Source organism: Telluria sp. B2, from assembly GCF_051789535.1.
Lineage (GTDB): Bacteria > Pseudomonadota > Gammaproteobacteria > Burkholderiales > Burkholderiaceae_D > Telluria.
In genome coordinates, this window is sequence record NZ_CP196525.1 from 2,152,073 (window position 1) to 2,207,654 (window position 55,582).

At 65.4% G+C, this 55,582-nt stretch carries 53 protein-coding genes and 6 tRNA genes (2 of these 59 cut by a window edge); 48 read left to right on the forward strand and 11 right to left on the reverse strand.

What is annotated here, in order from left to right:
• From ACSUZJ_RS09645 to yiaA, 7 genes are all read left to right on the forward strand, one after another.
• Positions 1–148, forward strand: partial view of a winged helix-turn-helix domain-containing protein gene (locus ACSUZJ_RS09645; protein WP_499415541.1) — the 3' portion only. 1,109 nt of this gene lie to the left of the window's left edge; the window shows 148 of its 1,257 coding nt (coding positions 1,110–1,257); its start codon lies beyond the left edge, outside the window; it ends in the stop codon at positions 146–148.
• Positions 145–1,131: a DUF2804 domain-containing protein gene (locus ACSUZJ_RS09650; protein ID WP_499415543.1), complete on the forward strand. Its 987-nt coding sequence runs from the start codon at positions 145–147 to the stop codon at positions 1,129–1,131. Before ACSUZJ_RS09645 ends, ACSUZJ_RS09650 begins: the two co-directional genes overlap by 4 nt.
• Before the next feature lie 255 nt (positions 1,132–1,386).
• Positions 1,387–1,980 (forward strand): hypothetical protein, encoded by a 594-nt coding sequence (locus tag ACSUZJ_RS09655; protein ID WP_499415545.1) that lies wholly within the window; start codon positions 1,387–1,389, stop codon positions 1,978–1,980.
• Between the two features lie 170 nt (positions 1,981–2,150).
• A complete protein-coding gene (locus ACSUZJ_RS09660) occupies positions 2,151–4,796 on the forward strand; it encodes a DUF349 domain-containing protein (RefSeq protein WP_499415547.1) in 2,646 nt (881 codons plus the stop codon).
• Entirely contained in the window at positions 4,793–5,251 is a 459-nt protein-coding gene (gene moaE, locus ACSUZJ_RS09665; RefSeq protein WP_499415549.1) for a molybdopterin synthase catalytic subunit MoaE, read from the forward strand. The genes ACSUZJ_RS09660 and moaE overlap by 4 nt, the downstream gene beginning before the upstream one ends.
• A gap of 10 nt (positions 5,252–5,261) precedes the next feature.
• Positions 5,262–5,636: a fluoride efflux transporter CrcB gene (gene crcB / locus ACSUZJ_RS09670; protein ID WP_499415551.1), complete on the forward strand. Its 375-nt coding sequence runs from the start codon at positions 5,262–5,264 to the stop codon at positions 5,634–5,636.
• A 106-nt stretch (positions 5,637–5,742) separates the two neighbouring features.
• The gene (yiaA, locus tag ACSUZJ_RS09675) at positions 5,743–6,177 is read left to right on the forward strand and encodes an inner membrane protein YiaA (RefSeq protein ID WP_499415553.1); all 435 of its coding nucleotides are present in this window, start codon (positions 5,743–5,745) and stop codon (positions 6,175–6,177) included.
• 57 nt (positions 6,178–6,234) lie between these two features.
• Here the strand turns inward: yiaA and ACSUZJ_RS09680 are convergent, their stop codons facing one another.
• Together ACSUZJ_RS09680 and ACSUZJ_RS09685 are read right to left on the reverse strand one after the other, a co-directional pair.
• Positions 6,235–7,215, reverse strand: coding sequence for a TerC family protein (locus ACSUZJ_RS09680; protein WP_499415555.1), 981 nt, complete (start codon positions 7,213–7,215; stop codon positions 6,235–6,237).
• A gap of 4 nt (positions 7,216–7,219) precedes the next feature.
• Positions 7,220–7,633 carry a tellurite resistance TerB family protein gene (locus ACSUZJ_RS09685; protein WP_499415557.1) on the reverse strand — a complete coding sequence of 138 codons (414 nt, stop codon included), beginning with the start codon at positions 7,631–7,633 and terminating at the stop codon, positions 7,220–7,222.
• Between the two features lie 201 nt (positions 7,634–7,834).
• Here ACSUZJ_RS09685 and clpB point away from each other — a divergent pair, with 201 nt between their 5' ends.
• The 7 genes from clpB to ACSUZJ_RS09720 all read left to right on the forward strand — a co-directional run bounded on the left by clpB (position 7,835) and on the right by ACSUZJ_RS09720 (position 18,480).
• Complete coding sequence (gene clpB / locus ACSUZJ_RS09690; RefSeq protein WP_499415559.1) at positions 7,835–10,450, forward strand: ATP-dependent chaperone ClpB; 2,616 nt, start codon at positions 7,835–7,837, stop codon at positions 10,448–10,450.
• A gap of 108 nt (positions 10,451–10,558) precedes the next feature.
• Complete coding sequence (locus ACSUZJ_RS09695; protein ID WP_499415561.1) at positions 10,559–10,780, forward strand: hypothetical protein; 222 nt, start codon at positions 10,559–10,561, stop codon at positions 10,778–10,780.
• 281 nt (positions 10,781–11,061) lie between these two features.
• Positions 11,062–12,453, forward strand: coding sequence for an alpha/beta hydrolase (locus tag ACSUZJ_RS09700; RefSeq protein ID WP_499415563.1), 1,392 nt, complete (start codon positions 11,062–11,064; stop codon positions 12,451–12,453).
• Between the two features lie 136 nt (positions 12,454–12,589).
• Positions 12,590–13,789: an MFS transporter gene (locus ACSUZJ_RS09705; RefSeq protein ID WP_499415565.1), complete on the forward strand. Its 1,200-nt coding sequence runs from the start codon at positions 12,590–12,592 to the stop codon at positions 13,787–13,789.
• A gap of 467 nt (positions 13,790–14,256) precedes the next feature.
• Positions 14,257–15,555 (forward strand): isocitrate lyase, encoded by a 1,299-nt coding sequence (aceA, locus tag ACSUZJ_RS09710; protein ID WP_499415567.1) that lies wholly within the window; start codon positions 14,257–14,259, stop codon positions 15,553–15,555.
• A gap of 174 nt (positions 15,556–15,729) precedes the next feature.
• The gene (locus tag ACSUZJ_RS09715; protein ID WP_499415569.1) at positions 15,730–17,082 is read left to right on the forward strand and encodes a 23S rRNA (adenine(2030)-N(6))-methyltransferase RlmJ; all 1,353 of its coding nucleotides are present in this window, start codon (positions 15,730–15,732) and stop codon (positions 17,080–17,082) included.
• Positions 17,083–17,208: 126 nt separating this feature from the next.
• Positions 17,209–18,480, forward strand: coding sequence for an EAL and HDOD domain-containing protein (locus ACSUZJ_RS09720; RefSeq protein ID WP_499415571.1), 1,272 nt, complete (start codon positions 17,209–17,211; stop codon positions 18,478–18,480).
• Between the two features lie 249 nt (positions 18,481–18,729).
• On the opposite strand, the gene ACSUZJ_RS09725 is transcribed toward ACSUZJ_RS09720, so the two are convergent.
• Together ACSUZJ_RS09725 and ACSUZJ_RS09730 are read right to left on the reverse strand one after the other, a co-directional pair.
• The gene (locus ACSUZJ_RS09725) at positions 18,730–19,479 is read right to left on the reverse strand and encodes an SAM-dependent methyltransferase (protein WP_499415573.1); all 750 of its coding nucleotides are present in this window, start codon (positions 19,477–19,479) and stop codon (positions 18,730–18,732) included.
• A gap of 18 nt (positions 19,480–19,497) precedes the next feature.
• Positions 19,498–20,112, reverse strand: a complete 615-nt coding sequence (locus ACSUZJ_RS09730; RefSeq protein WP_499415575.1) for a Maf-like protein — start codon at positions 20,110–20,112, stop codon at positions 19,498–19,500.
• A 204-nt stretch (positions 20,113–20,316) separates the two neighbouring features.
• On the opposite strand from ACSUZJ_RS09730, the gene ACSUZJ_RS09735 reads away from it, so the two are divergent.
• From ACSUZJ_RS09735 to ACSUZJ_RS09890, 32 genes are all read left to right on the forward strand, one after another.
• The gene (locus ACSUZJ_RS09735) at positions 20,317–20,814 is read left to right on the forward strand and encodes a YceD family protein (protein WP_499415577.1); all 498 of its coding nucleotides are present in this window, start codon (positions 20,317–20,319) and stop codon (positions 20,812–20,814) included.
• Positions 20,815–20,988: 174 nt separating this feature from the next.
• Positions 20,989–21,171 carry a 50S ribosomal protein L32 gene (gene rpmF, locus ACSUZJ_RS09740; RefSeq protein ID WP_028104096.1) on the forward strand — a complete coding sequence of 61 codons (183 nt, stop codon included), beginning with the start codon at positions 20,989–20,991 and terminating at the stop codon, positions 21,169–21,171.
• Positions 21,172–21,362: 191 nt separating this feature from the next.
• On the forward strand, positions 21,363–22,388 hold the full coding sequence (plsX, locus tag ACSUZJ_RS09745; protein WP_499415579.1) for a phosphate acyltransferase PlsX: 1,026 nt from the start codon (positions 21,363–21,365) through the stop codon (positions 22,386–22,388).
• A gap of 26 nt (positions 22,389–22,414) precedes the next feature.
• On the forward strand, positions 22,415–23,404 hold the full coding sequence (locus tag ACSUZJ_RS09750; protein ID WP_499415581.1) for a beta-ketoacyl-ACP synthase III: 990 nt from the start codon (positions 22,415–22,417) through the stop codon (positions 23,402–23,404).
• A gap of 33 nt (positions 23,405–23,437) precedes the next feature.
• Positions 23,438–24,376: an ACP S-malonyltransferase gene (gene fabD / locus ACSUZJ_RS09755; protein WP_499415583.1), complete on the forward strand. Its 939-nt coding sequence runs from the start codon at positions 23,438–23,440 to the stop codon at positions 24,374–24,376.
• 32 nt (positions 24,377–24,408) lie between these two features.
• Positions 24,409–25,146 (forward strand): 3-oxoacyl-ACP reductase FabG, encoded by a 738-nt coding sequence (gene fabG / locus ACSUZJ_RS09760; protein ID WP_499415585.1) that lies wholly within the window; start codon positions 24,409–24,411, stop codon positions 25,144–25,146.
• 181 nt (positions 25,147–25,327) lie between these two features.
• Positions 25,328–25,567, forward strand: a complete 240-nt coding sequence (acpP, locus tag ACSUZJ_RS09765; RefSeq protein WP_020653257.1) for an acyl carrier protein — start codon at positions 25,328–25,330, stop codon at positions 25,565–25,567.
• A gap of 27 nt (positions 25,568–25,594) precedes the next feature.
• A complete protein-coding gene (gene fabF / locus ACSUZJ_RS09770; protein WP_499415588.1) occupies positions 25,595–26,842 on the forward strand; it encodes a beta-ketoacyl-ACP synthase II in 1,248 nt (415 codons plus the stop codon).
• 92 nt (positions 26,843–26,934) lie between these two features.
• Positions 26,935–27,426, forward strand: coding sequence for a protein YgfX (locus ACSUZJ_RS09775; RefSeq protein ID WP_499415590.1), 492 nt, complete (start codon positions 26,935–26,937; stop codon positions 27,424–27,426).
• 182 nt (positions 27,427–27,608) lie between these two features.
• A complete protein-coding gene (gene rpoE, locus ACSUZJ_RS09780) occupies positions 27,609–28,211 on the forward strand; it encodes an RNA polymerase sigma factor RpoE (RefSeq protein ID WP_312551608.1) in 603 nt (200 codons plus the stop codon).
• Positions 28,212–28,278: 67 nt separating this feature from the next.
• Positions 28,279–28,581, forward strand: coding sequence for an RseA family anti-sigma factor (locus ACSUZJ_RS09785; protein ID WP_499415592.1), 303 nt, complete (start codon positions 28,279–28,281; stop codon positions 28,579–28,581).
• Positions 28,582–28,755: 174 nt separating this feature from the next.
• Positions 28,756–30,207: a DegQ family serine endoprotease gene (locus tag ACSUZJ_RS09790; protein WP_499415594.1), complete on the forward strand. Its 1,452-nt coding sequence runs from the start codon at positions 28,756–28,758 to the stop codon at positions 30,205–30,207.
• A gap of 10 nt (positions 30,208–30,217) precedes the next feature.
• Positions 30,218–30,484, forward strand: coding sequence for a glutaredoxin family protein (locus ACSUZJ_RS09795; RefSeq protein ID WP_499416493.1), 267 nt, complete (start codon positions 30,218–30,220; stop codon positions 30,482–30,484).
• Positions 30,485–30,824: 340 nt separating this feature from the next.
• On the forward strand, positions 30,825–31,868 hold the full coding sequence (locus ACSUZJ_RS09800; protein WP_499408564.1) for an IS110 family RNA-guided transposase: 1,044 nt from the start codon (positions 30,825–30,827) through the stop codon (positions 31,866–31,868).
• 550 nt (positions 31,869–32,418) lie between these two features.
• Positions 32,419–34,212 carry a translation elongation factor 4 gene (gene lepA, locus ACSUZJ_RS09805; RefSeq protein ID WP_499415596.1) on the forward strand — a complete coding sequence of 598 codons (1,794 nt, stop codon included), beginning with the start codon at positions 32,419–32,421 and terminating at the stop codon, positions 34,210–34,212.
• On the forward strand, positions 34,209–35,126 hold the full coding sequence (gene lepB / locus ACSUZJ_RS09810) for a signal peptidase I (protein WP_499415598.1): 918 nt from the start codon (positions 34,209–34,211) through the stop codon (positions 35,124–35,126). Before lepA ends, lepB begins: the two co-directional genes overlap by 4 nt.
• 31 nt (positions 35,127–35,157) lie before the next feature.
• Positions 35,158–35,553: a DUF4845 domain-containing protein gene (locus ACSUZJ_RS09815; RefSeq protein ID WP_499415600.1), complete on the forward strand. Its 396-nt coding sequence runs from the start codon at positions 35,158–35,160 to the stop codon at positions 35,551–35,553.
• 133 nt (positions 35,554–35,686) lie between these two features.
• Entirely contained in the window at positions 35,687–36,478 is a 792-nt protein-coding gene (gene rnc, locus ACSUZJ_RS09820; RefSeq protein WP_499415602.1) for a ribonuclease III, read from the forward strand.
• A gap of 11 nt (positions 36,479–36,489) precedes the next feature.
• Positions 36,490–37,422, forward strand: coding sequence for a GTPase Era (gene era / locus ACSUZJ_RS09825; RefSeq protein ID WP_499416495.1), 933 nt, complete (start codon positions 36,490–36,492; stop codon positions 37,420–37,422).
• Positions 37,423–37,539: 117 nt separating this feature from the next.
• A complete protein-coding gene (recO, locus tag ACSUZJ_RS09830) occupies positions 37,540–38,328 on the forward strand; it encodes a DNA repair protein RecO (RefSeq protein ID WP_499416497.1) in 789 nt (262 codons plus the stop codon).
• A 13-nt stretch (positions 38,329–38,341) separates the two neighbouring features.
• A complete protein-coding gene (locus ACSUZJ_RS09835) occupies positions 38,342–39,112 on the forward strand; it encodes a pyridoxine 5'-phosphate synthase (RefSeq protein WP_499415604.1) in 771 nt (256 codons plus the stop codon).
• Positions 39,109–39,510, forward strand: coding sequence for a holo-ACP synthase (gene acpS, locus ACSUZJ_RS09840; protein WP_499415606.1), 402 nt, complete (start codon positions 39,109–39,111; stop codon positions 39,508–39,510). Before ACSUZJ_RS09835 ends, acpS begins: the two co-directional genes overlap by 4 nt.
• 260 nt (positions 39,511–39,770) lie before the next feature.
• Entirely contained in the window at positions 39,771–41,663 is a 1,893-nt protein-coding gene (gene uvrC, locus ACSUZJ_RS09845; protein ID WP_499416499.1) for an excinuclease ABC subunit UvrC, read from the forward strand.
• Positions 41,664–41,905: 242 nt separating this feature from the next.
• Positions 41,906–42,484, forward strand: coding sequence for a CDP-diacylglycerol--glycerol-3-phosphate 3-phosphatidyltransferase (gene pgsA, locus ACSUZJ_RS09850; RefSeq protein ID WP_312549944.1), 579 nt, complete (start codon positions 41,906–41,908; stop codon positions 42,482–42,484).
• 89 nt (positions 42,485–42,573) lie between these two features.
• Positions 42,574–42,649: transfer RNA gene (locus ACSUZJ_RS09855), tRNA-Gly, on the forward strand.
• Between the two features lie 90 nt (positions 42,650–42,739).
• Positions 42,740–42,815, forward strand: a tRNA-Gly gene (locus ACSUZJ_RS09860).
• 38 nt (positions 42,816–42,853) lie between these two features.
• A tRNA-Gly gene (locus tag ACSUZJ_RS09865) sits at positions 42,854–42,929 on the forward strand.
• Between the two features lie 30 nt (positions 42,930–42,959).
• Positions 42,960–43,035, forward strand: a tRNA-Gly gene (locus ACSUZJ_RS09870).
• 77 nt (positions 43,036–43,112) lie between these two features.
• Positions 43,113–43,186 (forward strand) — tRNA-Cys (locus ACSUZJ_RS09875).
• 65 nt (positions 43,187–43,251) lie between these two features.
• Positions 43,252–43,509 (forward strand): hypothetical protein, encoded by a 258-nt coding sequence (locus tag ACSUZJ_RS09880; RefSeq protein WP_499415609.1) that lies wholly within the window; start codon positions 43,252–43,254, stop codon positions 43,507–43,509.
• Positions 43,510–43,673: 164 nt separating this feature from the next.
• Positions 43,674–43,748 (forward strand) — tRNA-Cys (locus ACSUZJ_RS09885).
• Positions 43,749–43,928: 180 nt separating this feature from the next.
• Positions 43,929–44,582, forward strand: a complete 654-nt coding sequence (locus tag ACSUZJ_RS09890) for a TetR/AcrR family transcriptional regulator (RefSeq protein WP_499415611.1) — start codon at positions 43,929–43,931, stop codon at positions 44,580–44,582.
• 173 nt (positions 44,583–44,755) lie between these two features.
• Here ACSUZJ_RS09890 and ACSUZJ_RS09895 read toward each other — a convergent pair whose 3' ends face one another.
• On the reverse strand, positions 44,756–46,009 hold the full coding sequence (locus ACSUZJ_RS09895) for a carbohydrate porin (protein WP_499415613.1): 1,254 nt from the start codon (positions 46,007–46,009) through the stop codon (positions 44,756–44,758).
• 134 nt (positions 46,010–46,143) lie between these two features.
• Positions 46,144–48,585, reverse strand: a complete 2,442-nt coding sequence (locus ACSUZJ_RS09900; RefSeq protein WP_499415615.1) for a membrane-bound PQQ-dependent dehydrogenase, glucose/quinate/shikimate family — start codon at positions 48,583–48,585, stop codon at positions 46,144–46,146.
• A 29-nt stretch (positions 48,586–48,614) separates the two neighbouring features.
• On the opposite strand from ACSUZJ_RS09900, the gene ACSUZJ_RS09905 reads away from it, so the two are divergent.
• Together ACSUZJ_RS09905 and ACSUZJ_RS09910 are read left to right on the forward strand one after the other, a co-directional pair.
• Positions 48,615–48,776 carry a hypothetical protein gene (locus ACSUZJ_RS09905; RefSeq protein WP_499415617.1) on the forward strand — a complete coding sequence of 54 codons (162 nt, stop codon included), beginning with the start codon at positions 48,615–48,617 and terminating at the stop codon, positions 48,774–48,776.
• Positions 48,777–48,955: 179 nt separating this feature from the next.
• A complete protein-coding gene (locus tag ACSUZJ_RS09910) occupies positions 48,956–49,915 on the forward strand; it encodes a LysR family transcriptional regulator (RefSeq protein ID WP_499415619.1) in 960 nt (319 codons plus the stop codon).
• A 45-nt stretch (positions 49,916–49,960) separates the two neighbouring features.
• On the opposite strand, the gene ACSUZJ_RS09915 is transcribed toward ACSUZJ_RS09910, so the two are convergent.
• The 5 genes in view from ACSUZJ_RS09915 to ACSUZJ_RS09935 are tightly spaced (at most 38 nt apart) and all read right to left on the reverse strand, a layout consistent with a single transcriptional unit that may run on beyond the window.
• Positions 49,961–51,412: an aldehyde dehydrogenase family protein gene (locus ACSUZJ_RS09915; protein ID WP_499415621.1), complete on the reverse strand. Its 1,452-nt coding sequence runs from the start codon at positions 51,410–51,412 to the stop codon at positions 49,961–49,963.
• 11 nt (positions 51,413–51,423) lie between these two features.
• The gene (locus tag ACSUZJ_RS09920; RefSeq protein WP_499415623.1) at positions 51,424–52,230 is read right to left on the reverse strand and encodes an enoyl-CoA hydratase/isomerase family protein; all 807 of its coding nucleotides are present in this window, start codon (positions 52,228–52,230) and stop codon (positions 51,424–51,426) included.
• A gap of 38 nt (positions 52,231–52,268) precedes the next feature.
• On the reverse strand, positions 52,269–52,877 hold the full coding sequence (locus ACSUZJ_RS09925) for a UbiX family flavin prenyltransferase (protein ID WP_499415624.1): 609 nt from the start codon (positions 52,875–52,877) through the stop codon (positions 52,269–52,271).
• Positions 52,874–54,322, reverse strand: coding sequence for a UbiD family decarboxylase (locus tag ACSUZJ_RS09930; protein WP_499415626.1), 1,449 nt, complete (start codon positions 54,320–54,322; stop codon positions 52,874–52,876). Before ACSUZJ_RS09930 ends, ACSUZJ_RS09925 begins: the two co-directional genes overlap by 4 nt.
• On the reverse strand, positions 54,319–55,582 hold the 3' portion of the coding sequence (locus tag ACSUZJ_RS09935; RefSeq protein ID WP_499415628.1) for an AMP-binding protein. Its footprint extends 341 nt past the window's final position; 1,264 of the gene's 1,605 nt are visible here — the last part of the coding sequence; its start codon lies off the right edge, out of view; its stop codon occupies positions 54,319–54,321. The genes ACSUZJ_RS09930 and ACSUZJ_RS09935 overlap by 4 nt, the downstream gene beginning before the upstream one ends.

Sequence of the window (55,582 nt, forward strand, 5' to 3'; positions counted from 1 at the left end):
GCGCGACGTCGCCGCCGCCCTGCTGCGCTGCGCGCGCTGGCACGCCTGCCCGCAGGTGAACCTGGTGCGCGCCGAGCCGGAGGCGCTCGGCGCGCGGCTGGCGCAGGCGCTGGCGGCGTCGGCGCTGTCCACACTGGCTGCCGCATGAGCCTGCCCAGCGCCCCGCGCCAGGTCGTCGATGCCGGCGGCCGGCCCCTGTTCGGGCGCTACCGCGGCCTCACCGGCGCGCCGGCCTGGGCCGACCTGGCGCCGCCCCATGCGCGCGGCGCGCTCTGGCGGCGCCTGCACCACAAGCGCTGGCATTTCGTCTCGCTGGTGACCGACGAATTGTTCGTGGGGCTGACGGTCATCGACATCGGCTGGAGCAACAGTTGCTTCGCCTACGCCTTCGACCGTGCGCGCGGCGAGATCGTCGAAGCGTTTTCGCCCGTCGGCCTGCCTGGCATGACGGCCTTCGTCGGCGCGACCGTCGGGGAGGGCGCCTGGTTCGCGATGCCTGGACGGCGCATCGCCATCGAGCCCGACGGCGACGGCGGCCACCGGCTGCGCCTGCGCGCTGGCCGCTTCCGGATCGAGGCCGACTATGGCGGCGCCGGCGCCGGGCCCTGCCTGCTGGCGGTCGGTCCCGTCAAGGATGGCGGCGCCGTGCACACGACCCAGAAGTCGCCCGGCCTGGCGCTTGCCGGCTGGGCCGAGGCCGGCGGGCGGCGTTACCGGCTCGACGGCGGCATGGCCAGCTTCGACTATTCGAACGGGCTGCTCGGACGCCGCACGGGCTGGCGCTGGATCTCGGCCCAGACGCGTGCATTGGGGATCAACCTGCAAAGCGGCTATTTCGGGGATGCCGAGAATGCGCTCTGGATCGACGGCGAACTGGTCCCGCTCGGGCCGGTCCGCATCGCGCTCGACGCCGCCGGTGCCTGGGACATGGACACAGGCGACGGCCTGCTCGCGCTGCGCTTCCGGCCCGAGGGCACGCGCCGCGACGACAAGAATTTGTTGCTCGCGGGCAGCCGCCTGACCCAGCATGTGGGCCGCTTCGACGGCTGGGTGAAGGCGGCCCCCGGCGCGCCGGCGCGCGCGATTTCCGGGCTGACAGGACTGGCCGAGGACTACAGCGCGCGTTGGTAAATACCAACATTCGGGCCGCGGGGCGGCTCCGCCGTGCCTGCCTCGGACTGCCGAACCGACCAAGCCAAGTTTGCGGCAGATCAAACGCCGGACAGGGTCGGCTCCTTACACTACTAGTTCCTTCAGGCTGAAGAGCGAAAAAAAAACAGTCCCCCAGCCTGTCCATAACCAGTAAGTCCAGCCAGAGCGCCTGTTCCCCGCCGGTTCTTCCTACGCGGAGCATGGGCCTGCGCCTGGACGCCGAGAGGAGACCGAATGCTTACCGCGACCTACACGCTCGTTGCGCTATCCGTCGAACAAACGAACATGCGCGTCAGCCTGCACGCCGTGCAGCAGCTCGTCCAGAAAAGCTATGCGCGCCAGACCGCGTTGACGAACGGTCAGACCGGGTACGTGTGCGACACGCTGCGCTGCCTCTACGAGCAATGTCATCGCCGCAAGCTCGACAAATTCCTGTTGCCGGCACTGCGCCGCGCCAGCAGTAGCGCCGCCGCGCTCATGGCCGAGCTCGACCAGCTCAGCCGCAGCGCGGTCGAGGCCCTCGGTACGGCCGAGCGCCTGTCGCAGGGCGGTATCGACAACGAGGAGCGTGTCGAAGCCTTCTGCACCGCCGTGGAGCGTTTCTGCGCCGCGCTGACCCAGCGTTTCGAGCGCGAGGAGCTCGAGCTGTTCCCGGTGGCGCGCGCGGCGATCGCGGGCGAAACCTGGTTCGCGATGGCGCACCAGATGCTGGCCTACGACGCCTGGCGCCAGGAGCACCGCGGCAAGCTGGACGTGCCGCCGGCAAGCCGGCCGGCGCGCGCGGAATCTGGCCATCGGCAAGGTCCGCCGGTGTCTTACATGCATTAGCGCGGCCGGCCGCGGCGGGCTCCGCGTTGCAGCCGGCGCGGGGCCGCATGCGGCCCGCGGGCAGGTCCGGCATGCGCGGCGCGCCGCCCGGCAGCGCACCTGTCGGGTGCGCCCGAAAAAGCCGCCATCGTTCTTTGTTATGATGGGGGTTTTGGAAGTGCGATTTCATCATGTTCGAATTCCTATTCAAGCGTCAGGGCGAGAAACCCGGCAATTCGCCGTCCGCGGCGGCAGCCAAGCCTGCCGACAAGGGCACGAAGGGCGCGGCCGTCGCGCCGGCCGGGCAGGGAGCCGCCCAGCAACATCCGGCCCAGCCGAAGCCGGCCCAGCAGGGGCGTGAGCAGCAGGCCGAACAATTGCGCCAGCTCGACGGCGATGAAACCCGCGCCGTGGAATTCATCCTCCACTCCGACTTTTCCGAATTGCGCCTGGCCGCCGCCGAGCATGTCCACAGCCGCGCCGCCCTCGAGCGCGTGCACACGGCGATGCGCAATACCGACCGCCGCGTCGCCAAGCTGATGCAATCGCGGCTGGACGCGATCCGCCACCACGATGCCGAACTGGCGCGCGGCCAGGCCACCCTGGCCCAGGCGCGCAGCCTGCTGCAGGATGCCTTGCTGACGCCCAATCACGTGGCTGAGCTCGACCGTAAATGGTCGGTCATCGCAGCTCCCGAGCTGGCCGACGAGTTCGCCGGTCTGCGCGCCCAGCTGGGCGCGCGCCTCGAAGCCCAGGTGGGGCTGCAGCGCGCCATGATCGACCGCCTGGCCGCGCTGCGCGCCCTGGAGACGGCCAACCTGGACGCCGCCGGGCTGGCGGCGCAACTGGACAGGATGGCCCAGGAACAGGATGCCGCCCTGGTCTCGCCCGAGCAGGCTTCGCTGCCGCGCAGCCTGGTGTCCGAGTTCGCCGCCGAGCTTGCCCGCCTGCGTGCCGGCCTGGCGACGCTGGAACAGACCCAGGCCGCCTTTGCCGCGCGCGAAGCGGCGCTCGCCGAATGGCAGGCCCAGCCGGTAGCCGAATTGCAAGTCGACAAGCTGCGCCAGGCCTGGCAGAAACTGCCGGCGCTGCCCCAGGGCGCGGCCACGACCGCGCTGCAGGAGCGTTTCGAGGCCTGGCTGGCGAGCCTGCCGCAGCCGGAGCGTCAAGCTAAACCCGCACCGCGCGAGACGCCGGTATCCCCGGCCGTGCACACCGCGACCCGGGCCGCGAAACCGGCGCCGAAAGGGGCCGACCAGGGCTTCATCGATACCATGGACGCGCTGGAAGCGGCCTTGCAGCAGGGCTCGCTCGGCACCGCCGCCGAACTCGACAAGACGCTGAAGGACACCAAGGGCAGGGGCATGCGCCTGACCGCAGCCCAGGCCGATCGCCTGAACCACCTGCGCGCCGAGCTGAAACGCCTGTCCGACTGGGCGCGCTGGGGCGGGAATGTCTCGCGCGAGGAACTGATCAAGACCGTCGAGGCCCTGAGCACGCAGAACCTGCCGATGGCGGAGCTGGCCAAGAAGGTAGGCAGCATGCGCGAGCGCTGGAAGGCGCTCGACAGCCTGTCCGGCGCCGCGCCGAAGAGCCTGTGGGAGCGCTTCGACCACGCCTGCACCACGGCCTATGCGCCGGCCGCGGCCCACTTCAAGCACCTGGCCGACGAGCGCCACGCGAATGCGGCGCGCGGCGAAGCGCTGGTGCTTGAAGCCAACGCCGAGATCGCGCGCCTGGAATCGGGCGAAGCCGACTGGAAGCACGTGGCAGGCACCGTGCAGCGGCTGCGCCTGGCCTGGAGCCACCTGGGCGCGATCGACCGCAAGGACAAGAAACGCCTCGACCAGCAGTTCGCCGCCGCGCTCACCACGCTGCAGGGGCCGCTCGAAGAGCAGCGCAAGGCCGAGATGACGGGCCGCGAGGAACTCATCGACGAAGTCGCCGCCATCGATCCGCACGACCGCCACGCGGTCGACCGCCTGCGCGACATCCAGGCGCGCTGGCAGGAGCATGCGCGTGCGCTGCCGCTCGAACGCAAGGCCGAGCAGGCGCTGTGGCAGCGCTTCCGCGCCGCCTGCGACGACCTGTTCGCGCGCCGCAAGGAAAGCGCCCACGCCGCCGACGTCGAGCGCCGCGCCCACGAGGCGGCCAAGGAAGCGATCAGCGCGCGCCTGGAAGCGGCCGCGCCCGAGGCCACCCCGGCCACCGCCGGCAAGCTGCTGCGCGAAGCCGCGGCCGAATGGCACGCCATCGGTCCGGTGCCGCGTGCGCACGAGGCGCGCGTCGAGAAGCGCTACCACGACGCCGTGGCGAAGGTCCAGCACCATGCCGACCTGGCGCGCCGCGCCGCCGGGCTGGCGCTGGCCAGCGCCCTGCGCGACAAGCTGCGCGCCTGCCAGGAGCTCGAGGATTCGCTGGCCCAGGCCGGCCAGCATGTGTCAAGCGCCGACTGGCGCAGCCGCTGGGCGGCGCTGCTGCCGGCCGGCAGCGAATACGACCCGGTGCTCGACGCGCGCTTCGAGGCCGCGCTGAACGCGCTGGAAGGCGACCGCGAAGGCTATGCACGCCTGCTCGAAACGAATCGCGCCACGCTGCTGCAGGAATTGCTGCGCCAGGAAGTGGCCAACGGCATCGACAGCGGCGCCGAGTTCGCGCGCGAGCGCCTCAAGCTCCAGGTCGAGGCCCTGCAGTCGACCCTGAAGGCGGGCGAGAAGCCCGGCCACAAGGGCGCCGGCGGCCTGCGCCAGCTGTGCGCCTTGCCGGCACTGGTCGACGAACGCACCGCGCTGCGCATCGAGCAGCTCATCATGCGCACCGCACGGGAGGGCAAATGAGCCAGGTGAGGGTACAGGCCGGGGACTTCGACCTCGGCCAGGAACTGGCGCGCCTGCGCGAGGGCGACGCCCGCGTCGGCGCGGTGGTGAGTTTCGTGGGCACCGTGCGCGACATGAACGACGGCTCCTCCGTCTCCGAAATGGAACTGGAACACTATCCGGGCATGACGGAAAAGGCGCTCGAGGACATCGTCGAGCAGGCGAAAGCCCGCTGGCCGCTCTACAACGCGCTGGTGATCCACCGCGTCGGCCCGCTCGCGCCCCTGGAGCAGATCGTACTGGTCGCCGTCAGCGCGGCCCACCGCGGCGAAGCCTTCGCCGCCTGCGAATTCATCATCGACTACCTGAAGACCGACGCGCCGTTCTGGAAGAAGGAGCAGACGCCCGAGGGCGCGCGCTGGGTCGATGCACGCCTCTCGGACGACAGCGCCAAGGCCAAGTGGCAGACCGCATGAGGACCCGGGCTTGAGCTGGCTCGCGGTAGGGGCGGGCGCGGCCATCGGTGCCTGGCTGCGCTGGGGGCTGGGCCTGTGGCTGACCAACGTGCACGCCTCCATCCAGGCCGGCACGCTGGCGGCCAACCTCGTCGGCGGCTATGCTGTCGGCATTGCGCTCGGCTTCTTTTCTCACCATCCGCATTTGACTCCCGAGTGGCGCCTGTTCGTGGTCACCGGCTTCCTCGGCGGCCTGACTACCTTCTCCAGCTTCTCGGGCGAATCGGTGGCGCTGCTGCAGCGCGGCGCGTACGGCTGGGCGCTGGCGCACACGCTGCTGCACCTGGTCGGGTCGATCCTGTTGTGCATCGCCGGGTTTGCGACCTGGCGTGCGCTCAGAGGCTGACCGCAGGTCTTACCTCAGGGCTGACTGCGCGGCTGGCTGTTCTTGCGCAAGGACGGCGGGCCATCCTGCGGGCAAAGTTTCGGCTGGACAACAACCGGAGCCAGCCATGACCAACGCTTACCGCCCGACCGCCGCCTTCGTTGACGCTTCCTGGGGCGCACTGCTGATCGGCGCGATCGCGTACCTGATCGGTTTGTGGAACGCCCAGATGCAGCTCAACGAAAAAGGGTATTACCTGACCCTGCTGATGTACGGTTTGTTCGCCGCCGTCTCGCTGCAAAAGACGGTGCGCGACCGCAGCGAGGGCATTCCCGTGACCAACCTGTACGCCAGCCTGTGCTGGGTATCGTTGCTGGCGGCCGTGCTGCTGTTGACTGTGGGCCTGTGGAACGCCACGCTCGAGCGCAGCGAAAAGGGCTTTTATGCGATGTCTTTCCTGCTGAGCCTGTTTGCCGTGGTCGCCGTGCAGAAGAACGTGCGTGACGTCGGCGCCATACCTGCCGCGCCCGCCGGCCGCTCCGGTGAAGTTTCGGCCGGATAAGAAGGCGGCAGGCGGCCGATGCCGCCTGCCCCAGCCGGTCGGGTCTGCTGACCGGCCTTATCCGTGCGCCGCATCCGTCCTGCTGCGCCAGAGCGAATACGCGATACCGGCCGCAATCAGCACCGCCGTCACCGCCAGCGACAGGGATGCCGGCACCTTGCCGCCGAAGACGAAGTCGCCCAGGAAGATCTTCGAACCGATGAACACCAGCACCGCCGCCAGCGAGTACTTCAGGTAGCGGAAGCGCTGCACCACGTCGGCCAGGGCGAAGTACAGGGCGCGCAGGCCCAGCACCGCGAAGATGTTCGAGGTGTAGACGATGAAGGGGTCGCTGGTGATCGCGAAGATGGCCGGCACGCTGTCGACGGCGAAGACGACGTCGGTGAACTCCACCATGATCAGGGCCAGCAGCAGCGGCGTCGCATACCAGAGCCTGCGCCCGGGCTGGGAAGGATGCGGCAGGCGCACCACGAAGTCGTGGCCGTGCGTGGTCTCGGTCACGCGCAGGTGGCGCCGCAGCCAGGCCAGCAGGGCGCTGTCGCGCACCTGGTTCGGGTTCTCGGCCACGAACAGCATCTTGATGCCGGTGATGACCAGGATGGCGCCGAAGATGTACAGCACCCAGTAGTAGCTCGCCACCAGGGCCGAGCCGGCGCCAATCATGATGCCGCGCGTGACGATCACGCCCAGGATGCCCCAGAACAGCACGCGGTGCTGGTAGAGCGGCGGGATCGCGAGCGTCGCGAAGATCAGCGAGATCACGAAGATGTTGTCGAGCGAGAGACTCTTCTCGATCAGGAAGCCGGTGTAGAACTGCAGCGCCTTCTCGCTGCCGAAGCCATGCCAGACCCAGAGGCCGAAGGCCAGGCCGGCAGTCAGGTAGAGCGCCGAGAGTTTGAGGCTCTCGGCGACGCCGATGACGTGGTCATCGCGGTTCAGGACCCCCAGGTCGAAGGCCAGCAGCAGGACGACGATAGCCAGGAACACCAGCCACATCCACACCGGTGCGCCCAGCCAGACGACACTCAGGAAGTCCATGGCGTCAGCCCTCCGTCACGGCTTCTTTGGGCGACGGCGCCGACCACTTGCGCTGGGCGCGCTGCAGGAGCAGGTGCTCGCGGCTGTCGATCAGGCGGTCGGCGTGGACGATGTCGAGCATCGCCTTCAGCACGTGCATGCGCAGCAGGGGATCGGCGACCTCGTCGAGCAGGCGGTCGAGCATGGCGTTGTCGATCTCGATGTCCGCACGGTCGTGGCGCCGTGCCGTCTCGAGCAAATCCTCGCACAGCGCCATGACCGCGTCGTCGAAGGCGTCGGCGTCCACGCCCAGCCGCTCCAGGATGGCGCTGTGCTCCAGCGCCTTGATTTCCGACGGCGCCATATGGCCGTCCACGATCATGGACAGCGCCAGCAGGCGGCAGACGGCGTCGGGACTATCGGTTGCACAGAGTCGCATGGTTTCCTCGCTTGGTTAATGATGATGGCTTCCAGCTTAGGCGACCGGGATCAAATGAAAAACCAATGATTTCTTGAGGAATGTTCAGGTTTTTTCGAAGTATTGCGGTTTGTCTTGCGTGCTTGCGTTGACGATCTTGAAAACCACACCCGCATCCCTATTTTCTTCCCAGTTAAAGAACACTCACTAGGGAGCAACACCATGCGGCAAGATAAATTGACGACCAAGCTCCAGGAAGCGCTGGCGGATGCCCAGAGCCTGGCGGTCGGCAACGACAACCAGTACATCGAAGCGGTCCACCTGCTCACCGCCCTGCTGAACCAGGACGACGGCGGGGCGCGTTCGCTCCTGCAGCGCGCCGGCGTGAATGTCGGTGGACTCACCAATGCCTTGAAGAGCGCCCTGGAGCGCTCGCCCAAGGTTTCCGGCACCGGCGGCGAAGTGCTGCCGGGCCGCGAACTGATGGCCCTGCTGAACCTGGCGGACCGCGAATCGCAGAAGCGCGGCGACCAGTTCCTGTCCAGCGAGATGGTGCTGCTGGCGCTGGCCGAGGACAAGTCCGACGCCGGCCGGCTCGCGCGCGAACACGGCCTGACCCGCAAGGCGCTGGAATCGGCGATTTCCGCCGTGCGCGGCGGCGAATCGGTGAACTCGCAGGACGCCGAAGGCCAGCGCGAGGCGCTGAAAAAATACACGCTGGACCTGACCGAGCGCGCCCGCCTGGGCAAGCTCGACCCCGTGATCGGCCGCGACGACGAGATCCGCCGCGCGATCCAGGTCCTGCAGCGCCGCACCAAGAACAACCCGGTGCTGATCGGCGAGCCGGGCGTGGGCAAGACGGCCATCGTCGAGGGCCTGGCCCAGCGCATCGTGAACGGCGAAGTGCCCGATTCCCTGAAGGGCAAGCGCGTGCTCTCGCTCGACATGGCGGCGCTGCTCGCCGGGGCGAAATACCGCGGCGAATTCGAGGAACGCCTGAAATCCGTGCTCAAGGAGCTGGCCCAGGATGAAGGCCAGACCATCGTCTTCATCGACGAGATCCACACCATGGTCGGCGCCGGCAAGGCCGAAGGCGCCATGGACGCCGGCAACATGCTCAAGCCTGCGCTGGCGCGCGGCGAGCTGCACTGCGTGGGCGCGACCACGCTCGACGAGTACCGCAAGTACGTCGAGAAGGACGCCGCGCTCGAGCGCCGCTTCCAGAAGATCATGGTCGACGAGCCGAGCGTGGAGGCGACGATCGCCATCCTGCGCGGCCTGCAGGAAAAGTACGAGCTGCACCACAAGGTCGAGATCACCGATCCCGCCATCATCGCGGCGGCCGAGCTCTCGCACCGCTACATCAGCGACCGCTTCCTGCCCGACAAGGCGATCGACCTGATCGACGAGGCGGCATCTAAAATCAAGATCGAGATCGACTCCAAGCCGGAAGTCATGGACCGCCTCGAGCGCCGCCTGATCCAGCTGAAGATCGAGCGCGAAGCCGTGAAGAAGGAAACCGACGAGGCCTCGCTGCGCCGCCTGGAACTGCTCGACGAGGAAATCGCCCGCCTCGAGCGCGAGTACAACGACTACGAGGAAATCCTCAAGTCGGAGAAAGCGGCGGTGCAGGGCACCACCCACATCAAGGAAGAGATCGAGCGCATCCGCCACCAGATGGAGGAAGCCAAGCGCCAGTCGAACTGGCAGAAGGTCTCGGAACTGCAGTATGGCCGCCTGCCGGAACTCGAAGCGCAACTGAAGCAGGCCGAGGAAGCCGCCAGCCGTGCCGACGGCGAGGGCAACGCCCAGCCGAAGCTCTTGCGCACCCAGGTGGGCGCCGAGGAGATCGCGGAAGTGGTCTCGCGCGCCACCGGCATTCCGGTCTCGCGCATGATGCAGGGCGAGCGCGACAAGTTGCTGCACATCGAGGAGAAGCTGCATGAGCGCGTGGTCGGCCAGGACGAGGCGATCACCGCGGTGTCGGATGCGATCCGCCGCTCGCGCGCCGGCCTGTCCGACCCGAACCGCCCGTACGGCTCCTTCATGTTCCTGGGCCCGACCGGCGTCGGCAAGACGGAATTGTGCAAGGCGCTGGCCGCCTTCCTGTTCGATACCGAGGAAGCCCTGATCCGCATCGACATGAGCGAATTCATGGAGAAGCATTCGGTCGCCCGCCTGATCGGCGCGCCGCCGGGCTATGTCGGCTACGAGGAGGGCGGTTACCTGACCGAAGCGGTGCGCAGGAAGCCCTACAGCGTGATCCTGCTCGACGAGATCGAGAAGGCCCACCCGGACGTCTTCAACGTGCTGCTGCAGGCGCTCGACGACGGCCGCATGACCGATGGCCAGGGCCGCACCGTGGACTTCAAGAACACGGTGATCGTGATGACCTCGAACCTGGGTTCGAACAAGATCCAGTCGATGGACACCGACGAGCCGGCGGTGGTGAAGCTGGCCGTGATGGCCGAGGTGCGCGGACACTTCCGCCCCGAGTTCATCAACCGTATCGACGAGATCGTGGTCTTCCACGCCCTGGACGAGCGCAACATCGGCGAGATCGCCCGGATCCAGCTGCGCAACCTCGAAGCGCGTCTGGCGAAGATGGAAATGGCGCTCGACATCGACGACGCGGCCCTGCAAAAGATTGCCGAGGCCGGCTTCGATCCGGTGTATGGCGCGCGCCCGCTCAAGCGCGCGATCCAGCAGCAGATCGAGAATCCGCTGTCAAAGGCCATCCTGTCGGGCAAGTTCGGGCCGAAGGACACCATTCCCGTGCGCGTGCGCGGCGGTCAGCTGGTGTTCGGCGAGGAGCCGCAGGTCGAGCTGGCGAAGTAAGCCGGTTTTGCCGGGTAGAGGGGCGCAGCGATGCGCCCTTTTTTTCTTGTCCAGTGCAGCGCATTCGGTTAGGCTCGACATATCCCTTGCACGAATGAAAGGAAGGCAATGTCCAGGCTCGAAAGAAACGGGTGGTTTGTTGCAGCGGTAAGTGGTGTCACCGCCGTCCTGACCCTCCTGTTATTGCACGGTGCGGCGCTGTGGCCGGCGCGCGGTATGGCCCAGTGGGTCGTCTACTTCTTCTGCTTCGCAGGAATCTGGCGCTGCGTCTCCTTCCTGGGCTGGTTGATCGTTCTGTTTGCCTCGCCATCGAGCAAAGCGCTGAACTGAGCCAGGCGTACAAGCACGGGTAGCGGGAAACGGACTCCCCGCAGGACAGTGATGGTTGGCAGCGCGGCCATCGCACCCGTGCCGGCATCGTGGTCAACGAGGGCGCAGCAATGCGCCCTTTGCTATTGCGTCAAGCAACGTTCTGTCGTCATTATGTGCATTTCGGCACCATTTTTCGGCCACTCGTCTCATCCTGCCCAGCTTGCCTCGTCGCCAACTTTATAGTGCTGCTCATCCAGGACCACGACACTTCCTATTTCCACTTTGACGAGGCACTACCGATGAAGACTCCGCTCCGCAAGCTGCTCCCCCTGGCCTTCCTGTTCGCTTTGCATGGCGGGGCGCAGGCCGGCGTCGTGGCGGACCATCCCGGGCACTGGATGGGCGACCTGAGCCTGCCAGACGGCCGGGTGCTCAAGAGCGGAGTCGAACTCTTCACACGTGCCGACGGTTCAAGCTGGGCCAGTTTCTCCAGCCCCGACCAGGGCGCCTACGACATTCCGGTCAAGCGCATCGCGGAGCAGGGCGATACGGCGGAACTCGACCTGGGCTTCGCCAAGATGAACATGACCTGGCTCGGCGACCGCTTCAAGGCCGAGTGGAAGCAGGGCGGCGCGAGCTTCCCGCTGGAACTGAAGCAGGTTGCCGCGTTTCCCAGGAAGCCGCGTCTGCAGGACCCGGTCGCGCCTTTTCCGTATTCCGAGGAAACCCTTGCCATCCGCAGCGTGGACGGCGTGACCCTCGGCGCCACGCTTTCCGTTCCCAAGGGCGTCGCGAAACCGAACGTGGTCATCCTCGTGCACGGGTCCGGACCCCTGACACGCGACGAGGAGATTGCAGGCCACCGCGTGTTTGCCGTGCTGGCCGATCACCTGCTGCGCCAGGGTGTGGCCGTGCTGCGCTACGACAAGCGCGGCGTCGGACGTTCGACTGGCGCCTTCGAAAGCCATACCCAGCCCCAGCTGGCCGCCGACCTGAGCGCCGTCGCCGCCGCTGTCAGGGCGCGCGGGCAGTTCGCCCGCCTGGGCCTGGTCGGGCACAGCGAGGGATCGATGATCGCCGCCAGGGTGGCCGCGCGCCAGCCGGCAGACGTCGACTTTCTCGTCTCGATGGGCGGGGTCGGCTTGCCCGGGCTGGAGCTGATCCTGCTGCAGGACCGCCTGCTGGTCCAGGACCGCGGCGCATCGCCGGAGGAGACTGCGCAATTGATGACCTACATACGCGGTTTCTACGACATCGTGATGGCGCATGCCGACAGCGAGGCGCGGGTTGCCGCCCTGAAGGCCTACCAGAAGGCCTTGCCGGAGCGGGACAAGGCCTTGATCGAGAAATACCGGATCGGGACCGGGACGCTGTCGGTGGACGTGGCGGCGCAGCCCTTCGTTCGCGGGCTGCTGCTGGCCGATCCGCGGCCCGACTGGCGCGGGGTGCGTGCCCCGGTCCTGGCATTGAACGGCAGCCTGGACCTCCAGGTTCCACCGGAGAGCCTCGACGGAATTGTCGCGGCCTTGAAGGACGGTGGAAACGAGAAGATCGAGTCGGCGGTGATGCCGTCCCTGAATCACATGTTCCAGACCGCGAAGACCGGCAGCGAAACGGAGTACGCGTCGATCGAGGAGACCATCGCGCCGGCCGCCCTGCAGCGCATCGCCGCGTTCGCGCGCAGGCAGTGATCCGGACCGGTCGGCGCTGTTGCGCGCAGCTCGCCGGCCGGCAGGAAATCCGGACACATGGAGAGCGGGCCGGCGCCAGCAAGGTCGCGCGCTTTTGACTACACTGGCAGCTGTCTTGATTTCCAGGAAACATAAAATGACAACAAGCCTGCGCCAGGACGCCCGCGTCATCGCCCTGGTCGGCACCTCGCACGGGGTGTCGCACTTCTATCACCTGATCCTGGCCGGGCTGTTTCCCTGGCTGAAGGAAGCCTTCGCGCTGTCCTATTCCGAGCTGGGCCTGCTGATGACGGTGTTCTTCGTCGTCTCCGGCATCGGCCAGGCCTTGTCGGGCTTCATCGTCGACCGCGTCGGCGCGCGCCGGGTGCTGTTCACCGGCCAGGCCCTGCTGGGCGTGGGCGCGCTGGTGCTGGCGTCGGCGCCGAGCTATGCGGTGCTGCTGCTGGGCTCGTTTGTCGCGGGCTGCGGCAACGCCGTGTTCCATCCGGCCGGCTATACGCTGCTGAACCATGGCGTGTCGAAGGAGCGGCTGGCCTATGCCTTCTCGGTGCACGGCATCTCCGGCAACATCGGCTGGGCGACGGCGCCGATCTTCCTGGCCGGCGTGGCCACCCTGTCGAGCTGGCGCACGGCGCTGCTGGCCGCCAGCGCGATTCCCTTCCTGATGCTGCTGGTCCTGTTCCTGAACCGCGCCGTGCTGCCGAACCGGGCGACCGTGGCCAAGCCGGGCGAGGCGGGCGGCAGTTCCTTCGCCTTCCTGCGCCTGCCGCCGGTGTGGATGTGCTTCGGCTTCTTCTTCCTGACCTCGGTCGCGCTGGGCGGCATCCAGGCGTTCTCCTCGACCAGCCTGGTGGCGCTGTACGGCATTTCGCTGCCGACCGCCGCGACCGCCTACACCACCTTCATGCTGTCCTCGGCGGCGGGCATGGTGGCGGGCGGCTTCCTGGCGGCGCGCGCCCACAACCACGATCGCACGATCACCTTCGCCTTCCTGTTCGCGGCGGCCATGGCGCTGCTGCTGGCAGCAAGCGTGGTGCCGGGCCCGCTGGTGGTGGTCGTGATGGGCGCCATCGGGCTGGCCACGGGCGTGGCCGGCCCGTCGCGCGACCTCTTGATCCGCGCCGCCGCGCCGCCGAACGCCACCGGACGCGTGTTCGGCGTGGTTTATTCCGGCCTGGACACCGGCATGTCGGTCGGCCCGCTGCTGTTCGGCGCGCTGATGGACGGCGGCCATCCGGCCGCGGTCTTCATCGGCGTGGCCCTGTTCCAGACGCTGGCGATCGCGACCGCGGTGGGGGCGGGGAATGCCCGCCGCACCGTGGTCCAGAAAGCCTGAGTCTTCGTCCAGGGCTTTACCCGCAGCATGGAAAGCGCGCACCTCGGTGCGCGTTCTTGTTTGCGCCCGGGTGGGGATCGGCCGCGCATGCCTGCCTGTCCTGCCGTGGTCTGCACTGTACGGCCAGCTGACGAAACACTCGGTTCATGCCTCTACGCAATTTCCCCGCAATATCTGTCCGTATGCTGTCTTGTTGATGAGCGCCATAGGATTTCATGATGCGAAAAGCCCCCTCCATAACGTGAAACGCTGTGCTGCACGTGCGGCGCATGTCCCTTCCATTTTAAGAAACTTCTTTTCGTATCATGGAATGTCCGTTGCAAGTCTTTGAATATCAATATAAAAAAATCTTTTGATGTCTTATATAAGACTTATTGTGCTACGCACAAACAGGGCTATCATTTGTTCAACGGATTTCGCTTCGCAACTCAGCACTATCTCAGTTCTACTTAATCAGGAGAAACAACATGGCAACTCGTGAACAGCAGATCACCGCACTGCAGAATGACTGGGACAGCAATCCACGTTGGAAGGGCGTCGTGCGCAACTACACCGCTGCCGACGTCGTGCGCCTGCGCGGTTCGATCCAGGTCGAGCACACGCTCGCCAAGCGCGGCGCCGAAAAGCTGTGGGATCTCGTCAACAACGAACCCTTCGTCAACGCCCTGGGCGCCCTGACCGGCAACCAGGCCATGCAGCAGGTGAAGGCTGGCCTGAAAGCCATCTACCTGTCGGGCTGGCAGGTCGCGGGCGACGCCAACCTGGCCGGCGAAATGTATCCCGACCAGTCGCTGTACCCAGCCAACTCGGTGCCGATGGTGGTGCGCCGCATTAACAACACCTTCATGCGCGCCGACCAGATCCAGTGGTCGGAAGGCAAGGACGACATCGATTACTTCGCGCCCATCGTGGCCGATGCCGAAGCCGGTTTCGGCGGCGTCCTGAACGCCTTCGAGCTGATGAAGTCGATGATCGAAGCGGGCGCGGCGGGCGTGCACTTCGAAGACCAGCTGGCCTCGGTGAAGAAATGCGGCCACATGGGCGGCAAGGTGCTGGTGCCGACCCGCGAAGCCGTCGAGAAGCTGACCGCCGCGCGCCTGGCGGCCGACGTGATGGGTACCTCGACCCTGGTCGTGGCCCGTACCGACGCCGAAGCGGCCGATCTCCTGACCTCGGACATCGACCCCAACGACCAGCCGTTCTGCACCGGCGAGCGCACCGTCGAGGGTTTCTACAAGACCCGTCCGGGCATCGAGCAGGCCATTTCGCGCGGCCTCGCCTACGCCCCGTTCGCAGATCTCGTCTGGTGCGAGACCGGCAAGCCGGACCTGGCCTTCGCCAAGCAGTTCGCCGAAGCCATCCACGCCAAGTTCCCAGGCAAGCTGCTGGCCTATAACTGCTCGCCGTCGTTCAACTGGAAGAAGAACCTGGACGACGCGACCATCGCCAAGTTCCAGAAGGAACTGGGCGCGATGGGCTACAAGTTCCAGTTCATCACCCTGGCCGGCTTCCATGCCCTGAACTACGGCATGTTCAACCTGGCCCACGGCTATGCGCGCCGCCAGATGTCGGCCTTCGTGGAGCTGCAGGAAGCCGAATTCGCGGCCGCCGAGAAGGGCTTCACCGCGGTCAAGCACCAGCGCGAAGTCGGCACCGGCTACTTCGACGCCGTGACCCAGACCATCCAGCAGAACCAGAGCTCGACCACCGCGCTGCACGGCTCGACCGAAGACGAACAGTTCTTCGACGAGAAGAAGGTCGCATAAGCAGGCCGCATAAGCCGCTCCACGACATACCTCCAGAGTTGCCGCAGCGCCCAACCGGGCCTGCGGCTTTTTTCGTTTGGGCTGCGAATTTGGGCGCCCGGCTTTTCTAGGCGATAATGACGCCTGTTATCGCCGTTCGCCCGAACGGCGCTTTGATTTTAGGATTCCCAGTTTATGTTGAGCTACCGCCACGCCTTCCACGCGGGTAACCACGCCGACGTCCTCAAGCATTTCGTCCAGGTGCAGCTGCACCTGTACATGAACCAGAAGGACACGGCCTATACCTATATCGACACCCACTCGGGGGCCGGCGTGTATGCGCTCGACAGTACCCAGGCCACCAAGAACGCCGAGTTCGACACCGGCATCGGTCCGCTGTGGACCCGAACCGACGTGCCGGCGCCCCTGGCCGAATACCTGGACCTGGTGAAGGCCATGAACCCGAGCGGCAAGATGCGCTACTACCCGGGTTCGCCCTACGTCGCCGACCAGATGACGCGCCTGGACGACCGCCTGCGCCTGTTCGAACTGCATCCTGCCGACAGCAAGATCCTGGCCGACAACTTCCGCAAGGCCGAGGCCCACCGCGCCGAGCAGGGCGAACGCGCTAGAGGTCGCCGTGTCATCATCGAGCGGGGCGATGGCTTCGCGAGCCTGAAGGCCCTGCTGCCGCCACCGTCGCGCCGCGCGCTGGTGCTGATCGACCCGCCCTACGAAGTGAAGGACGACTACCGCAAGGTGCGCGACGCCCTGGACGAGGCCCTGGGCCGCTTCCCGAGCGGCATCTATGCGGTCTGGTATCCGGTGCTGCAGCGCATGGAGTCGCGCCAGTTTGCCGACAAGCTCAAGCGCCTGCCGGCCAAGGAATGGCTGCACGTCACCCTGACCGTGTCGACGCCGGGGCCGGACGGCTTCGGCCTGCACAGCAGCGGCATGTTCATCCTGAACCCGCCCTATACGCTGGAACCCCTGTTGCGCGAAACCATGCCCTGGCTGGTGCAGGTGCTGGGCAAGGACGCCGGCGCCAGCTTCGTCATCGAGCGCGGCACCCAGGTGACGGGCGCCGCGGCTGCGCGCACCGGCGCCACGGGCGGCGCCCGCATGCCGGTCGGTAACGCACGGCGCGCCAGTCCGCTGTCGGGCACGGGCAGCCTGCGCCTGCCGGGCCAGGCCATGCCGACCCGCTCGACGGAAGGGCAGGCCGAAAGCGGCCGCCAGAACAGCCCGGCCGGCGCCAAACCGGCGAGCGCCAAGCCCGCCGGCCCGAGCCGCGCCAAGCGCTTCTCGCGTCCGCAAGGCGAAGGCGGGCAGGAGCGCGGCGATGCGCGTCCGGTGTCGCGCCGAAGCGACAGTGCCCAGGATCGTCCCGACGAGCGTTTCGACCCTTCACGCGGCAACAAGCAGCCGCGCTATGCCGACCAGCGCCGGCCTGCGGGGCCGCGCAAGGCCCCGGGCGGGGCTGGCGGAGAAGGCGCACGCCCGGGCCGGCCGGCAGGCGGCCGTCCCCGCGGCGGCAACCGTGGCTAGATACTAGCGCGCGTTTCGATGTAAAAATGTAAAGATTCGCGTTATGTAGTATATTCGGCGAGGGTATGCGCACGTGCGCACCCTTTGCCGTGCCTGCCGCGCAGCAAAAGTTTCCAGGAGTGTTACATGCATGCCGAAGCAACGGCAGTTTCATCCATGCCGTCTGACGAATTTTTCCTGGCGCGCCAGCCCATCCTCGGGCGCGACCAGCATCTGGTTGCCTTCGAGTTGCTGTTTCGCGCCGCGGGCGAGCATGAGGACGCTCGCCTGACCGACGGCGCCGCCGCGACCGCGGCCGTCATTTCCCATGCATCGCAACTTGGCCTGGAACAAGTGGTGGGCGAGCAGCTAGCTTTTGTCAATGTCGACGAAGTCGTGCTGATGAGCGATTTCGTCCGTTTTCTGCCGCCTCGTAAGGTTATCCTCGAAATCCTGGAAACCGTCAAGCCGACAGAACAGTTGTTGGCCCGCGTGGCCGAGCTGAAGGAACTCGGCTTCAAGTTCGCCCTCGACGATGTGGTCGACCACACCGAGGAGGTCGACAAGCTGCTCAGCCTGGTCGACGTGGTGAAGATCGATCTCAAGGGCGTGCACGGCCAGGCGCTGGCCCCGCTGGCGGCCTCGCTGCGTGCGGCCAACAAGAAGCTGTTGGCGGAAAAGGTCGAAACGGTCGAGGAATTCAAGCTCTGCCTGCAACTCGGCTTCGAGTACTTCCAGGGCTATTATTTTGCCCGTCCGGTCATCCTCAGCGGCCGCAAGATCGCGCCTTCGGAAATGGTGATCCTGCACCTGCTGGAGCTGCTCAATGCCGATGCCGATGCGGCGGCCATCGAGACGGCGGTCAAGCGCGACGCCCTGACCAGCCTGAACCTGCTGCGCCTGGTGAACAGCCGGGCAGCCGGCAGCGGGCGGCGCATCGAATCGGTCAGCGAGGCCGTGACCAAGCTGGGCCGCAAGCAGCTGCGGCGCTGGCTGCAGATCCTGCTCTACACCACGCCGGGCTCGCCGGTCGAACTCAATTCGCCCTTGCTGCAACTGGCGACCACGCGCGGCAAGCTGCTCGAGCTGATGTCGCTGCATGTGCACCCGGACAATGTGGTCTGCGCCGAGCGCGCCTTCACGGTGGGGATCATGTCGCTGGCCGACGCCCTGTTCTCGATGCCGATGGCCGACATCCTCGACAACGTCGAGCTGGCCGACGACGTGCGCGCCGCGCTGCTGCACCGCGAGGGGACCTTCGGGGCGATGCTCGACGTGGTCGAGCGGCTCGAGAAGGCCGATACCGGCAGGCAGTTCACGGCCGCGCTGCGCCGGCTGGGGCTGACCTCGAAGCAGGTGCGCGAGATCGAGCTGGAGGCGTTCGACTGGGTGCGTGGGCTGGCCTACGAAGCCGCTTGAGGGGGGGCTGTAGGGTGGACACCTGTGTCCACGCGGTATCATCGCCTGATCTCCGGTGAAATCCATCGGAGCCCTTGTGTTTTCGTAGGGTGGGTACTTGTACCCACGCGGTACGGATTATGCGCTTTGCTAACGCATCGATGAATTGCTTCCGTCAACGGCTTCGTGGCCGCCGACTCTGAATTGGTGATGATCCCGCGTGGGCACAGGTGCCCACCCTACGAAAACCGGTGGAAGCCGCGTTTTTTCTTACTGCCCCAGGAACAGGAACACCGTCGGCTTCTTGTGAAACTCCGGCGCCTTGCCCGCCGCTAGTTGTGCCTTCCACTTCGCCGCCGTCAAGGTGCGCACCGACTCGGTTGGCAGCGACAGGTCGGTTGCCACGCACACCAGCGTGCCCGGCTGCAGCGTGGCGACCAGGGCTTCCAGCATCTGCCCGTTGCGGTACGGCGTCTCGATCAGCAGTTGCGTCTGTTTTTCGCCCCGCGAGCGCGCTTCCAGTTCGCGGATGCGCTTGGCGCGCGCCGCGGCGTCGGTTGGCAGATAGCCATTGAAGGCGAAGCTCTGGCCGTTCAGGCCGCTCGCCATCACGGCCAGCAGCAGGGAAGAGGGGCCGACCAGCGGGCGCACCGCGATGCCGTGCTGGTGCGCCAGGCGCACCAGGTCGGCGCCGGGATCGGCCACCGCCGGCACCCCGGCTTCCGATACCAGGCCGGCGTCTTCGCCGGCCAGCAGGGGCTCGAGCAGGGCGGAGAGGGCGGCGGGCGGGGTGTTCACGTTCAGCTCGGCAATGCGGATTTCCTGCAGCGGGCGCGCGAGCGGATGGTCGATCGCGACCAGCTTGAGGAAGGCGCGCGCGGTCTTGGCGTTCTCGGCCACGAAATAGCCGAGCTGCGAAGTGAGGGCCTGGACCTGGCCGGGCAGGACGTGGTTCAGGGCGCCGGGCTGGGCGTCGGTGGGGCCGAGGGTGTTCGGGATCAGGAAGAGGGTACCGGGCATATTCTCGAAAACAAGGGGTTAAATGCCGAAGAAGGGCATGCCTGCACGGCGCAGCATGCCTGTCAGGGCGATCAGGGGCAGGCCGGTGAGGGCGGTCGGGTCGCTGGAGTCGATGCGTTCGAGCAGGGCGATGCCCAGCCCCTCGTTCTTGGCGCTGCCGGCGCAATCGTAGGGCTGCTCGATGCGCAGGTAGGCGTCGAGCTCGGCGTCCGGCAGGTCGCGGAAACGCACGAAGACCTGCACATTCTCGACTTGCGCCGCCTGCGCGGGATCGGCGACGCGGCCGTCCCACAGGCACAGCGCGGTATGGAACACCACTTCGCGCCCGCGCATCTTCTGCAGCTGGGCCAGGGCGTTGGCGTGGTTGCCGGGCTTGCCGATCTGCTCGCCGTCGAGCGTGGCGACCTGGTCCGAGCCGATCACGAGTGCGCCCGGCTGCAGGATGGCCACGGCCTGGGCCTTGGCGCGCGCCAGGCGCAGCGCCGTCGCCTCGGGCGCCTCGCCAGTCAGCGGCGTCTCGTCGACGTGGGGCGCGATCGCCTCGAAATGCAGGTGCAGGCGCGACAACAGGTCGCGGCGGTAGGCGGAGCTGGACGCGAGGATGAGGCGCGGCGGGACGGAACTTGGTATCATGTCGGCCTGGGTCGAGGATTCATAAGTAAAACAGATAGATAGCGTGTCCCGGCAAGCCAAGCTTATGAATCACGGTGCGCCAGACCAGGCTGGTGGGCGCATCGGCAACAGGCGAGGGCGCAAGCGCCAAAAAATCGCGTAAGTCTTTGACTGCGCGGGGACAAGCCTGTTATTATCGCAGGTTTTCCGGGGACGTTTTCTGCAATGAGCGCTTTTGTCATCGACGCCTTTGAATTCTGCCGCAACAATGGCTATCGCGAAGGGGTGACGCCGGTTGCGGAAATGACGCGTCTGGCCGCCGACTGCGCCGACGCCAGCGGCGAGATCGCCTGGGCTATCCAGGGCGGCACTACCCCGCAGGGCTATCCGACGATGACCCTGTCCGTATCGGGTCCCGTCCAGCTGGTGTGCCAGCGTTGCCTGACCCCGTTCGGCTACCGCATCGATTCGTCCACCCAGCTGGTGCTGGGCCGCGACGACGAGGAAGCCGACCAGATCGAGGAAATCCTCGACGATGAGAGCATCGACGTGATCGTCGGCAGCCGCGAATGCGACATCCGCCAGCTGCTGGAAGACGAAGCCCTGCTGGCCCTGCCGCAGGCGCCGAAACACGAGCAGTGCCCAGACACCAGTCTGCTGGACACGCTCAAGTCCGAAAAGGTCTCGCCCTTCGCCGGCTTGAAAAACCTGAAATCCGAATAAGTAGTAAGCAGTTGTAGTACGTCAGAACGTGTCAAACGCGTGCACAGTCGAGTATGTCAGGGCAGCGTTTCATACAGAGTCGGCAATCGAAGGATTGCCGGTGGGATACTCGATGCGCATGTTTTTGCAAATCGAATGTGTTAGAATTTTAGAACTTTAGTATTAGGAGTCATCATGGCAGTTCAGCAGAATAAGAAGTCCCCATCGAAGCGCGGTATGCACCGTTCGCACGATTTCCTGGTTGCCCCTAACCTGGCAGTCGAGCCGACCACCGGTGAAACCCACCTGCGTCACCACATCAGCCCGAACGGCTTCTACCGTGGTCGCAAAGTCCTGAAGACCAAGAACGACGAGTAATCGCCGTCTTGCTTTTCTGTACCATGAAAGCGGTGCAACGTATCTCAAGTGCGTGGCGCCGCTTTTTCTTTATCCCCGGCCGCATCATCCGCACCGTCATTTCCACGGTTGCCGTCTCGGGCTGGCGTCCTGCCGGCGAGCACATGCATCCTGCCGCCCGCCCCCTGTGAGCCGCGGTTCGTACCTCCAAAATGACAATTAAAATTTCCATCGACTGCATGGGCGGAGACCACGGTCCTTCCGTTACGATCCCTGCAGCCCTGTCGTTCCTGAAACAGCAGCCCGACGCCGAACTGGTCCTGGTCGGCCTCGAAGACGTGCTGCGCGCGGAACTGAAAAAACACAATGCCGACGCCAATGCGCGCCTGACGGTCAAGAACGCTTCCGAAGTGGTGGCGATGGGCGATCCGGTCGAGGTGGCGCTGCGTCGCAAGAAGGATTCCTCGATGCGCGTCGCGGTCGAGCTGGTCAAGGACGGCACGGCGAATGCCTGCGTCTCGGCCGGCAACACCGGCGCGCTGATGGCCGTCTCGCGCTATGTCCTGAAGACCATGGCCGGCGTCGACCGTCCGGCGATCTGCTCGATCCTGCCGAACCAGAAGAACGGCCCGACCTACATGCTCGACCTCGGCGCCAACGTCGACTGCGAGCCGCACCACCTGCACCAGTTCGCCATCATGGGCTCGGTCCTGTTCTCGGCCATGGAAGGCGTGAAGCGCCCGACCATCGGCCTGCTCAACGTCGGCACCGAGGAGATCAAGGGCAACGAAGTGGTGAAGAACACCGCCACCCTGCTGCGCGCCGACCACGAGCGCGGTGCACTCAACTTCTACGGCAACGTCGAAGGCAACGACATCTTCAAGGGTACGACCGACGTCGTCGTCTGCGACGGTTTCGTCGGCAACGTCACCCTGAAGGCGGTCGAGGGCCTGTCGCGCTTCGTCAAGTCCGTCTTCAAGCAGAACGTGCTGTCGATGATGGGTGCGGTGCTTGCGCGCGGCGCCTTGAAGAAGCTCAACCCGGAGCGCTACAACGGCGCCAGCCTGCTCGGCCTGAAGGGCCTGGTGTTCAAGAGCCACGGCGGCGCGAATGCGTATGCCTTCGAGTGGGCGATCAAGCGCGCCTACGACGCGGCGAAATATAATGTGCAAGAGCAATTGTCGGCGATGATAGCCGAACTGATGCCAGACACGCCTGACGCCTCGCGCCAGGTTTGATTTCACGGAACAAGGGTGGAGACACAATGACTGTGTACAGCAAAATCATCGGCACCGGCAGCTACCTGCCGGCGCGCAGGGTCACCAACGACGAGCTGGCGGCGCAACTGGCCACCAAGGGCATCGAGACCTCGGACGAGTGGATCAGTTCGCGCAGCGGCATCTCCGCGCGCCACTATGCCGAACCCGAGCAGAAGGCCTCGGACCTCGCCGTCGAGGCGGCCCGTCGCGCCCTCGAGATGGCCGGCAAGACGCCGATGGACATCGACATGGTGATCGTGGCCAGCTCCACCCCGGACTTCCCGGGCAGCTTCCCGAGCACCGCCTGCATTGTCCAGCGCAAGCTCGGCATGGGCAACCACAGCGCGGCCTTCGACGTGCAGGCCGTCTGCAGCGGCTTCGTCTACGCCCTGTCGACCGCCGACGCCTTCATCAAGTCCGGCATGCACAAGACCGTGCTGGTGGTCGGCGCCGAAGTGTTTTCGCGCATCCTGAATTTCGAGGACCGCACTACCTGCGTGCTGTTCGGCGACGGCGCCGGCGCGGTGGTCGTGACCGCCTCGGAAGAGCCGGGCATCCTCGCCGCCAGGCTGCACGCCGACGGCACCCATGCCGACATCCTGGCGGTCAAGGGCGTCCCCGAGGGCGGCCCGACGGCGGCCAACGGCGGCTTCCTGCACATGGATGGCCAGGCCGTGTTCAAGCTGGCCGTGACCGTGCTGGAAGAAGTGGCCAGCGAAGTGCTGGACGCGGCGCGCATGCAGGCGTCGGATGTCGACTGGCTGATCCCGCACCAGGCCAACATCCGCATCATGAGGAGCACCGCCAAGAAACTCGGCCTGCCGATCGAGCGCATGGTCGTCACCGTCGACGAACACGGCAACACCTCGGCCGCCTCGATTCCGCTGGCGCTCGACATCGCCGTGCGCGACGGCCGTATCAAGCCGGGTCACAACATCCTGATGGAAGGCGTCGGCGGCGGCTTCACCTGGGGCGCGATCCTCGCCCGCATGTAATTCCGTATGTAATACGAAAAGGACTAGAAGAAGATGAGCAAATTCGCATTCCTGTTCACCGGCCAGGGCGCGCAAGCGGTCGGCATGCTGAACGGCTTCGCCGGCAATCCAGTGGTCGAGCAAACCGTGGCCGAAGCCTCCGAGGCGCTCGGCATGGACATCGGCAAACTGATCGCCGAAGGCCCGAAGGAAGAACTCGACCTCACCACCAACACCCAGCCGGTCATGCTGACCGCGGCCGTCGCCGTCTACCGCGCCTGGATCGCCGCCGGCGGTCCTCAACCCGCCGTCGTGGCCGGTCACAGCCTGGGCGAATACTCGGCCCTGGTCGCCGCCGGCGTGATCGACTTCAAGGATGCGGTCCCGCTGGTGCGCTTCCGCGCCCAGTCGATGCAGGAAGCGGTGCCGGTCGGACAGGGCGGCATGGCCGTCGTGCTGGGCCTGAACGCCGACGACGTGCGCGCTGTCTGCAGCGAGGCTGCCCAGGGCGAAGTAGTCGAAGCCGTGAACTTCAACGAGCCGACCCAGATCGTGATCGCCGGCCACACGGCCGCCATCGACCGCGCCTGCGAGATCGCCAAGGCCAAGGGCGCCAAGCGCGCCATGAAGCTGGCGGTGTCGGCGCCGTTCCACTCGTCGCTGCTGAAGCCGGCGTCGGACCGCCTGCGCGACTACATGGCCAAGCTCACTTTCAATGCGCCACGTATCGATTTGATCAACAACGTCGATGTCGCTATCCTGAACGATCCGGAAGCAATCAAGGACGCCCTGGTGCGCCAGGCCGCCGGCCCGGTGCGCTGGGTCGAGACCATGCAGAAGATGGCCGCCAGCGGCGTCACCCAGGTCATCGAATGCGCCCCGAGCAAGACCCTGATCGGCATGGCCAAGCGCATCGACCCGGTGCTGGTCGGCGAGGCCCTGGTCGACCAGGCCGCGCTCGAGCGCGTGCTGGAAGCCGTCAAGAGCGCCTGAATTAATTCGCACTAGATAAGGACAACAATTAGATGAATCTGCAGAACCAAGTCGCCCTCGTCACCGGCGCATCGCGCGGCATCGGCAAGGCCATCGCCCTCGAGCTGGCCCGCCAGGGCGCGAAAGTCGTCGGCACCGCCACCAGCGAAGCCGGCGCCGAAGCGATTACCGCTTACCTGGCCGAATTCGGCGGCAAGGGCGTGGTCCTGAACGTCACCGACGCCGAGCGCTGCGGCGCCGTCGTTGACGAAGTGCAAAAGACTTTCGGCAGCCTGTCCATCCTCGTGAACAATGCCGGCATCACCCAGGACAACCTGGCCATGCGCATGAAGGACGAAGAGTGGGACAGCGTCATCACCACCAACCTGACCGCCGTCGGCCGCCTGTCGCGCCTGGTACTGCGCGGCATGATGAAGGCCCGGCACGGTCGCATCATCAACATCACCTCGGTGGTGGGCGCCTCGGGCAACCCGGGCCAGATGAACTACGCCGCCGCCAAGGCCGGCGTGGCCGGCATGACCCGCGCCCTGGCGCGCGAGATCGGCAGCCGCAACATCACCGTCAACTGCGTGGCGCCGGGCTTCATCGACACCGACATGACCAAGGCCCTGGGCGAAGGCCAGCACGAAGCGCTGCTGACGCAGATCCCGCTGGGCCGCCTGGGCCAGCCGGAAGACATCGCCCACGCGGTGGCCTTCCTGGCCGGTCCGACCGCCGCCTACATCACCGGCACCGAGCTGCACGTGAACGGCGGCATGTACATGAATTGATGCGGAAAGTCCCGGGAGCAGGGTACGTATGCAGTTTTCGCCCTTCCGAATCCCGGCGAATTCTCATCTTTTAGCAGGAGTTTCGGCTGAAATAGCGTCAGACGCCGAAAATAGTTTTTCGGCGCGCAAACCTGATAAAATGCGCGCACTTTCCGCAACACATACCTAATGGAGCCATAACATGTCGGATATCGAACAACGCGTTAAAAAAATCGTCGCTGAGCAACTGGGTGTTGCAGAAGCCGACATCAAAATCGAGTCCTCGTTCGTTGACGACCTCGGCGCTGATTCCCTGGACACCGTTGAACTGGTGATGGCCCTGGAAGACGAGTTCGAAATGGAAATCCCTGACGAGCAGGCTGAGAAGATCACCACCGTCAAGCAAGCTATCGACTACGCAACCGCGCACGTCAAGGCCTAAGCTGTTTTAGATTTTCGGGAGAATCGCTTGAGTCGTTCACGCAACCGCCGCGTCGTCATTACCGGCCTGGGCTGCGTTTCACCCATCGGCAACACCGTTGCCGAAGCGTGGAGCGCGGCGCTGGCAGGCAAGTCAGGCATTGCCAACATCACCAAGTTCAATGCCGAGCCGTTTTCGACCCGTTTTGCGGGTGAAGTGAAGAACTTCAACGTCGAAGACTACCTGCCGGGCAAGGAAGGCCGTCACATGGATACCTTCATCCATTACGGCATGGCCGCCGGCATTCAGGCCCTGCAGGATTCGGGTCTTCAGGTCACCGAGGAAAACGCCGACCGCATCGGCGCGCTCGTCGGGTCGGGCATCGGCGGCCTGCCGATGATCGAAGCGACCAAGGAAGAGTATGACGGCCGCGGTCCGCGCCGCATCTCGCCGTTCTTCGTGCCGGCATCGATCATCAACATGATCTCGGGCGACCTCTCGATCAAATTCGGGTTGCGCGGGCCGAATCTGGCCATCGTGACCGCCTGCACCACGGGCCTGCACTGCATCGGCGCGGCCGGCCGCCTGATCGAGTATGGCGATGCCGACGTGATGATCGCCGGCGGCGCCGAGTCGACCATCTCGCCGCTGGGCCTGGGCGGTTTCGCCTCGGCACGCGCACTGTCGTCGCGCAACGACGATCCGGCCACGGCTTCGCGTCCCTGGGACCGCGACCGCGACGGCTTCGTGCTGGGCGAGGGCGCAGGCGTCCTGGTGCTGGAAGAATACGAGCACGCCAAGGCGCGCGGCGCGAAGATCTACGCCGAGCTGCTCGGCTTCGGCATGAGCGCGGATGCGAACCACATCACCGCGCCGGTCGAGGACGGCAGTGGCGCGAGCCGCTGCATGGTCTCGGCACTGGCCAACGCCGGCCTGAACGCCGACCAGGTGGATTACATCAACGCGCACGGCACCTCGACGCCGCTGGGCGACCTGGCCGAAGTGCAGGGCATCAAGCGCACCTTCGGTGATCACGCCAGGAAGCTGGTGGTCAACTCGACCAAGTCGATGACCGGCCACCTGCTGGGCGGCGCCGGCGGCCTGGAATCGGTGTTCACGGTGCTGGCGATCCACAACCAGGTCTCGCCACCGACCATCAACCTCTTCAACCAGGATCCGGCCTGCGATCTCGACTTCGTCGCCAACACCGCGCGCGACATGACGATCAACTACGCCGTGAAGAACAACTTCGGTTTCGGCGGTACCAACGGTACCCTGATCTTCGGTAAAGTTTGAACCTGTCCCGCCCGGCTCTGTCTAACAGAACCGGGCGCCTGACCCTGCCGCACCCCGCGCGCGGCAGGCGTTCCGCATCACCTCCCTCCCGCATGACTCCGATCGCCACCAGCGCGCTCGTTGCACCCTCGCGCCGCCTGCGTTTCGCGCTCGGTGTGGCTGCGCTCGTCCATCTCGCCGCCGCCGTCGTCATCGCCGGCGTGGCGCCGGAGCGCCTCGCTTTTGCCTTCCCCTGTGCACTCTTTTTCCTGCTCGCAGCGGCATATTTGTTGCACGGATGCGCCAGCCTGACAAAGACGCACCAGATTGATGTATCTGGAACCGGCGCGGTGCGGCTGACGGTACAACAGAAGGTGGGAGCCGGCACTGCAGTCGACGCTGCCGCCGCCGTGACGCTGTTGCCTGGAAGCCTGTTCTGGCCGCAACTGATGCTGTTACGGCTGGGCGATGCGGGCGGCAGGCAATGGGTCGTGCCGGTACTGCGCGACAGCCTGGCTCCCGAGGAATATCGCGCTTTGCGGGTCGCGTTCGGCACCTTGTGTGGGCGAACTGTTACACCGGAAAGCGCCTCCGAAATACTTTGAACTTATTGCAGCCGGCCAACTCTTAGAATGAGAGGGATCGCAAGAAACCGTAGCGAGCGGAAGAAGTGCTGATTGAGGAGCGCAGCTGTACGCACGTACAGCGAGCACCGCAGATCGGCAATTCGACGCGCAGTAGGTTTATTGCGATTCCTCGGCTTGCCGCAGTCTATGGGACACGGTCAGTGACGACAGAACGCGAGGGTGATCAACTGCTGGTCGAACGCGTCCAGGCCGGTGACCGGCAGGCGTTCGATCTGTTGGTGGCGAAGTATCAGCGTCGGCTGATGCGGCTGGTGTCGCGCCTCGTGCACGACCCTGCCGAAGCTGAAGACGTGGTGCAGGAAACGTTCATCAAGGCGTTTCGCGCATTACGGCATTTCCGCGGCGAGTCGGCGTTTTATACCTGGCTGTATCGAATAGGCATCAACACGGCAAAGAATTTTCTCGTCACACAGGGCAGGCGCGCGCCGACCTCGACCGAGGCAGATACGGAACGTGCTGAAGCGTTTGACGATGCGGACAGTTTGCGCGACATTAACACACCGGAATCGGTGTTGGCGAGCAAGCAGATCGCTTATACGGTCAATGCGGCGATGGAGGCGCTACCGCTGGAATTGCGGACAGCGATTGTTCTACGCGAAATTGAGGGTTTGAGCTACGAGGAAATCTCCGAAGTGATGGCGTGCCCGATCGGCACGGTGCGCAGCCGCATATTCCGGGCGCGCGAAGTCATCGCCGAAAAATTGAAGCCATTGCTCGATTTTCCGGGTGACAAACGTCGGTAGGTAGCGATGATCGCACCAACACCCTGCACAACTTTTTGATCACACGGCTACCGTGATGGAACTACCGATGGATACCAACAAAAAAAACCGCGAACACATTTCCGCCCTGTGCGACGACGCCTTGCCGATAGGCGATCTGGAGCTGGCCGGCGCGGCCTTGCGCACGGCTGACGGTAGCTGCGCGTGGGAAGTGTATCACCTCATCGGCGATATGCTGCGCACGGCAGAAACGCCCCAGCTCTCGAGCGGCTTTTCCGCCCGGCTCGCCACCCGCCTGGCGGCCGAGCCGCTGCACCCTCGGCGCAGCACGGCGGGCGAGGGCGAGCTGGCCGCGCCGATGGCGCTGGCGGCTTCCTCTCCGGCTCCCTGACACGCAATTGTCCCTCCCGTTCCGCATGCGCTGTCCGGAACGGCGCGCGCGGCGCCGCGCTCGGCCCGTGAGCGCGAACCGCTTCCTCTTCCAGCGACATTCGCGCCGGTGCGCGACAAGGGCCAGGATTTTGGCTTACCATAACGTCAATTCCTGACCTGACCCTTGATTCCCATGACAAGCAAAACTGTGAGCGTCGTCCTGTCGGCACTGCTGGTTGCGTGTGCCGGTCTGTCCCTTCCCGGCGCGGCCCATGCCGCCGCCCCCGTGCCGACTCCGGTCGTGACCGGCCTGCCCGATTTTTCCGACCTGATCGAAAAAGCCGGCCCGGCGGTGGTCAACATCCGCACCACCGAGCGTGTGCGCCTGGGGCAGGGTGGTCCGGGCGAGGAGGAAATGCAGGAGTTCCTGCGCCGCTTCTTCGGCCAGCCGATCCCGCGCCGCCGCTCCCCTCAGCAGGGTCAGGAAGAGCAGGTCGAGCGCGGCGTCGGCTCCGGCTTCATCATTTCGGACGACGGCTACGTGCTGACCAACGCCCACGTGGTGGAGGGGGCGGACGAGGTCACGGTCACGCTGACCGACCGCCGCGAATTCAAGGCCAAGGTGCTGGGCGCCGACCGCCGCTCCGACGTCGCCCTGCTGAAGGTGGCCGCCGCCAACCTGCCTTACCTGCGTACCGGCGACTCGAGCAAGATCCGGGTCGGCGAATGGGTGATCGCGATCGGCTCCCCGTTCAACCTCGACAATACCGTTACTGCCGGCATCATCTCGGCCAAGTCGCGCGACACCGGCGACTACCTGCCCCTGATCCAGAGTGACGTTGCGGTCAACCCGGGCAACTCGGGCGGCCCCCTGATCAACATGCGCGGCGAAGTCATCGGCATCAATTCGCAGATCGCCACGCTCTCCGGCGCCTACAACGGCATTTCCTTCGCCGTGCCGATCGACGAAGTGATGCGCGTGGCCGACCAGCTCAAGAAGACCGGCCGCGTCACGCGCGGGCGCCTGGGCGTGCAGATCAGCGAAGTCACGCGCGACGTCGCCGAGTCGCTCGGCCTGGGCAAGGCGCGCGGCGCCGAGGTGTCGATGGTCGAGCCGGGCGGTCCCGCCGAAAAAGGCGGCATCAAGGTCGGCGACATCATCCTGCGCTTCAATGGCCAGCCGATCGAGACCACGCGCGACCTGCCGCGCCTGGTCGGCGCCACCAAGGTCGGCACCAAGGCCACCGTCACCGTCTGGCGCCGCGGCGCCCAGCTCGACGTGCCGGTCACCATCGTCGAACTGGAGGACGAGAAGACCGCCGCCAACAAGCCGCAGTCGAACAAGCCGGCTCCAGGCCCGGCGCCGAACGCGCTCGGCCTGCATGTGTCGAACCTGACCCCCGAGCAGCGCCGCGCGCTGCGCATCGAGGGCGGGGTGCTGGTCGACTCGAGCGAGGGCAGGGCGGCAACGGCGGGCGTGCGCGCGGGCGACCTGATCCTGCAGATGAACAACGTCGAGATCAAGGACGCGGCCCAGTTCAACGCCCTGGCCGGCAAGCTCGATCCGAAGAAGAGCGTGGCGGTGCTGGTGCGGCGCGAGAACATCACCCAGTACCTCGTGATCAAGCCGGCGGCCACCAGGTGACTCCGCAGTGATCAAGTTCACGCTTTATTCGCGCAGCTGGTGCCACCTGTGCGAAGACATGCTGGCAGCGCTGCGCGCGCTGGAAACGCCCGGGCGGCCGTTCGAGATCGAGGTCATCGATGTCGATGCCGACCCGGCGCTCGTCGCGCGCTTCGACGAGCTGGTGCCGGTGCTGTATGGCGACCTGGCCGATCCGGAGCTCTGCCACTACTTCCTCGACGAAGCGGCGGTCAGGCGCTACCTGGAACGTTACCAGCCGATGGCGCTGGGGGCGTGAGGCACGCGTTCACGATGTGGGTGCAAGCTCATGCGGCCGCGACCGTAGGGTGGGCACCCCGTGCCCACGCGAATGTTTGCATGAGGTCGGCGCAGGAGCGCGGCCCGACGCGCTGGCTGCTCGGTCACGCGCCTGCGGCTGGGCCGGGAACTCCGCCGCCAGTACGCTGCCGTTTGGGCCTTCGCCAAATCCGGCAAATCGCCACCTCTCGCGTGGGCACGGAGTGCCTACGCCGGCCGCGCCTACCCTAATGTGATGGACTCCACCCTCCTGATATCGGCATCATTGTGCCAAGCGTGCCAGATTGGGCTGGCACGCTAAAACAAGAGGGGGAGTCACCATGAATGCTAGCGCAAAAGTAGTTGGTTTGGATATTGCGAAGGACGTGTTCTTCGCGGTCGGGCTCGATGGAAACGGCAAACGGGTGTTCAAGAGTAAGCTTTCTCGAGACCAGGTGCTTGCGCAGTTCGCGCAGATGGCTCCGGCGATGATTGGTATCGAAGCGTGCGCGGGTTCGCATTACTGGGCACGCAAGCTCGTCGAAATGGGACACGACGCCAAACTGATTGCGGCCCAACACGTCAGGGCATATGTCACCGGTAACAAGAACGACATGAACGACGCTGCTGCAATTGCCGAGGCGCGCTCGCGTGGGGCAACCAAGTATGTGCCGATCAATACGGCTGCACAGCAAGATTTGCAGATGCTGCACCGCGCTCGCAGCGCCCTGATGACGGAACGGGTGGCGATGATCAACAGGATCAGGGCGTTTGCCGGGGAATATGGCCGGGTGTTTCCCAAGCGCGTGGAAAGATTCCGCGACGGACTGAAAGCATGGCTGAACGATCTGGACAATGGTTTGTCTGGTATGGCCCTGGAGACGTTCCGGGAGCTCAAGGCCCAGCTGGACGACAAGGACGAGAGGATTCAGGCGTACGACCGACGTTTGAACCAGGCAGCCAAGTCGGAACTGGCGAAGAAACTGATGGAGGTGCCGGGTGTGGGGCCGTTGACGGCAACGGCAGTGCAGGCAACCATCGCCGATCCGCGCCACTACAAGAGCGCGCGGGACTTTGCAGCGAATTTAGGCCTCGTGCCACGCGAGCATAGCAGTGGAGGCAAGCAGCGCCTGTATGGCATTACCTGCAGGGGCGACAGCTATCTGCGCACCCTGCTCATACACGGAGCGCGCAGTGCACTGAGAACAGCAAGCGGCAAGCCCGACAAGCTGCTGCAGTGGGCAACAAGGCTGGCAGAACGGCGCAGTTTCAACGTTGCCGCGACTGCGCTGGCCAACAAGATGGCCAGGGTGATCTGGGCGTTGATGGCGCATGGACGCCCGTACGTTCCGGCCTGGTCGAAAGACACGCCCAGGCCGGCCTGAAAAGACTGTCGATTAACTCAGCAACAGCAAGGAGCAACCGCCAAGTTTGCGACGAGAAGAAAGAATGATGCCAACAGGTTGGACCGGCGTCGGGTGAATCCGTAAACTGTAGTGGCCATCAAGGCCGTCACCCTATGAGGATCCTGACGCGCGTATCACATCAGGGCCAGAGCACTGGAAACGCTCAACATACAGGCCGAATAGATACAAGCAAACTCTTCCTAACGGCAGAAATTCAATCTTCTTCTTGCAAATCGGGTGGAGTCCATAGATACGGTTTGCACCGCCGACTTCGGCGATGCCGGGCCATTCTCGCGGCCCGGCACCCCGATTCCCTCAGAAACCGGGATTTCTACCCTGAAATCCGGTAAAATGCCTGGTTTGGAAAAGCTTCTGTCGACTGCACATCAGCTTCTCACGTTGCGATAAGGCGCTCGCCTGGGGACGGACCAGTCCGCATGGGGCGCTTTTTTTGTATTGCGCAGGCATCTTGCGGCGCCGGTCGCCACCTGGCTACCGGCCTCGCCCTTTTTGGTTTTGAGCTTTGTTAATGAACAACATACGTAACTTCTCCATCATCGCCCACATCGACCACGGTAAATCGACCCTGGCCGACCGCATCATCCAGTTGTGCGGTGGCCTGTCGGACCGCGAAATGGACGCGCAGGTGCTCGACTCGATGGACCTGGAGCGCGAGCGCGGCATTACCATCAAGGCGCAGACCGCTGCGCTGCAGTACAAGGCGCGCGACGGCCAGACCTACAACCTGAACCTGATCGATACCCCGGGGCACGTCGACTTCAGCTATGAAGTGTCGCGCTCGCTGTCGGCCTGCGAAGGCGCGCTGCTGGTGGTCGACGCCTCCCAGGGCGTGGAAGCCCAGACGGTGGCCAACTGCTACACCGCGCTCGACCTCGGCGTGGAAGTGGTGCCGATCCTGAACAAGATCGACCTGCCGCACGCCGATCCCGAGAACGCCAAGAAGGAAATCGAGGACGTGATCGGCATCGACGCCTCGGAAGCGACGACCTGCTCGGCCAAGACCGGCCTGGGCGTGGAAGACGTGCTCGAAGACCTGATCAAGCGCGTGCCGCCGCCCAAGGGCGACCCGGAAGCGCCGCTGCAGGCCCTGATCGTCGACTCCTGGTACGACCCCTATGTCGGCGTCGTGATGCTGGTGCGCGTGGTCAACGGCACCCTGCGTCCGAAGGACAAGATCCTGTTGATGGCGACCGGCTCCCAGCAGCTGGTCGAGAACATCGGCATCTTCACGCCGCGTTCGGTCTCGCTGCCGGAACTGTCGGCGGGCCAGGTGGGTTTCATCATCGCCGGCATCAAGGAACTGACCGCCGCCAAGGTGGGCGACACCGTGACCCTGGCGAACAAGCCGGCGCCGGCGCCGCTGCCGGGCTTCAAGGAAGTCCAGCCCCAGGTCTTCGCCGGCCTGTTCCCGGTCGAGGCCAACCAGTACGACGCCCTGCGCGACTCGCTGGAAAAGCTGAAGCTGAACGACGCCGCCCTGATGTACGAGCCGGAAGTGTCGCAGGCGCTGGGCTTCGGCTTCCGCTGCGGCTTCCTGGGCCTGCTGCACATGGAAATCGTGCAGGAGCGCCTGGAGCGCGAATTCGACATGGACCTGATCACGACGGCCCCGACCGTGGTGTACGAGGTCGAGATGCGCGATGGCACCATGATTCGTGTCGACAACCCGTCGAAGATGCCGGAACCGTCGAAGATCAACGAGATCCGCGAGCCCATCGTCACCGTGAACCTCTACATGCCGCAGGAATATGTCGGCTCGGTGATGACGTTGTGTAACAGCAAGCGCGGCGTCCAGATGGACATGGCCTACCATGGCCGCCAGGTCAAGCTGGTCTACGAGATCCCGATGGCCGAGATCGTGCTCGACTTCTTCGACCGCCTGAAGTCGACCTCGCGCGGCTATGCCTCGATGGACTACGAGTTCAAGGAAAACCGCGCCGCCGACGTGGTCAAGGTCGACATGCTGATCAACAGCGAGAAGGTCGACGCGCTGGCGATCATCGTGCACCGCGCCAATGCCCCATACCGCGGACGCCAGGTGGCGGCCAAGATGCGCGAGCTGATCCCGCGCCAGATGTTCGACGTGGCGATCCAGGCCGCGATCGGCGCGACCATCATCTCGCGCGAAAACGTCAAGGCGATGCGCAAGAACGTCCTGGCCAAGTGCTACGGCGGCGACATCAGCCGCAAGAAGAAACTGCTTGAGAAACAAAAAGCCGGTAAGAAACGCATGAAACAGGTTGGCTCGGTGGAGATTCCACAGGAAGCCTTCCTCGCCATCCTTCAAGTGGAAGATAAATGAACCTGCAACCGATCCTGGGGAATTTCGCGCTCATCCTGTTCGTGGCCATGGTGGTCACGGGCATCATCTGGTGTTTCGACACCTTCGTGCTGGCCAGGAAGCGCCGCGCCGCGGCCGACGCCGCCCTGGCCGAGTACGATGCCCGCAACGCCAAGCTGCAGGCCGAAGGCATCAAGGTCGACAGCAACGGCAACCGCGCGGCGATCGAACAGGCTCACCTGCGCCAGCCGACCTGGGTCGAGTACTCGGGCAGCTTCTTCCCCGTGATCGCGCTGGTGTTCATCCTGCGTTCCTTCCTGTGGGAGCCGTTCAAGATCCCGTCGAGCTCGATGGTGCCGACCCTGCTGGTCGGCGACCTCATCCTTGTGAACAAGTACACCTATGGCATTCGCCTGCCGATCATCAACAAGAAGATCATCGAGGTGAACGACCCGCAGCGCGGCGACGTCATGGTGTTCAAGTATCCGAAGGACATGAGCCAGGATTACATCAAGCGCGTCATTGGTGTGCCCGGTGATAAAATCACCTACGAGAACAAGCGCCTGACGGTGAACGGCAAGCCGGTGGAATACACCCCGCTGGACGACTACCTCGACGACGAGCGGCCGGTGTACCACAAGCAGTTCATCGAAAAGCTGCCCGGCAGCGAGCACCGCATCCTGAACACCGAGCCGGCGCGCTCGTTCAACCTGGACGGCGTGGAGAACTTCCCGCACCGCGAGGCCTGCGACTATTCGTACGACAAATTTACCTGTATCGTACCGGAAGGCAACTACTTCATGATGGGCGACAACCGCGACAACAGCGCGGACAGCCGCTACTGGGGTTTTGTGCCGGACAAGAATATCGTCGGCAAGGCCTTCCTGGTGTGGATGAACTTCGGTGATCCGAAGCGCATCGGCGGCATCAAGTAAGGCCTGCTTTCGCAAGCGTGGAGGAGGCAGGATGCAGCACCGGAAACAGCGTAACCTGGACAGGCAGCGGGGCATCTCGCTGACCGGCCTGATCCTCGGACTGATCGTGCTCGGGCTGGCCGCGGTGGTCGCCATCAAGGTGATTCCCTCGTGGCTGGAATACCGCTCGATCAAGGACGGAATCGCGCGTGTGAAAGAGGAGGGCGGTAGCGTGGCCGAGATGCAGAAGGCATTCGACAAGTTTGCCGACATCAACAACGTCAGCTCCCTGCGTGGCCGCGACCTCGTCATCACCAGGGACGGCGGGGAACCTGAAATCAGCTTCGCCTACCAGAAACGCATCGAGTTCACCGACAAGGCCAGCATCGTCATCGATTACGACGGCACTACCGACCCGAGCGGCGTGGTGGCAGCCAGCGCTGAATGACAGGCGCCGTACGCCGGCAGCCTTGAAGGACGCAACACGGTAGTAAGATGACCGGATCCGGGATGCTGCGCAAGCAGCGTTCCGGATTCTGGCTTTTTTCAATACGCCGATCTGAACAACGAAAAAATCGACAATGAATCTTCAGTTATTGCAAACTCGCCTAGGTTACACGTTTCGGGACAGTGGCCTCTTGCAGCAGGCCCTGACCCATCGTAGCCATAGCAGCTTGCATAACGAGCGCCTCGAATTCCTGGGCGATTCGATCCTTAATTGCGTGGTCGCCTCGATCCTGTACGAGCGCTTCAACAACCTCGACGAGGGCGACCTGTCGCGCCTGCGCGCCAACCTGGTCAAGCAGCAGTCGCTCTACGAGATTGCCCAGAAGCTCGAACTCTCGCAGTTCCTGCGCCTGGGCGAAGGCGAGCTGAAGTCGGGCGGTTTTCGCCGTCCGTCGATCCTGGCCGACACCCTCGAGGCCCTGCTTGGCGCGATCTTCCTCGACGCCGGCTTCGACGCCGCCCGCGACGTCATCCGCGCCTTCTATATTCCGCTGCTGGACTCGGTCGACCCGCGCACCCTTGGCAAGGACGCGAAAACCCTGCTGCAGGAATTCCTGCAAAGCCGCAAGATTTCCTTGCCGACCTACAACGTCATCGCCACCCATGGCGCCGCCCACAGCCAGGAATTCGAGATCGAGTGCCTGGTGCCCAAGCTCGGCATCCAGGTCTTCGGCCGCGGCGGCAGCCGCCGTGCCGGCGAGCAGGCCGCCGCGCGCGCCGCGCTCGACATGGCCGAGCAGGCCCTGCGCAAGACCCCGGCCGCCGGGCGCAAACCCAAGCCGCGCGCCGCCCAGCTGAAGCTGGCCGGCATCGCCACCATCCAGGGCGAGGGCGCCGACGATGGCGCCTCCACCAAACAAGCATGATTGAACCAGCAATGAATACCGACACCCACAACGACGACGCCGGCAAGACCGAAGGCGCCCCAGAGAACTTCCGCTGCGGCTATATCGCCATCGTCGGACGCCCGAACGTCGGCAAGTCGACGCTGATGAACGTGCTGATCGGCGCCAAGGTCTCGATCACTTCGCGCAAGGCCCAGACCACGCGCCACCGCATCACCGGCATCCAGACCCATGACGACGCCCAGTTCATCTACGTCGATACGCCGGGCTTCCAGACCCGTCATGCGAACGCGCTGAACAAGACGCTGAACAAGACGGTCTCGAACACCCTGACCGCATCCGACGTCGTGCTCTTCATCGTCGAGGCCGGCACCTTCGGCCCGGCCGACCAGCAGGTGCTCGACCTGCTGCCGAAGAACGTGCCGGTGATCCTGGTGATCAACAAGTCCGACCGCATGAAGGACAAGGCAACCCTGATGCCTTTCGCGCAAAAGCTAGCCGCCCTGCGCGACTTTACCGCAATCGTGCCGGTGTCGGCCAAGCTGCGCTTCCAGGTCGACGCCCTCGAGCGCGAGATCCGCAATCACCTGCCGGAAAATCCGCCGATCTTCGGGCCGGACGACATCACCGACCGCAGCGAAAAATTCCTCGCCGCCGAGATCGTGCGCGAGAAAGTGTTCCGCCTGCTGGGCGACGAACTGCCCTACACCAGCACCGTCGTCATTGAACAGTTCCAGCAGGAAGGCAACCTGCGCCGCATCTTTGCCGCCATCCTGGTCGAGCGCGATACCCACAAATCGATGATCATCGGTAACAAGGGCGCGCGCCTGAAAGAAATCTCGACCCAGTCGCGCCTGGACATGGAAAAGCTGTTCGGCGGCCCCGTGTACCTGGAAATCTGGGTCAAGGTCAAATCCGGCTGGGCCGACAACGAAGCGGGCCTGCGCGCCTACGGCTACGAGTAAGCGCCGGAGGACCGTCCCCCACGCATGACGAGCTTCGACAACACCGATCCCGCCGCCCCCGCGCCGGTCCTGCCGGAGGGTGAGGTGCAGCCGGCCGCGCCGATGCCGATGGCCGAGATGCAGGTGGCGGAAGCCTCCGTTCCTTATGTGCCGGCGCCCCCGGCGGCCCCGCGCCGCAGCCGCGCTCCCATACGCGAAACCCGGGTCAACGGCCAGCCGGCCTTCGTGCTCCACAGCTATCCCTACAAGGAAACCAGTCTCATCGTCGACCTGTTCACGCGCGACTATGGCCGCATCGCGGTCGTGGCCAAGGGCGCGAAACGGCCTCTGTCGAAGCTGCGCGGGGTGCTGCAGACCTTCCAGCCGCTGTCGGTGTCCTGGAGCGGCAAGTCCGAGCTGCGCACCCTGATCGACGCCGAGTGGGTCGGCGGCATGCTGCCGCTGGAGCGCACGGCCCTGCTGTGCGGGTTCTACCTGAATGAACTATTGGTCAAGCTGCTGGCGCGCGACGACGCCCACCGGGCCCTGTTCGACCACTATGTTTCCACGCTCAACGAACTGGCGCACGACGAACCCGCACAAATCGTCTTGCGAAAATTCGAAAGGGCCTTACTTAAGGAAACGGGCGTCGCGGCCGATCTCGGCCGCTCGACGACGACGCGCGAAGCGGTGGCAGCCGATCTCAGCTATGTGGTCGATCCGGAACGCGGCGCGCGCGAAGCCCGGGTGTCCGATGTCTGGCCCGTGGTGTCCGGTAAGACCCTGCTCGACATGGAGCGCGAGGATTACGCCGACCCGGCGACCCTGGCCCAGAGCAAGCAACTGATGCGCTTCCTGCTGGCGCACCACCTGGGCGGCGCGCCGCTCAACACCCGGCAGATTTTGATTGACCTGATGCAGTTATAAGAAGAGAGCAAGCATGAGTTTCCTCGAACCCGTCGGCCCCATCATCGACCTGGGCGTGAATATCGACCACATCGCCACCGTGCGCAATGCGCGCGGCACCGTCTATCCGGACCCGCTGCGCGCCGCGCTGCTGGCCGAGCAGGCCGGCGCCGACCTGATCACGCTGCACCTGCGCGAGGACCGCCGCCACATCAAGGATGCCGACGTGCTGGCGATCCGCCCGCAACTGGCCACGCGCATGAACCTGGAAGCGGCGGTCACGAAGGAGATGATCGACTTCGCCTGCCAGGTCAAGCCCCAGGACGTGTGCCTGGTGCCGGAGCGGCGCGAGGAAGTGACGACCGAAGGCGGGCTGGACGTGATCCGCTACTTCAACGAGGTCGAGGCCGCCGTGAAGCAGCTGCGAGGCGAGGGTATCCGTGTCTCGCTTTTCATCGACGCCGACGAGGCCCAGATCGAAGCTGCCGCAAAGACCGGCGCCACCGTGATCGAACTGCACACGGGCCGCTATGCCGAAGCCGAAGGGCTTGAGGCGGCGCGCGAGATCGAGCGCATCAAGGTCGGCGTCGCCGCCGGCGTGAAGCACGGCCTGGTGGTCAATGCCGGCCACGGCCTGCACTACACCAACGTGCAGCCGATCGCCGCCATCAAGGACATCGCCGAACTGAACATCGGCCACGCCATCGTCGCCCACGCGCTGTTCGCCGGCTGGGAGAACGCGGTGCGCGAGATGAAGGCGATCATGGTCGCGGCCCGTCTTGGCGTGAGCCTGGGGGCGCAGTGATCTACGGCATCGGCACCGACATCGTCCAGATCTCGCGTGTCGAGGCGGCGCTCGCGCGCAGCGGCGAGCGTTTCGCCGAAAAGATCCTGGGCCCGCAGGAACTGGAGAAATACCACGCGCGCCGTGCGCGCAGCGAAGTGCGCGGGCTGCGTTTCCTGGCCACGCGTTTTTCGGCCAAGGAGGCGTTTTCGAAAGCCATCGGCCTGGGCATGCGCATGCCCATGACCTGGCGTTCGGCCCAGATGCTCAACGATCCGAGCGGCAAGCCGGTCATCGTGTGCAGCGGCGCCCTGCTTGACTTCATGGAGCAGAACAAATTGACGGCGCAGGTGACGATCAGCGACGAAGCCGATTACGGCGTCGCCTTTGTGATCGTCACCCGCGACGAGCGGACCTGAACACCTACGCAAGCGATACGCCAGTGACCAAGGAAGTGCCATCCCCCGAATCGCCGGACAACCCGGCGCCTGACAATGCCAACAAGGTAGCGGAAGCGCCGGTCGGCTATGTGGCCGCGAACGGCGCCGCCTTGCCGATCGCGCATCCCGCTGCGGCTCCCAGCGCGGACCCGGCCGAGTCCAGGCCGGCGCGCGCGCGCGTCGCCAGGGCCAAGCCCGACGCACCGGGTGCGCGCCCGCGTCCCGACGCCCGGCAGGCCATGAAGGAAGAGTTGACGGCGACCCTGAAGGATGACGCCGCCGGGCCCGTGCGACCCGGCGCCGACGCGCGCGAACAGGTGCTGGCCACCGTCGCCAAGCTGCCCGGCCTGCCGGGCGTGTACCGCTACTTCGACGCCAACGGGAACGTGCTCTACGTCGGCAAGGCGCGCAATCTCAAGAACCGGGTGTCGAGCTACTTCCAGAAAAACCTGTCGAGCCCGCGGATTGCGATGATGGTCTCGCAGATCGCACATCTGGAAACGACGGTCACGCACAGCGAGGCCGAGGCCCTGATCCTGGAAAACAACCTGATCAAGGCGCTGAAACCCCGCTACAACATCCTCTTTCGCGACGACAAGTCCTATCCCTACCTGAAGATCACGGGCGGCGACTTCCCGCGCATGGCCTATTACCGCGGCGCCCTCGACAAGAAGAACCAGTACTTCGGACCTTTTCCCAGCGCCTGGGCGGTCAAGGAGTCGATCCAGATCCTGCAGAAGGTGTTCATGCTGCGCACCTGCGAGGACAGCGTGTATGCCAACCGCACGCGGCCCTGCCTGCTGCACCAGATCGGGCGCTGCAGCGGCCCTTGCGTGAATTTGATCGACAAGGACGAGTACAGGGTGGACGTCGAGAACGCCGCCAAGTTCCTGCGCGGGCGCCAGAACGAGGTCATGGAAGACCTGCAGAACAAGATGCACGGCTTTGCCGAGAAGCTGATGTTCGAGCAGGCGGCGGGCGTGCGCAACCAGATCCAGTCGCTCTCGCGCGTGCTGCACCAGCAGAGCATGGAAACGACCGGCGACGCCGACGTCGACATCATCGCGGTGGTGGTGCAGGGCGGGCGCGCCTGCGTCAACCTGGCCATGGTGCGCGGCGGACGCCACCTGGGCGACCGCGCCTACTTCCCGACCCAGGTCGGCGAGGCGATCGCCGAACAATCGATCGAATGCGAAGTGCTGGCCGCCTTCCTGGTCCAGCACTACACCGACAAATTCATTCCGGGCACCCTGATCCTGAACATCGAGTTCGACCAGCCGGAATTGATGCTGGCCCTGACCGAGCAGTGCGGGCACCGGATCAACCTGATCTTCCAGCCCCAGGGCCAGCGTCGCCAGTGGCTTGAGCTCGCTCAAAAGGGCGCGGAGATATCCCTGGCGCGGCTGTTGTCTGAACAAGGGTCACAGCAGTCGCGCACTCGCGCCCTGGCTGAAACGCTGTCGCTGGACGCGACCGACCTCGAAACCCTGCGCATCGAGTGCTTCGACATCAGCCACACGGCGGGCGAAGCGACGCAGGCATCCTGCGTGGTATTCCATCACCATGCGATGCAGAACTCGGAATACCGGCGCTACAACATCACCGGCATCACGCCGGGTGACGACTACGCCGCGATGCGCCAGGTGCTCACGCGCCGCTACGAGAAGGTCGCGAGCGGCGACGGCGTCATGCCCGACGTCGTTCTAGTCGACGGCGGCAAGGGCCAGGTCGAGATGGCGCGCCAGGTGTTTTCCGAACTCGGGCTCGACATCAGCCTGATCGTCGGCGTGGCGAAAGGGGAGGGGCGCAGGGTTGGCCTCGAAACGCTGATCTTCGCCGACGGCCGCGCGCCCCAGGAACTCGGCAAGGAATCGGCCGCGCTGATGCTGGTGGCCCTGATCCGCGACGAAGCCCACCGCTTCGCCATCACCGGCATGCGCGCCAAGCGCGCCAAGGCGCGCCAGGCTTCGCGCCTCGAAGAAATCGAAGGCATCGGCGCCAAGCGCCGCCAGCGCCTGCTGGCCCGCTTCGGCGGCCTGCGCGGCGTGATCGACGCCAGCGTCGAAGACCTGTGCCAGGTCGAGGGCATCTCGACCGCGCTGGCGGAAGAGATTTATCGGCAGCTGCACTGAGGGGGAAGCCGGCTTCCGTAGGAGGGGCTACACCGGTTTGGGTGAGTACACGCGGCCGGGGCGCCGCCCACGCGTTCAACCAGCCGATGCCCACCGCGACAGCATTCCCGCCGCAGGGTGGCGCCCCGTGCCCACCGGCCCGGCTTTGCCCCGTTACTGCAGAGCTCAACTAGTCCAATTTGCAATACCCATGTAGACTAGCGGCGCACGCATTTTTAACGGTAAGCCAGTTCACGCCCTCTATGCCTTTTAACATCCCGATTCTCCTGACCTGGTTACGTGTAGCACTCATTCCCCTGGTTGTCGGCGTCTACTACCTTCCCGAGCACTGGCTTACCCGGCCCGAACAGAACCTGGCCGCGACGCTCGTGTTCATCATCGCGGCGGTGACCGACTGGTTCGACGGCTTCCTCGCACGGCGCTGGAACGAGACCTCGGCCTTCGGCGCCTTCCTCGACCCGGTCGCGGACAAGCTGATGGTTGCCGGCGCCTTGCTGATGCTGATCCAGCTGCAGCGCGTCGACGCGGTCATCGCCTTCATCATCATCGGGCGCGAGATCACGATCTCGGCGCTGCGCGAATGGATGGCCGAGATCGGCGCCCGCAAGTCGGTGGCCGTCAGCTCGCTGGGCAAGGTGAAGACCGCCGCACAGATGGCCGCGATCCCGATGCTGCTCTTCCATGACACCCTGCTCGGCATCGACATGCAGTACTGGGGCAAGATCCTGTTGTGGGTGGCTGGCGTACTGACGGTGTGGTCGATGTTCTACTACCTGCGCCGTGCCTGGCCGCTGATCAAGGAAAAAAGCGGGAATATGTAAGATTACTTCTTCGCCATCCTTGACGTACGGATCAGATAGTCTATAATGCTTGCCTGTTGCGAACGACATCGCAGCAAACGAAAGACAAAGCGGGAGTAGCTCAGTTGGTAGAGCGCAACCTTGCCAAGGTTGAGGTCGAGAGTTCGAGACTCTTCTCCCGCTCCAGAGTTTGCGATGATGTCAAAGCAATAAACGGCAGTAACAAGTTGTCTTGGAAGTTGAAACGATTTCTGCGATAATGCGTGTCTCCAGAATGCGGGAGTAGCTCAGTTGGTAGAGCGCAACCTTGCCAAGGTTGAGGTCGAGAGTTCGAGACTCTTCTCCCGCTCCATTCAGGAGCATTGGTAGTAAAGAAGTAAAACACTCCGTGCGGGAGTAGCTCAGTTGGTAGAGCGCAACCTTGCCAAGGTTGAGGTCGAGAGTTCGAGACTCTTCTCCCGCTCCATAAAGCGAGTGTCATTAGCAGGACTCCTAAGCGGGAGTAGCTCAGTTGGTAGAGCGCAACCTTGCCAAGGTTGAGGTCGAGAGTTCGAGACTCTTCTCCCGCTCCAGAATTCAGAGAAGACATTGCTGCTCATGTTGATTTGGCTCCATAACCCGCCAGCTCAGCAGTCTTACCATATACTCTGGCGAGGTAGCAAAGCGGTTATGCAGCGGCCTGCAAAGCCGTCTAGACGGGTTCGACTCCCGTCCTCGCCTCCAGAAAAAATGCGATTCGCCGGCTTTTGCCGGCGTTTTGCATTTCTGCCTCGTTAAAAGATTTCGAAATGACCACCCGTCGCAATGTCACTACCCTCAAGGAAGCTGGTGCACTGACCCTGCGCATCTGGCGCCAGGCCTTGCCCTTCTTCCTCAGTATCGAACTCTGGCTGATGGTGCTGGCCGCCGGCGCCACCGTCGGCGGCCTGTTCCTCGCCGTCCTGCACGACGCGCGCAGCACGCTGGCCTTCGGCTTTGTCATCGGCTACGTCGGCCTGCGTTCGGTGCTGCACGTCAAGCGCATCCTTGCCTGGCCCTTCATCTGAAGGCTTCCTGGCACAGGTGTGGCGCGCGTGACCGACATACGGTGAGCCGGGGGGGGGGGCGAGCCTGCGGGACCCCGTTGCCCGATTGGACCCTATGGAAGAGATCGCTGCATTTCTTGATCAGGCTCATCACCCGCCAGCCCGGCCGTCGTACTATGAAGTCTGGCGAGGTAGCAAAGCGGTTATGCAACGGCCTGCAAAGCCGGTCAGACGTGGTTCGACTCCCGTCCTCGCCTCCAGAACACACAAAGTCGCTTGAATTGCCTGAAGAATAGCCCAACGCAGTTTGGGCTATTTTCTTTTCCGGCCTCCATGCCGGTATCGGCAACGAGTCCGTTCCAGTCCTTGACACTGGACGGGCCGCGCCATGGCCGGGCCCATGCATGCCCGGCCATGGCGCGATCGTTTAGAATAGCTTGATGACTAAAGCAAGCAGATCGAAGACCGCTCCCGCGAAGGCCGAGGAAGACGGCACGCGCGCCAGGATCCTGAATGTCGCGCTCCAAGAGTTCTCCAGGCTGGGCTTGAGCGGCGCCCGCATCGACGCGATCGCGGCCGAAAGTGGGCTCAACAAGGGCATGATCTACTACTACTTCGGCAGCAAGGAAGACCTGTACGTCGCTGCGCTGGAAGAAAGCTATCGCCGCTTCCGGGAGATCGAGGGCGGCCTCCATATCGACGACAAGCTGCCGCCGGTGTCTGCCTTGCGCGAGCTGGTCAGTGCAAGTTTCGACTTCCATGCCGCCCATCCCGAGTTCATCCGCATGGTAATGAGCGAGAACATCAACCAGGGCGAGTACATCCGCAAGATCCCGGAACTGCGCACGATCAACCGTTCGGCCATCACCTTGCTGGAGCGCCTGTGCCAACGCGGCGTCGCCGAGGGCGTGTTTCGCGCCGACGTCGATCCGGTCGACCTGCACATGACGATCAGCGCGCTGTCGTTCTACAACGTGTCGAACCGCCATACCTTCAGCTTCATTTTCGGCCGGGACCTTGGTGCGCCTGAAGTGCACGCGGCGCGGCGCGAGTCCGTCGTGGACACGATCCTGCGCTCCGTACGCGCGCCCTGACAGGCAAGAAAAAAAAGCGGCGGCCTGCACTCGTCGTGCAGCCGCCGCTTGCCTCGAAGCCCCACCCGATCAGCGCTTCAGCCCGACAGCGATGAGCTGGCCGCCAGGATCCGGCGAGCGACCTGCGCCACCGGCCTGGATGAGCGGGTGGCGCCTCGCGGTCGACATCTGGTTCAGAACGTGATCCTCAGCTGGGTGCCGAACGCAAGCGCATTGTGGGTCGACCGGTAGCTGAACGCGCCCGGATCGACGACGTACTGGACGTCGGCCCGCACACCCAGCCAGCGCAGCGGCTGCAGACCGTAGCTCAGTTCGACCACGGTTTCGCCGGCGGGGGGCGATGCATGGCCAGCGGTCTCGGAATCGGCGGCCGCGGCGGCGCTCTCGCGCAAGCGTGGATTGACCTGCGCATGCGCCACGCCCAGTGCGAACGTATCCGCATCGCGGCCCTCGAAGGTGCCGGTCTTGACCAGGCCGGCCGCATACCAGCGCGTGATCTGGGCCGACTCCCGTGGATTTGCCGTGAACTGGCCGAACACGGAGAGGCCGCGGCCGGCGCGGCCCTGGCGCCATATCATCTGGTCCGCCAGCAGGTAGATGCCGTAGCGCCCGTTCACGGTGCTGTCGGTTTCACCCAGCCGATTCACGCGCGCCGTATCGTAATAGACGCCAAGCTTGTAGTGCCCGGGCAGCGCCGTGTCGTGCGGCGCGCTGCCGGGCGCATACTCCACTTCCAGCGGCAGCACCACGCCCGCCGTGCCCGAGGCGAAGGGCCGGAAAGCGTTTTCCTTGTCGCCGAGGCGCGGATTGTCCTGGAAGACGCCGGTGCGCACCAGCAGGTCGGGCCGCAGCTTGTAGCGGACGGCCGCACCCCAGCGCGCATTTGGATAGTTGTACCAGCCGCTATTGCCCGAGAGGGAAAGCGGGTGGGCGCAGAAGGCCGCATTCACCAGCTGGCACCCCAAGGCCATGCCGCCGAGGTCGTTGCCCATCGCAAAGAAGCCGAGACGCAGGTTGAGCCGGCCCTCGAGCAGGTCCTGCTCGACACTGGCCTCGCTCAGGCGCGTATACAGGCCACCGTAGACCTCCTGGACCGGCAAGCGGTTGCCGATGTAATCGGAAGAGATGCCGGTGCCGCGCCGGTCGTTGATGGTGAAGTGCAGCGTGGCGCCGGACCAGCCGGCGATGCGCTCCATGTCGAGATCGGCGCCCAGGCGCAACTGCTGGGCATAGGCGCTGCCCCGTTCGAGGCCGCCCCTGACGTTGGCGTAGGTCTCGGAAACATAATCGCCCCGGAACTTCACGCCGGCCTCGGCATACCGGGTGCGCGCGCCGCCCCAGTCGCCGGTCAGGGTCGACGCGCCGGCAGGGGCCGCCGGCGCATCGCGTCCGTCCGCCAGTGCGGCCACGGGGGCCAGCGTTGCCATGGACAGCAGGGTAGCACCGCCGGCGCGACGCCACGTGCGCAGGCGCCCGCCGAGCCGCCTGGAGGGGCCAACGTTCGTCGGGGCCCCGGATTTATTGTTAAATCGCATTCGTAGTCTCAAACTCGTTAAGTCAATCAGCGGTCCAGCGCATAAGCGATGACGTAATCGCCACGGTCCGGCGACTGCCTTGCGCCGCCTGCCGAGATCAGCACGTACTGCTTGCCGGTCTTCGGCGACACGTAGCTCATCGGCCCGCCCTGGCTGCCCACCGGCAGGCGCGCTTTCCAGACTTCCTTGCCGGTCGCGCTGTCGAAGGCGCGCAGGTAGTAGTCCTGGGTACCGGCGATGAATACCAGGCCACCCTGGGTCGCCAGCGTGCCGCCGAGCGTCGGCATGCCGATCGGCATTTTCATGCCCATCTTGATGCCGAAGGGACCGGTGTCCTGCACGGTGCCGACCGGCACTTGCCAGAGCAGCTTGCGGGTCTTCAGGTCCACGGCCGACAGCGTGTCGAACGGCGGCTTCTGGCAGGGAATGCCGAGCGGCGACATGAAACGGTTCTTGTTGACGGCATACGGCGTGCCCTTCAGCGGAACCGCGCCCATGCCCGTGTTGACCGCTTCGCCGCCGTTGCTGGCGGGGCCACTGTCGGTTTTCTGCGGGATCATCTGCACCCACAGGCCGAGGCGCATGTCGTTGACGAAGATGACCTGGTTGTTCGGGTCATGGGACAGGCTGCCCCAGTTCATGCCGCCCAGCGAACCGGGGAAGCTCAGCGAGACGTCGGTGCCCGGCGCCGTGAACAGGCCTTCATAGCGCATCGACTTGAAACTGATGCGGCACAGGAGCTGGTCGAACGGTGTCGCGCCCCACATGTCCGATTCCGTCAGCGTATCCGCGCCGATCTGCGGCATGCCGCTGGAGAACGGCTGCGTCGGCGAGTATTGCTCCTTGAAGGTCCCCGCCGTCTTCACGGGGCGTTCCTCGACGCGCGTCAGCGGCTTGCCCGTCATGCGGTCGAGGACGAAGATCTGGCCCGACTTCGAACCGAACACCACGGCGGGCGTGGTCGACCCATCCTTGCCCGGGAAGTCGACCAGGCTCGGCTGCATCGGCACGTCGAAGTCCCACAGGTCGTTATGGACGGTCTGGTAGACCCATTTCTGCTTGCCGGTGCTGGCGTCGAGCGCGAGGATCGAAGTGGCGTAGCGATGATCCAGCGGCGTGCGGTTCCCGCCCCACAGGTCCACCGAGGAGCTGCCCATCGGGATGAACACCGTATTCATCGCTGCGTCGTACGACATCGGCGCCCACGAATTGGGCGTGCTGCGGGCATAGGTCTGGCCCGGCTGCAGCTTCAGGTTCGGATCGTCGCGGCCCGGATCGAAGGCCCAGCGCATCCGGCCGGTGATGACGTCGAAGCCGCGCAGGACGCCCCCCGGCATGTCGGTCTGCACGTTGTCCGCCACGCGGCCGCCGACCACCACGGTGGTGCCGGCGACGGTCGGCGCGGAGGTGAGTTGATATTTCGGATCTTCCGCGACGCCCAGGCCCGCCTTCAGGTCGACGAAGCCGCCCTTGCCGAAGCCTTCGCACATGGCGCCGGTGTCGGCGTCGATGGCGACCAGGCGCGCATCGATGGTATTCATCAGGATGCGGCGCTGGCAGTTGCTGCCTGCCGGGAGTACTGCCGGCACGACCGGCGCAATGCCGGTCTTGCCGGCTACGGTTCCCTGCGCGAGCGGCTCGGTTGCATCGAAATAGGCGAGACCGCGGCAGCGGTTCCAGACCTGCGACTGCGCATTGATGTCGCGCTCCCAGATCTTCCTGCCGCTGTCGGCGTCGACGGCGATCACGTTGTTATGCGGTGTGCACAGGTAAACGCGGTCGCCGACCTGCAGCGGCGTCTGCTGGTCTTCCGCGCCGTTGCCCGTGGGGCTGATCGGGGTGTCGCCGGTATGTAAGGTCCATGCGACCTGGAGGTCCTTCACGTTGTCGCGCGTGATCTGGTCGAGCGCGACGAAGCGGCTGCCGCCCGCCGTGTTGCCATAGTGGCTCCAGTTCTTCTGCTCCTGGCCGTGGGCGACCGGTACCAGCGCCGTGGGCTTGCCCTGGAAGGCGACGGTGGGGTGGGGCTGGAACATCTGGACGAAGGCGGCGCCCATGCCGAGCGCCAGCACGGCGGCCAGGGCGTAGGCGCCTTTGCCCGCCGCCGCTCCGGTCTCGCGCCCGCGCAGCGAGGGCCAGGTCAGCAGCGCCAGCACCATCAGGCCGGCGGGCAGCATGAGGCGCGACACCAGGGGCCAGAAATCGAAGCCGGCGTCGGCGAAGGCCCAGATCAGCGTGCCGGCGAATGCCGCGCCATAGACGATGACCGCGGAGGACTTCAGCCGCATGAACTGGATGGCCGCGGTCACGATGACGAGACCCGCGATCAGGAAGTACAGGCTGCCGTGCAAGGTCGCTAGCTTCGCGCCGCCGGCGACGAAGAACAGGCCGGTGGCCAGCAATGCGAGTCCGAGCAATACACACCCGGCCTTCAGCGCAACTGAAGGATGGGTTTCACTTTTAGTCATTTGAACATCTCTCCGAGAACGAATCCTGCATGGAAGCGGTGGCACGCACGGCCGAACAGGTCGTCGACCGCGCCACGAGAGGCAAGCGTTTTCGTCCGCGCTGCGGGGAAGGCGCGCCGATCCGTGCCGACCGGCCGGCACCGCATTTCTTGCGTCAGCTTTGCAGAAACAAGCAGCAGAGCGCATTATAACTAACTAGTTGGTTAATTGCTGGAGCAGTTGCTGAAGCCCTGCCTGCGGTGTACTCGAAGCCCTGCCGGGAGAGCTGTCGACCACCCGGACCATGAGCCCATGCGGGGAACCCGCGCAGCGCGGCGTGCATGGGTTAAGATGCAATGTTCCGTCCATCATCCAGGCTTCGGCTGCACACATGGAATTTCGCCAGATCCATTACTTCATCTCTCTGTACGAAGAGGGCACGGTCACCCGCGCCGCGCTGCGGTTGAACATCGTGCAGCCGGCCTTGAGCATGCAGATCAGCAAGCTGGAAGAGCACCTCGGCCAGAAGCTGTTCGAGCGCACCAAGCAGGGCATGGTGCCCACCGCCGCGGCGCGCCAGATGTACCGGCTGTTCCTGCCCATCATGCGCGACTTTTCGAATGCCCAGGCACAAATGCTCAGCAGCGAAGGGGCGATTCGCGGCCATGTGAACATCGGCCTGATCGCCTCGGTCACCGAAGGCGTGCTGGTCGAGACCCTGAGCGAGTTCTCGAACAAGTATCCGGAAGTGGGCGTCACGGTCAGCGACGGCTATACCAGCACCCTGACCGACTGGGTCGCCGGCGGACGCCTGGATGCGGCCATCGTCAACAAGCCGCGCCGTCCGCTGGTGCTGGATGTCGAGCACATCGTCGACGAAGAAATGGTCCTGATCACGGGGCCGTCGTTCGCGGCCAGCCTGCCGGCCAGCCTGACCCTGCGCCAGTTGCCCTCGCTCGGCCTGGCCCTCGTGCTGCCGACCCGCGGCCACGGCCTGCGCAGCAATATCGACAGCTTCGCGGAGAGCGAGAACATCGAACTGACGCCCAAGTTCGAGATCGATTCGCTGGTGGCCACCGTCAAGCTGGTCGAACAGACCCAGGTCGCCACCATCGTGCCGCGCGTGGCCGTGCACCGCCAGCTGGCCAGCGGATCGCTGCGCGCCCATCCGATCGTCTCGCCGCGCCTGGTGCGGCGCGTGGTGAGCGTCTCGCACCCACGGCGGCCGCTGAACCCGGCAACCCGCCTGTTCATTTCGATGCTGGCGGCGAACATGCGCCTGCGCACCCCGGGCGCGCAGCAGCAGGAGGAACTAAAAGCGGAACAGAACGCGGAACAGGCAGGGGAGTAAAGTCCGCAGGTTGGGCACGGAGTGCCCAACCTGCTAACTACAACGTCAGACCAGCCCGGCGTTGCGGTAGATGTGCTTGGTCTCGAGGAAGTCGGCCAGGCCTTCGTAGCCGTGCAGGCGGCCGATGCCGCTGCGCCGGTAGCCGCCGGTTTCCGCTTCCGCGAACAGGCGGTTGTGGTCGTTGATCCAGACCGTGCCGTTGCGCAGTGCCCGGGCCAGGCGCATGCCGCGGTCGCCGTCCGCCGTCCAGACGCTGGCCGACAGGCCGTACACCGTGTTGTTGGCGCGCGCCACCGCTTCCTTTTCGTCCTCGAACTTTTCCAGCACCACGAAGGGTCCGAAGATCTCCTCCTGGGCGAAGAAGGCGTTGGCGTCGCCATGCGCCACCAGGGTCGGGGTGAGGAAGTGGCCGCCCGCCAGCTTGCCGTCGCCGCGCGTACCGCGCAGCACGACTTCGTCGCACATGTCGAGCGCGCGTTCGACGTCGGCCGACACCCGCTCCAGCGCCTCGCCATCGATCAGCGGCCCCATGCCCGCGCCCGGGGTGTCGCCCGGCGCCACCGCGATCGCTTCCAGCGCCGCCTTCAGCGCGCGTTTCATCTCATCAAAGCGCGAAGCATGCACCAGCACCCGGCGCGCGGCCGTGCATTGCTGGCCCGAGATGATGGTCGCGGCAGTGGCCAGGCGCTGCGCCACCGTCTTGAAGTCGGCATCCGGGAACACCAGGCAGCTCGACTTGCCGCCCAGCTCCAGCGACAGCTTCTTCATGGTCGGCGCGGCGGCCGCCATGATGCGCTGGCCGGTGAGGTTCGAGCCGGTGAAGCTGAGCACGTCCACCTCGCTTGACGCCACCAGTTCCTGCGCCACCTCGCTGCCCTGTTCCAGCACCAGGTTCAGCACGCCGCGCGGCAGCGACTCGAGGGCCGCCAGCTCGCGCAGCACCTGGGCCGTGATCTGCGCGGTCTGGTGGGCGGGCTTGATGACGGTGGTGCAGCCGGCCGCCAGCGCCGGCGCCAGCGAACGGACCAGCAGCACGATGGGCGCATTCCAGGGAATGATCAGGCCCGCCACGCCGGCCGCCTCGCGCAGGGTCGCCGAATAGGCGCCCGGCTCGACTTCCATGAAGTGGCCCGGCATGTGGCGCGTCAGGCCGGCGTAATAGCGGATCTCGGAAATGGCGGCCGCCATCTCGCCGCGCGACTGCGCCAGCACCTTGCCGTTTTCCTGGGTCAGCAGGGCGGCCAGTTCCTGGCGCTTTTCCAGCCGGTCCGCCCATTGCCACAGCACCATCTGGCGCAGGCGGGCGTCGTGCGCCCAGAGCGAGGTCTCGAAGGCCTGGCGCGCGGCGGCGATCGCCTGGCGCGCGTCTTCCGTGCCGCTGGCGGCGTAACTGCCGATGACGTTGCCGTCGGCCGGATTGCGGCTCTCGCCCGTCGCGCCGCCGGCTGCGCCCTGCCACTGGCCGTCGATGTAGTTGAGTGCGTTCAGCGTGCTCATGCCGGCGTCCCTCAGCTGCCGTTGAAGACCGGGGGACGCTTGGCGTGGAAGGCTTCGACGCCCTCGCGGAAGTCGTTCGAGGAGCGCAGGCGGCTGTAGCAGTGGCCTTCCAGTTCGATCGCAACCGACAGCGGCGAATCCTCGGTGTCGTTCAGCAGCTTCTTGGCCGTGCGCTGGGCCAGCGGCGAGAAGAAGCGCAGCTCGTCGACCAGGCGGTCGGTCGCCGCTTCCAGCTCGGCGTCGGGCACGATCTCGGTGGCCACGCCCCAGTCGTAGGCCTGCTGGCCGGGGATGCGGCGCGAGCGCATCACGATGTCCTTGGTGCGGGTGATGCCGACCATCTTCTGCAGGCGCGCCGAGCCGCCCGAACCCGGGATCTGGCCCAGCTTCTGCTCGGGCAGGGCGTAGAAGGTGGTGTCGGTGACGATGCGGAAGTCGCAGGCCAGCGAGATCTCGAAGCCGACGCCGAAGCAGAAGCCGCGGTTGGCGGCGATCACTGGTTTACTGCAGCGGGTCGGCGCCGCGATGTTCCAGGCCAGTTTCGACACGTGCTCGGGCGAGGCCTCCAGGAAGCCCCTGATGTCGCCGCCGCTGGAGAAGTGCTGGCCCTCGGCGCGCAGCACGATCACGCGCACGCGCTCGTCGGCGTCGAGCGCCTCGAACACCAGGCGCAGCTGCTCGCGCTGGGGCATCGTGATGATGTTGAACTGGCCGTTCGAGAGCACGATGTCGGCGCGCTGGCGCTCGGCGTCGATCTCGACACGGAAGTTGACGAGGTTGTCGAGCAGGCTGTGGGCTGGGTGGGTCAGTTGGGTCATGCTGTTCTCCTGGATGTTATTGGGATGTTGTTGCGATGTTATTTGTGAGGGGCTTGTTCGTCGTCGTTCGTCCTGTTCATGCCTTCCCAGCGGCGCACCAGGCCGTCATGGGGCAGGTCGAACAGGTCGAGCAGGCGCCCGACCGTATGGTTGACCAGGTCGTCGAGCGAATCCGGGCGCGTGTAAAAGGCCGGCACCGGCGGGAAGATGATGCCGCCCATTTCGGTCACCGCCGTCATGTTGCGCAGGTGGGCCAGGTTCAGCGGCGTTTCGCGCGCCACCAGCACCAGGCGGCGCCGCTCTTTCAGCATCACGTCGGCGGCGCGTGCGACCAGGTTGTCGGCCAGGCCGTGGGCGATGCTGGCCAGGGTCTTCATCGAGCAGGGCGCGACCACCATGCCGGCCGAGCGGAAGGAGCCGCTGGCGATCGTCGCGCCGATGTCCTTGACGTTGTGGACCACGTCGGCCAGCGCCTCGATGTCGCGGCGTCCCATGTCGAGTTCCTGCTGGGCCGTCATCACGCCCGAGCTGGAGATCACCAGGTGCGATTCGCAGGCATTCGAGGCGCGCAGGGCTTCGAGCAGGCGCACGCCGTAGATGGCGCCGCTGGCGCCGGTGATGGCGACGACCAGGCGCGGCTTGTTCATGTGCGCACCGTGGCTTGCTGCCAGTCGATCGCCGCGCCGCGTACCACTTCCTGGTCGAGGTCGACTTCAAGCTCGCCGGGAATGCGCACCTTGGTGAAGACATGGCCGGGGTAGGCCACCGGCTTGGTCGCGTCCAGGCCCATCTTGGCGCTGATGCCCTGCAGGTGGGGCGGCTGCACCGCGTCGCCATGGCCGACGGTGGTGGACGGATCGAGCACCGAGCCCTGGGCGCCGGAAATGACGATCAGGTCGCGGTCGGCCTGGAAGCGGGTGGCCACCGCCCACTCGACCTGCTGCGGATCGTGCACGTCGACGTCCTCGTCCACCACGATCACCTGCTTGATGTCGTAGTGGGCGCCGAAGGCGCCGAGGATCACGTTGCGCGGCTCGCCCTCGCGCTGCTTCCTGAATTTGACGAACAAGTGATACCGGCCGACGCCGCCGACCGACAGGTGCACGTCGAGCACCCCCGGGAAGCTGCGCTGCAGGTGGGCCAGCATGGTCGCTTCGCGCGGGATCGAGCCGAGCAGCAGGTGCTCCATCTCGGCCGGCACGATGGTGTGGTATATCGGGTTGCTGCGGTGGGTGACCGCTTCCACCACGATCACCTCGCGGTTCTCCTGGGCGCTGTAGTACTTCGGGAATTCGCCGAAGGGGCCCTCGGGCTCGCGCACTTTCGGCAGCAGCTTGCCCTCGATGACGATCTCGGCGTTCGCCGGCACCCGCACCTCGCTGGTCAGGCATTTCGTCACCGGCAGCGGCGCGCCGTGCAGGGCGCCCGCGATTTCCAGCTCGTCGTAGTCGATCGGCGTGATCGCCTGCGAGGCCAGCAGGGTCAGCGGGTCGGCGCCGATCACCACCGCCACGTCGAGCGGCTGGTCCTGGGCTTCGGCCGCCTTGTAGAAGGCAAGCAGGTGGCGCGGCAGCATCAGGATCGCCATGCGGTCCTTGCCGTGCACCTGGATGCGGTTGATCGAGACGTTCTGCACGCCGGTGACCGGATTGCGGGCGATGACCAGGCCGGCCGTGATGTAGGGGCCGTTATCGTGCTCGCTATGGGTCGGGATCGGCAGCAGGGCGTGCAGGTCGATGTCGGTGCGCACGACTTCCTGGCAGGGCGCGCTGCCGGGCTCGACCTCGCGCCAGGGCAGGGGATGGTCGGCGGCTTGGCGGAAGGCCGCCAGCAGGCCGGACTGCTCCACGCCCATGGCCTCGGCAATCCAGGCGCGGCGCGACACGAAGCCGGACACCACGGGAATCGCGTGGCCGCCGGGCTTCGGGAACCAGGCGGCCTGGCTGCCGTCGAGGCGCTTGGCGATCGCGGCCAGGTGGTGCTCGAGCGGCACACCCTCGCGGATCACGGCCAGGCGGCCGCTCGCTTCGAGGTGGGCCAGCCACTGGCGCAGGTCCTGCGCCTTGCCGTTCGGAGTGGCGTCGGTCTTCATTGGATGCTTCCCTCTTTCTGGTTGCCCGCGTTTTGCTGCGGGCTTTGCTGACCCTCGCCGGCCGCCGGCAGGACCTCGTATTCGCCGGCCACCAGCTTGCGGCGCAGGATCTTGCCGACCGGGGACTTCGGGATTTCGCGCACGAACACGTATTCGCGCGGGCGCTTGAAGTTCAGCAGGTCCGAGTGCTGGCAGTATTCGTTCAGCGCATCCGGGCTGACCTCGCCGCGCGTCTTCACGAAGGCGACCACCTTCTGGCCCCAGCGCTCGTCGCGCAGGCCGGCCACCGCGACCTCGTCGACCGAGGGGTGCAGCGACAGCACCGACTCGATGTCGACCGGCGAGATGTTCTCGCCGCCGCTGATGATCATGTCGTCCATGCGGCCGGTGACGAACAGGTCGCCGTCCTGGTCGATGTAGCCGGTGTCGCCGGTGAAGTACCAGCCGCCGCGGATCGATTTCGCATTGGCGTCGGGCCGGTTCCAGTAGCCCTCGAAGGCTTCGTCGCCCTGCAGGTCGCAGATGATCTGGCCTTCCTCGCCCGGCGCGACCCGGCCTTCCGGCCCTTCGGCCGAGAGCGGCACCACGCGCACGCGGGTATTGATGCCGGCGCGGCCGGCGCTGCCGGCCTTGCGGGTGGCGTCCTGGTCGATCGCGAAGGTGTACACCTCGGACGAGCCGTAGTGGTTCACGAACAGCTCGGGCCTGAAGGTGTCGCTCAGGCGCTTGAGCAGGCCGTCCTGCATCGGCGCGCCGGCGAAGCCCAGCTTGGTCACCGAGGAGATGTCGACCGTCTTGCCGGCGGCGAGCGCCTTTTCGCGCCAGGCCAGCATGTCATGGTAGAGCGTCGGCACGAGATACAGGTTGGTCACGCGCTCCTGCTCGATGTAGCGGAAGGCGGCGGCGCAGTCGAACTTCGGCACGCAGACGAACAGGCCGTCGATCAGGGCCATCGCCAGCAGCGAGCGCACCCCCATCGTGTGATACAGCGGCATCACGCCCAGGGTGCGTTCGCCGCGCCGGTACAGGTTCTGGGCGACGTGGCCGAGGGCCGCCGCGCGTTCGGTGCGGTGGCGGCGCGGCACGCCCTTCGGCTTGCCGGTGGTGCCCGAGGTGTAGAGCATCAGCGAGATGTCTTCGCTGCCGGCCTGCAGGATGGGGCTGGCGGGCGCCTCCCTGGCCAGTTCCTCGAAGCCCAGCGTGCCGCCGGCGGCGGCGCCGACGGCGATGCGCGGCAGGGCCTGGGCGGCCGGGCTGGCG

What these genes read in the sequence shown, in the direction of transcription:
- uvrC (WP_499416499.1), top strand. Translation starts at nt 39,771, where the DNA reads ATGAAGGAAGAGTTGACGGCGACCCTGAAGGATGACGCCGCCGGGCCC.
- pgsA (WP_312549944.1), top strand. Translation starts at nt 41,906, where the DNA reads ATGCCTTTTAACATCCCGATTCTCCTGACCTGGTTACGTGTAGCACTC.
- ACSUZJ_RS09895 (WP_499415613.1), bottom strand. Translation starts at nt 46,009, where the DNA reads ATGGCAACGCTGGCCCCCGTGGCCGCACTGGCGGACGGACGCGATGCG.
- ACSUZJ_RS09660 (WP_499415547.1), top strand. Translation starts at nt 2,151, where the DNA reads ATGTTCGAATTCCTATTCAAGCGTCAGGGCGAGAAACCCGGCAATTCG.
- ACSUZJ_RS09700 (WP_499415563.1), top strand. Translation starts at nt 11,062, where the DNA reads ATGAAGACTCCGCTCCGCAAGCTGCTCCCCCTGGCCTTCCTGTTCGCT.
- lepA (WP_499415596.1), top strand. Translation starts at nt 32,419, where the DNA reads ATGAACAACATACGTAACTTCTCCATCATCGCCCACATCGACCACGGT.
- ACSUZJ_RS09915 (WP_499415621.1), bottom strand. Translation starts at nt 51,412, where the DNA reads ATGAGCACGCTGAACGCACTCAACTACATCGACGGCCAGTGGCAGGGC.
- ACSUZJ_RS09705 (WP_499415565.1), top strand. Translation starts at nt 12,590, where the DNA reads ATGACAACAAGCCTGCGCCAGGACGCCCGCGTCATCGCCCTGGTCGGC.
- ACSUZJ_RS09655 (WP_499415545.1), top strand. Translation starts at nt 1,387, where the DNA reads ATGCTTACCGCGACCTACACGCTCGTTGCGCTATCCGTCGAACAAACG.
- plsX (WP_499415579.1), top strand. Translation starts at nt 21,363, where the DNA reads ATGACAATTAAAATTTCCATCGACTGCATGGGCGGAGACCACGGTCCT.
- era (WP_499416495.1), top strand. Translation starts at nt 36,490, where the DNA reads ATGAATACCGACACCCACAACGACGACGCCGGCAAGACCGAAGGCGCC.
- ACSUZJ_RS09835 (WP_499415604.1), top strand. Translation starts at nt 38,342, where the DNA reads ATGAGTTTCCTCGAACCCGTCGGCCCCATCATCGACCTGGGCGTGAAT.
- recO (WP_499416497.1), top strand. Translation starts at nt 37,540, where the DNA reads ATGCAGGTGGCGGAAGCCTCCGTTCCTTATGTGCCGGCGCCCCCGGCG.
- lepB (WP_499415598.1), top strand. Translation starts at nt 34,209, where the DNA reads ATGAACCTGCAACCGATCCTGGGGAATTTCGCGCTCATCCTGTTCGTG.
- ACSUZJ_RS09890 (WP_499415611.1), top strand. Translation starts at nt 43,929, where the DNA reads ATGACTAAAGCAAGCAGATCGAAGACCGCTCCCGCGAAGGCCGAGGAA.
- ACSUZJ_RS09930 (WP_499415626.1), bottom strand. Translation starts at nt 54,322, where the DNA reads ATGAAGACCGACGCCACTCCGAACGGCAAGGCGCAGGACCTGCGCCAG.
- ACSUZJ_RS09800 (WP_499408564.1), top strand. Translation starts at nt 30,825, where the DNA reads ATGAATGCTAGCGCAAAAGTAGTTGGTTTGGATATTGCGAAGGACGTG.
- ACSUZJ_RS09905 (WP_499415617.1), top strand. Translation starts at nt 48,615, where the DNA reads ATGGAAGCGGTGGCACGCACGGCCGAACAGGTCGTCGACCGCGCCACG.
- ACSUZJ_RS09750 (WP_499415581.1), top strand. Translation starts at nt 22,415, where the DNA reads ATGACTGTGTACAGCAAAATCATCGGCACCGGCAGCTACCTGCCGGCG.
- ACSUZJ_RS09900 (WP_499415615.1), bottom strand. Translation starts at nt 48,585, where the DNA reads ATGACTAAAAGTGAAACCCATCCTTCAGTTGCGCTGAAGGCCGGGTGT.
- clpB (WP_499415559.1), top strand. Translation starts at nt 7,835, where the DNA reads ATGCGGCAAGATAAATTGACGACCAAGCTCCAGGAAGCGCTGGCGGAT.
- fabG (WP_499415585.1), top strand. Translation starts at nt 24,409, where the DNA reads ATGAATCTGCAGAACCAAGTCGCCCTCGTCACCGGCGCATCGCGCGGC.
- ACSUZJ_RS09910 (WP_499415619.1), top strand. Translation starts at nt 48,956, where the DNA reads ATGGAATTTCGCCAGATCCATTACTTCATCTCTCTGTACGAAGAGGGC.
- ACSUZJ_RS09695 (WP_499415561.1), top strand. Translation starts at nt 10,559, where the DNA reads ATGTCCAGGCTCGAAAGAAACGGGTGGTTTGTTGCAGCGGTAAGTGGT.
- ACSUZJ_RS09650 (WP_499415543.1), top strand. Translation starts at nt 145, where the DNA reads ATGAGCCTGCCCAGCGCCCCGCGCCAGGTCGTCGATGCCGGCGGCCGG.
- ACSUZJ_RS09920 (WP_499415623.1), bottom strand. Translation starts at nt 52,230, where the DNA reads ATGACCCAACTGACCCACCCAGCCCACAGCCTGCTCGACAACCTCGTC.
- ACSUZJ_RS09925 (WP_499415624.1), bottom strand. Translation starts at nt 52,877, where the DNA reads ATGAACAAGCCGCGCCTGGTCGTCGCCATCACCGGCGCCAGCGGCGCC.
- ACSUZJ_RS09815 (WP_499415600.1), top strand. Translation starts at nt 35,158, where the DNA reads ATGCAGCACCGGAAACAGCGTAACCTGGACAGGCAGCGGGGCATCTCG.
- yiaA (WP_499415553.1), top strand. Translation starts at nt 5,743, where the DNA reads ATGACCAACGCTTACCGCCCGACCGCCGCCTTCGTTGACGCTTCCTGG.
- aceA (WP_499415567.1), top strand. Translation starts at nt 14,257, where the DNA reads ATGGCAACTCGTGAACAGCAGATCACCGCACTGCAGAATGACTGGGAC.
- rpmF (WP_028104096.1), top strand. Translation starts at nt 20,989, where the DNA reads ATGGCAGTTCAGCAGAATAAGAAGTCCCCATCGAAGCGCGGTATGCAC.
- acpP (WP_020653257.1), top strand. Translation starts at nt 25,328, where the DNA reads ATGTCGGATATCGAACAACGCGTTAAAAAAATCGTCGCTGAGCAACTG.
- rnc (WP_499415602.1), top strand. Translation starts at nt 35,687, where the DNA reads ATGAATCTTCAGTTATTGCAAACTCGCCTAGGTTACACGTTTCGGGAC.
- ACSUZJ_RS09680 (WP_499415555.1), bottom strand. Translation starts at nt 7,215, where the DNA reads ATGGACTTCCTGAGTGTCGTCTGGCTGGGCGCACCGGTGTGGATGTGG.
- ACSUZJ_RS09775 (WP_499415590.1), top strand. Translation starts at nt 26,935, where the DNA reads ATGACTCCGATCGCCACCAGCGCGCTCGTTGCACCCTCGCGCCGCCTG.
- ACSUZJ_RS09685 (WP_499415557.1), bottom strand. Translation starts at nt 7,633, where the DNA reads ATGCGACTCTGTGCAACCGATAGTCCCGACGCCGTCTGCCGCCTGCTG.
- fabD (WP_499415583.1), top strand. Translation starts at nt 23,438, where the DNA reads ATGAGCAAATTCGCATTCCTGTTCACCGGCCAGGGCGCGCAAGCGGTC.
- moaE (WP_499415549.1), top strand. Translation starts at nt 4,793, where the DNA reads ATGAGCCAGGTGAGGGTACAGGCCGGGGACTTCGACCTCGGCCAGGAA.
- ACSUZJ_RS09715 (WP_499415569.1), top strand. Translation starts at nt 15,730, where the DNA reads ATGTTGAGCTACCGCCACGCCTTCCACGCGGGTAACCACGCCGACGTC.
- ACSUZJ_RS09730 (WP_499415575.1), bottom strand. Translation starts at nt 20,112, where the DNA reads ATGATACCAAGTTCCGTCCCGCCGCGCCTCATCCTCGCGTCCAGCTCC.
- ACSUZJ_RS09720 (WP_499415571.1), top strand. Translation starts at nt 17,209, where the DNA reads ATGCATGCCGAAGCAACGGCAGTTTCATCCATGCCGTCTGACGAATTT.
- ACSUZJ_RS09790 (WP_499415594.1), top strand. Translation starts at nt 28,756, where the DNA reads ATGACAAGCAAAACTGTGAGCGTCGTCCTGTCGGCACTGCTGGTTGCG.
- ACSUZJ_RS09725 (WP_499415573.1), bottom strand. Translation starts at nt 19,479, where the DNA reads ATGCCCGGTACCCTCTTCCTGATCCCGAACACCCTCGGCCCCACCGAC.
- ACSUZJ_RS09735 (WP_499415577.1), top strand. Translation starts at nt 20,317, where the DNA reads ATGAGCGCTTTTGTCATCGACGCCTTTGAATTCTGCCGCAACAATGGC.
- ACSUZJ_RS09785 (WP_499415592.1), top strand. Translation starts at nt 28,279, where the DNA reads ATGGATACCAACAAAAAAAACCGCGAACACATTTCCGCCCTGTGCGAC.
- ACSUZJ_RS09880 (WP_499415609.1), top strand. Translation starts at nt 43,252, where the DNA reads ATGACCACCCGTCGCAATGTCACTACCCTCAAGGAAGCTGGTGCACTG.